This window comes from Clostridioides sp. ES-S-0123-01 (assembly GCF_020658415.1).
GTDB lineage: Bacteria > Bacillota > Clostridia > Peptostreptococcales > Peptostreptococcaceae > Clostridioides.
Window position 1 is genome coordinate 230,686 of sequence record NZ_JACVWD010000004.1, and the last position, 57,671, is coordinate 288,356.

Consider the following 57,671-nt stretch of genomic DNA (forward strand, 5'->3'; position numbering starts at 1 on the left):
TATATAAATAGCTATAAAATTATTGGTAAGAATAAAATATATGACTTAATAGGTAAAGTAAAGTTTTACATAAATAAAACGTATAGATATTTATATAAGAAAAATTCGGATTTTATAAATTCTATATTGTTAGCAGAAGTTGAAAATCTGACAGATGAGCAAAAAGAAATGTTCACCAGAACAGGAACTAGCCATGTAATATCTATATCTGGTCTTCATACAGGCATACTATGTGTTGTAATTGCTTTTTTATTAAGAGGTATAAATAAATTGTATAAATTATTAATATTGTCGATTTTTATATCTTTATATTGTATAATGGTAGGTGCGTCTCCATCTATAATTAGGTCTATAACATTTGTTATGGTTTTCTATTTATCAGTCTTTATTAATAGAAAAAAGGATGGAATATCAACACTGTCTCTAATAGGGATAGTTTTAATTATAAATAACCCCTATGTTATATATAATGTAAGTTTTCAATTATCTTTTTTAGCTACATTCTCTATACTAATATTTTACAATAAAATAAATAGTATTATAAAATTAAGTATGGTATCATTGACAATATCGTCAAATATATTAACCTTGCCTATAATATATTATACATTTAAAGGTATACCATTGGTTTCAATCATAGGAAATTTAATCATAGTGCCATTTATAGGTATAATAATGTATTTGAGTATTGCAAGTTTAATAATATTTAAAATAAGTGTAGTAATAGCTAAAATAATAGCTTTATTTAACAGTACATTGATAGAAATCATATTTTTTTTACTAGAGAAACTCAGCAATTTAAATTTTACATATATTGATATAGATAACCCTAAACTTTATATTGTAGTGATTTATTACATAGGAGTATTTTTTTACATATTTTACATAGAAGGAAAAGAGATAAAGGAGCAAGAAAATGGATTACAAGGATATTATAAGGAATATAAAAGATAAAAAACTTGAGAAAATGTATCTTTTTTATGGCAGAGAGTATTATTTAATAGAAAATGCAATAAAAGTCTTTAAAGAGAATTTAAACGAAGGAATGCTCGATTTTAACTTAGATATAATAGATGGAAAGGAAATAGTCTTAAATCAGCTTATAAGCTCTATAGAGACACTTCCTTTTATGGATGATAGAAAAATAGTAATAGTAAAAGACTTTGAGTTACTAAAAGGAAAGAAAAAGAATTTTACAGATAGTGACGAAAAATACTTGATAGAGCATTTAGATAATACTCCAGACACTACTACCATAGTTTTTGTTGTATACGGAGATATTGACAAAAGAAAATCTTTAGTTAAAAAGATAAGTAATAATGGAATTGTTTTTAACTGTGACAAGCTTTCTGATATGGACTTATTTAAGTGGATAAAAAAATCTTTTGCTCTAAATGAAGTTATAATAGAAAACTCTCAGATAATGTATTTTATTGAACAAGAAGGATATAGAGATAAAAGTAGTGAAAAGACTTTATCAGACTTAGAAAACGAGATAAATAAAATTAGCTCATTTGTTGGAAAGGGAAATAGTGTAACTAATGATATAATAGATAAATTATCTCCTAAAAAGGTTGAAAATGATATATTTAAGTTAATTGATTATATTGGAGAGCAAAGTGCTTCTAATGCAATGAAAATATTGAATGATATGATACAGGAGGGCGAATCTGTTTTAGGTATATTTTCTATGATAGCTAGACAGTTTAAAATAGTTATGCAAGTAAGACAATTACAATTAGAGGGATACTCAGCAAAATTTATAGCAGATAAATTAAAAATTCATCAATTTGTAATAGGAAAAGCATTAAAGCAGGCTAAGAACTTTTCTGATGATATAATCATAGAAATTTTAAACTATATATTAGAAAGTGATTATAAAATAAAAACAGGTCTTATAAGGGATACCTTAGCAGTAGAAATGTTGGTTAGTAGATACTGTAAAAGACAAGCAGTGTAAAAAAAATTATACATTAATAAAAAATAAATAGCAAGATATGTTATAGTTCAAAGTACAAGTAGGCTAGATTGAGTCTAAGAGTATATAATCTACTATAATATGTCTAACTATTTATTTTTTATTGTATAAATTTCCAAAATAAAAAACCCCTACATAGGGGTTATTATATATAAGAAATATAAACTGGTAATTAAGCGTTCATACCGTTTAACTTTTGAGCTAATTTAGCTACTTTTCTAGCTGCAGCATTCTTATGTATAGTTCCTTTAGAAGCTACTTGGTATATTCTTTTTTGAGCGTATTGGAACTTAACAACAGCATCCTCTCTGTTTCCAGCTGCAACAGCATCTTCGAATCTTCTTATTGCAGTTTTTATTTGAGATTTTCTAACTCTATTTAAAGCAGTTTTCTTTTCGATAACACTTATTCTTTTCTTAGCTGATTTTATATTTGCCACCGTGTTCACCTCCCTGTATTTTTTTCTCATATTCATCGTCAACATATTAGATTTTAACAGAAATAAATCTAAAAATCAAGGATTATTATTTATATATTTTAATAATGTTTTTTGTTTTGATTTTTTAGACTATAAATTATGTATAAATAATTTGAAATATTTTGTTTTTATGTTGATATATTTTGTTCTTTAAATATTTTAATAGATACAATTTAATATTTTATTTTTGTAACATATATCTTGAAATAATACAAATTATTAACATACATTTTGATAGTATTTCCAATAATTATAAGATAATACAAGAAATTACTCATTTTTATGGACTTAGTAATAAATTTTATAAAAATATGAATTTATATGGTTAATATGAAAGTTTTTCTATTAATTAAAGGTAATTTTTTTATTGTCGCAGATAAGCAGAACTATACTATCGCTATTTTTATTACTGTTGACTGTTTAATAGTTTTATATCATACTCTTGTATAGTCTAAAAAATTAGACTATAATAATTTTATGGATTAAAGAAAGGATTGATAAAGTGGATACAACAAAACTAATTTTAAATCCAGCTAGACTCCGAATTTTACAGTATATCAGAATTCATGGTAGTGTTCGTACATCTGATATTGTGAAGTATCTAAGTGATATTCCTCGTGCAACAGTTTACCACCATGTTAAAATTTTGGAAGATAACAATATGATTGAAGTAGTTAAAGAAAATCGTGTACGTGGTACAATTGAAAAAATTTATTCATTAAAGGAATATGCTTTGGATATGGAAGTAGATGCATCTGTTTCACTCTCTACAGCATTTCATATGGGTTTGATGCAAGAAATGAATGAATATTTTAGTTTAAAAAATCAAGACCATAAGAAAGACAATGTATTTTTCACTTCAGCATTGTTATATATAACTGATAGAGAATATGAAAATCTTCTTCAAAGTATAGTTGATTTATTGAAGCCATACATAGACCAAGAACCCAAATCAGATTTAAAACTCCGAAAACTCTCAATTATATCTTCTCCACCTGCAAAAAATGATGAGAAGAAGAAATAACAAACATTTTGTTTTTATAAGGAGGCATTATATATGAACTTTCATGAATTTGGGAATAAAAACAATCCACATATCATGCTGATTCATGGAGGTGGGAATGCATGGTGGAATTATTTACGACAAGCACGAGTATTGTCTGAATACTATCATGTAATACTTCCTACACTGGATGGTCATGGAGAAGAATACAAGACTACATATATTTCTACAGAGGATACAGCAGATAAATTGATGAAATATATAGATGAAGAATGTGGTGGTCATCTTTTTTCTCTGTGTGGAGTATCTCTTGGTGGACAGATTGTTATAGAGATTTTATCTCGAAAACCAGATATTACTGAAAAGGCAATTATTGATGGCAGTATTTGCTATCCTAGACCCAATATGGCACGAGCTTGTATGATGTCGATTCGATTTTTTAGAGGGCTTTTATTTAGTGAAAAAGCTTGTAGATTTCAAATTGCTATGATGTCAAAATTATTTCCAAAAAACATGCAATATCCAGATGAAATTAAGAACTATTATATGAAAGATATGCCACATGTCAGAAAAGAAACACTCTATGCTATGTATCGTACTTATATGATGAAGTACACACTTAAGGAGAGTTTAAGAGAAACTACAGCACAAGTGATGTATTGGTATGGTGAAAAGGAAATGAAATGTGTAAAAAACTCTGCAAAGATGTTTCAGTCTTATGTACCTTCTTGTAAAATTTATGAAGCTAAGGGATATAATCATGGTTATCTAGCTATTTATTTGCCAAATGAGTGGTTGGAGATTGCTGAACCATTTTTTCAACAGAATGAAATGATATAGAAATTATAAAGTTATTTTGATAAAAAAGAAATGTATAATGAATGAAAATTTGACAGGAATTTGATAATATGAAATTGATAAATAGATTAAAAGGTAGCGCCTATATAAATAGTTGCTACCTTTTTATATTTGTAAATAGATGATAGTTAAGGAAGTTTACTGACTATTTACTGACCAAACTCAATTTTCTTACATTGAAAGCCTTAATTTTACTTGTTTTAAATAAATTTATAGTTTTTTGTTATAAAATACTAAATTTTGTTAACAATTATAATTAGCATTTAATTTATACTGGAGGTTTATATGATTAATGTAAGAACAGATTTGGCTTTAGAAGCTAGTGAAATGTGTGAAAAATCTCAAGAAGGAAGTAGTATTCCTGGGGTGGAAATAGAAACTAAAGAATTAGAAAATTGTGTTGTAACAAAAGTTGAAGTAATAGATGAACAAGGTTCAGAGATAATGAACAAAGATATAGGAAAGTATATAACCCTAGAAAGTAATCTTATGAAGTTTGATGATGATGAGTCAAGAGAAGAGATGATAAATTATCTAAAAGATGAATTAGTAGATGTATTTGGACAAGACAAAAATAAAAAGACACTAGTAATTGGTCTTGGAAATAGAAATATTACTTCTGATGCATTGGGTCCCAAAAGTGTATCTAAAACACTAGTAACTAGACATCTCTTTAAAAATTACAACAAGGATTATGATGATGATTTTACTGAGGTATCAGCTCTAAGTCCAGGGGTTATGGGTGTTACTGGGATAGAAACTAGTGAAGTAGTGAAGTCACTAGTTGAGAAAGTTAAGCCAGATAGAGTAGTAGCAATAGATGCACTAGCATCAAGAAAAATGGAAAGAGTAAACTCTACTATACAAATATCAACAGCAGGAATATCACCTGGTGGAGGTGTTGGTAATACAAGAAAATCTCTCACTAAAGAAACCTTAGGAGTGGATGTTATTGCAATAGGAGTTCCAACTGTGGTTGACGCAGCAACTCTTACTATAGATGTTTTGGATATGGCAATAGATAATTTAATATCTCAATCAGAAGAAACAGAAAGTTTTTATAATATGTTGAAAAAACTTAAAGAGGAAGAAAAATATCATCTAATAAAAGATTCATTAGATCCATATGATAAGAACTTAATCGTAACACCAAAAGATATAGATGATACAATTGAAAATCTATCTATAATAATAAGTGAAGGTCTGAATAGGTCTTTACATCCAGGTAGATTGTAAAATAAGGAGGAGCAAATATGTTTAAAAAATGCATTAAAGTAGTAACCTTGACTTTTATATTAGCATGCATTTTACCAGGAAAATCATTGGCTTTAAATCAAGATGACTTTTTAAAGTTTTTAGTAAATTCATCTTATCCAGAAGCTAAAGTCGAAGGAAATAATACAGAAAATAAAAAGAGTGATAAAAATAAAGAAGCAAGTAAAGAAAGTAAAAATGAAAATAAAAAATCTGAGGATGTAAGTAAAGCCGACAATAAGAAAGAAAGCGAAAAAGAATATATAAAACTTTATGTTGGTAAAGAAAATGTTCCAGATATTGAGTCAAAAAACTCAGATACAACTGAAACTAGTACTGCGTCTAGTGCAGAGTATAAAGATGACTTAAGAGTGACTAAAGAAAATCCAAGAATTTTGATATATCATACTCATGGGTGTGAAACTTATTCAAACTCACCTGATGGAAATTATCATTCAAGAGATAAGAAAAATTCAGTAATGGAAGTAGGAAATGCATTAACTAGTGCTTTAGACAGTAAGGGATGGGGTGTAGTCCATACTACTAAATACCATGACTATCCATCTTATAATAACTCTTATGCAAGTAGTTTAAAAACAATAAAAAGTATACTCCCTAAATATAATACAGTGGACATAGCAATAGATTTACATAGGGATGCTAGGGATTTAACTAATCCAGCCACTAAAGAAAAAGACCATTTGAAATATACAACTATGATAAATGGAGAGAGAGTATCTAAATTCTTCTTTGTTGTAGGAGGAAAAAATGAAAATAAAGCACAACTTAGAGCTTTAGCAGATGACATAACTGCTTTTGCTGAAAAGAAATATCCAGGCTTGGTGTCTCCAATAGTAGAAAAAGACTATGCTAGATTTAATCAATTTGCAGTTAAAAATCACATGTTAATAGAAATTGGAAATAATGCAACGAGTATAGAAGAATCTAAGGCTACTACAAAGTATCTTGCTGAAATTTTAGATGAATATTTTAAACAAAAAAATTAGATTGTTTAGTGTAATTAGGAGCATGTTGAATGAGCCGATTAGAAAGAAATATAGAAGGTAAAAGTAAACAAAGAAAATATAAGTATATTATGAGAATTATATTTTTAGTTATTATGATTATAGGTACATCCATTTGTGTGTTTATAGTTGATAGTAATGCTAAAAGTATGTTGGGAATAAAGCAACATAATTATTTCTCAAGTATTAAATTTGATATTACAAAGTTTGATATACCAAAGATTGATATACCAGATTTTGATATACACAAAATCGTTGAAAAATTTAATAAGTAGGAAATAAGTGAATAAGGTTTATTGATTAAAATAAGCCTTATTTTAGTTATGTATCTTTAATTGTATAAAATAAAAACACATTAACTATATTTTATAGGATTTACTTTAAGTTTATGATATTATATAATATTTAGTGTTAGACTTGATAATCCACATATAATGTGGATAATTTTGTTTAATGCCAATTAGTTTATATTCAAAAATTTAAAATTTGATATATAAAAAGTTTTTATATAATATAAAATGATAACTATAAGAATAATCAAGAGGAGGGAATTTAAGGTGGACAATAAACAAAGTAGAACTAGAAATTTTAGTATAATTGCACATATAGACCATGGAAAGTCTACCTTAGCTGATAGATTAATACAACAAACGGGGCTTGTCAGTGAAAGAGACATGAAGAGTCAATTACTTGATAACATGGATCTTGAAAGAGAAAGAGGAATCACTATAAAGCTTCAAAATATAAGATTAATGTATAAGGCGAAGGATGGAAATGAATATTATTTAAATCTTATAGATACACCAGGACATGTAGACTTCAATTATGAGGTATCAAGAAGTTTAGTAGCATGTGAGGGAGCATTATTGGTAGTCGATGCAGCACAAGGTGTTGAGGCACAGACTTTAGCTAATGTGTATCTTGCAATAGACCAAGATTTAGAAATATTACCAATAATAAATAAAATAGATTTACCAAGTGCAAGACCAGATGAAGTAAAACATGAAATTGAAGATATAATAGGGCTTGATGCAAGTGAAGCACCTCTTATTTCAGCTAAAACAGGTTTAAATATAGAAGATGTTTTAGAAGATATTGTAAAAAATGTACCTGCACCTAAAGGAGATAATGAAGCACCATTAAAGGCGTTAATATTTGACTCTTATTACGATGCTTATAAAGGTGTTGTAGCCTATGTTAGAGTGTTTGAAGGAACTGTTAAAAAAGGTATGACAATAAAAATGATGAATACTAAGAAAAAGTTTGAAGTAACTGAAGTTGGTGTTATGGCTCCAGGGCAAACTGAACTTAGTGAATTATCAGCTGGTGATGTTGGTTATATTGCTGCTAGTATAAAAGACATAAGAAGCTGTCGTGTAGGGGATACAATAACAGATTCAAATAATCCTACAGAAGAACCTTTACCAGGATATAAAAAAGCTACTCCAATGGTATATTGTGGTATATATCCAGGAGAAGGTGAAAAATATGAAAATGTAAGAGATGCTCTTGAAAAATTACAAGTAAATGATGCTGCCCTTGAATATGAGGCTGAAACTTCAGCAGCACTAGGGTTTGGGTTTAGATGTGGATTTTTAGGTCTTTTACATATGGAAATAATGCAAGAAAGACTTGAGAGAGAATTTAATCTTGATATAATAACTACAGCACCATCTGTTATATACAGAGTTACAAAAACTGACGGAGAAGTTGTAATGATACAAAATCCTGCAAATTTGCCAGAAGTAGCTGAGATAAGAATGATAGAAGAACCTATAGTAAAAGGAGATATAATAGTTCCTAAAGATTATGTAGGTGTTGTTATGGAACTTTGCCAGGAAAGACGTGGAAATATGTTAAACATGGAATATATAGATGAGAGAAGAGTAATGCTTCATTACGACCTTCCTCTTAATGAAGTTGTTTATGATTTCTTTGATGCCTTAAAATCAAGAACTAGAGGATATGGTTCTCTTGATTATGAGATTAAGGGATATGTTGCATCTACTCTTGTAAAACTTGATGTTTTAATTAATAAAGAGCAAGTTGATGCACTTAGTTTTATTGTACATGAAACTCGTGCTTTCCCTAGAGGAAAGGCAATGTGTGAGAAATTAAAAGGAGAAATTCCAAGACATCAATTTGCTATACCTATACAAGCTGCTGTTGGTAATAAGGTTATTGCAAGAGAGACAATAAGTGCTTTAAGAAAAGATGTACTTGCTAAATGTTATGGTGGAGATATATCTCGTAAGAAGAAACTTCTTGAAAAACAAAAAGAAGGTAAGAAGCGTATGAGACAAATTGGCTCTGTTGAAGTTCCTCAAAAAGCATTTATGTCTGTACTTAAGTTGGATGAATAATTTATTAAATTTTTATAAATTTAGATAAATATACTTAAAAGCTAGAGTGATTTTAGAATTATTTCTAAATTAATCTAGTTTTTTTGTGGTATATTTTAATTAAACACATAGAGAATATAAGTAAGAGTATATTAAAGAAAAAATAAAAAAGGTGATATTTATGACTAATATAGAAATTCCTAAAAAAGTGGATTATATAATTAAAGAATTAGAAAAGAATGGTTATGAGGCATATGTAGTTGGAGGATGTGTGAGGGATTGTTTATTAGAAAAAATTCCAAATGACTGGGATATAACAACTAGTGCAAGACCTGAAAAAGTGGTAGAGATATTTGAAAGGACTATTCCAACTGGTATACAACATGGTACTGTAACAGTCATGATTGAACATGAGCCATTTGAAGTGACAACATATAGAATAGATGGAAGTTATAGTGATGGTAGACATCCAGATTCAATAGAATTTACAAATGATATAGTTAAGGATTTGTCAAGAAGAGATTTTACTGTTAATGCAATTGTATACAATTCAAAGACTGGATTAGTTGACCCATTTAATGGTTGTGAGGATATACAAAATAAGTGTATTCGTTGCGTTGGAAATCCAGTAGATAGATTTGAAGAAGATGCACTTAGAATGCTTAGAGCGATTAGATTTTCTGCACAGCTTAATTTTAAAATAGCTGAAGATACTAAACAAAGTATCTACAGAAACGCAGATTTAATAAAATGTGTGTCTATGGAAAGAATTCAAGTAGAATTCAATAAAATGCTAATATCTGATTCATCTAAGTTAAATTTATTAATTTCAACAGGATTATTAAAATTTATAATTCCTGAAATATGTGACTTAGAAGATGTTATTCAAAATAATCCATATCATATTTATAATGTTGGAAAACATACATTGATAGCTACTGAAGTAATTGAAGATGAATTATATCTAAAGCTTACAATGTTATTTCATGATTTGGGTAAAAAAATTACTAAAACGACAGATAAAAATGGAATTGACCATTTTTATAGTCACAGTAGGGAGTCTGTCAAAATAGCAAAGCAAATTTTGAAGAGACTTAAGTATGATAATTATACTATTAATAAAGTTTTAATATTAATACAATATCATGATTATAGAATAGAACCAAAAAGAAAAATTATTAAAAAGTTATTAAATAAACTTGGAGACGTTGAACTATTTGAAGATTTAATAAAGGTTAATTGGGCTGACACACTTGCTAAAAACCCAAAATATGCAAAACAGAAAATATTAAACCTTATTGAGAGTGAAAAGGAATTTAAACATATAATAAGTCAAAATGAATGCTTTCATATTAAAGACTTAGCTATTAATGGAAACGATTTAATGTCTATAGGTGTTAAACCAGGTAAAGATATAGGGTATCTATTAAATAAGATGCTTGAAATTGTTATTAATAATCCAGAACTAAATGAAAAAGAAATTTTAAAAGGAAAAGTATTAGATATATATACATTTTAAGTTAAAAGATTAAACTTTAATTTAATTAATTTAAGATAGTAAATATAATTTACATTAAAAAAATAGACAGTCTTTATAAGGTTGAAATTATGAAGGTTGGTATTCTATAATTTTAAATGTATAGCAAATTAATATAAAGTTAGTAAGTTAATATAAAAAAAAACTTTGGGAATACTAAAACCATAAATTTATAAAATTAATATTTTATGCACTTATAAAACAGTAAGGAGGGACATCATGCGTACTCAACTACAAAAGACTATTGGTCTTTCAGCAGCTCTTTCTACTGTTGTAGGTATGGTTATAGGTTCAGGAGTTTTTTTTAAGCCACAGGCAATATATACCACAACTAATGGAGCTCCAGGACTAGGTATTATAGCATGGCTTTTAGGTGGATTTATAACAATAACAGCTGGACTTACAGCTACAGAAATATCAGCTGCTATCCCAAAAACTGGTGGTATGATGATTTATATTGAAGAAATATATGGAGAAAAATTAGGATTTTTAACTGGATGGATGCAAACTGTATTATTTTTTCCAGGTACGTCAGCAGCATTAGGGGTAATATTTGCTCAACAAGCATCTGAACTTTTAAATATGAGTCCAAACAATATGTCAGTTGTGCTTCCAATAGCAATTGGAGTAATACTGTTTTTATCATTACTTAATATAATAGGTTCATCATTGGGAGGAAAAGTTCAGACAGTAGCTACTATTGGAAAAATGATACCATTAGCTCTAATAATAATATTTGGATTTATTAAAGGCCAAAGTAGTGAGATATTAAATCCATTTGTAGGTGATGGAGTTAATGTATCAAGCGCACTTGGACAAGTATTAATAGCAACGTTGTTTGCATATGATGGATGGATAAATGTCGGTGCTATCTCAGGAGAGATGAAATCTCCAGAAAAAGATTTACCAAGAGCAATAGTTGGTGGGCTATCATTAGTTATGGCAATATATATTATAATAAATGTAGCATATCTTTGGGTTGTGCCAGCAAGTGAATTAGCAACTGTTACTTCACCAGCAACATTAGTTGCAAAAAAATTATTTGGAAATTTAGGTGGAAAAGTAATAACTGTGGGTATATTAATATCAGTGTTTGGTACATTAAATGGATATTTATTAACAGGGTCAAGAATACCATATACATTAGCTGAAAAAGGAACTTTGCCTGCTTCTAAGGTTTTATTAAAAGTAAATTCTGGTGGGTCTCCTGTAAATTCAATACTGCTCATAACTGTATTAGCATGTATATATGCTTTATCTGGTCAATTTAATCTTTTGACAGATTTAACTATATTTTCAATATGGGTATTTTACGTATTGACTTTTGTTGGAGTTATAAGGCTTAGAAGAGAACAACCAAATTTACACAGACCGTATAAAGTTCCTTTATATCCAATAATACCAATTATAGCTATATTAGGTGGATTATTTGTAATAATAAATCAAATACTGACTTCAACAGCAGTATCTTTAGGTGGTATATTTATAACCCTACTTGGATTACCAGTTTATTATTATATGAAGAAAAAATAGTCATTTATTTTAAGTTGAAAAATTTGGATAAAAGTAAAAATCTACTTTTATCCAAATTTTTTATGATATTACATAGTGAAGATGCTTTATATGTTATTTGATGAGTTATTTTGTTTGATTTATAATTTAATAACTGATGCTTTAAGATAATTTTAAGAAATGAGGAATATAAAATGTTAGGACTTTATATACATATCCCATTTTGTGTGAAAAAATGTAAGTATTGTGATTTTAATTCTTATAAAATGGACCTAGATTCAAAAAAAAGATATATAGAAGATTTGAAAATAGAAATGGAGTTATACAGTAATAAATTAAATAGAGATGATAAATACAAAAATAAAGAAGATTTCAATTTAGACAAAAACGATATAATAACAAGTATATTTATAGGTGGAGGAACACCTAGTATTTTAACATCTGAAGAAATAAGAGAAGTAGTTGTAAGTGTAAAAGAAAAATTCAATATAGACAAAAACGCAGAAATAACCATAGAATGCAATCCTGGCACACTGACACTAGAAAAATTAGAAACTATGAAAGAAGTTGGTATCAATAGACTTAGCATAGGGTTACAAGCTGTCCAAGAAAAGCATTTGAACTTTATAGGAAGAATACATAGTTATAAAGAATTTGAGAAAAACTATATGGACGCACTGAGTGTAGGATTTAAAAATATTAATATAGACTTAATGTATAGTCTTCCCAATCAAACACTATGTGATTGGAAGGAAACTCTTGAAAAAGTTACAGGTTTAAATCCAACACATATATCAGCATATTCTCTTATATTAGAAGAAGGTACTGAACTGTATAATATGTATGAAAATAATCAATTTGACCTTATAGATGAAAATATAGATATAGAAATGTATGAGTATACAATAAACTATTTAAAATCAAAAGGATACAATCAATATGAAATATCAAATTACTCACAAGAAGGCTATAATTGTAAACATAATATTTTATATTGGGAATGTGAACACTATATAGGTCTTGGAGCAGGAGCTTCTGGTTATATTGATAATAATAGATATAATAATTTAGAATCTTTAGAGGATTATCATTTAAGTCTGATTAAAGGAGAGAAGCCAATACAAGATAGTGAAAATCTTTCTATAAAAGATATGATAGAAGAAAAGATATTTATGGGTCTTAGAATGAATAAGGGAATAAAATTTAAAGATTTTGAAAAAAATTTTGGAATAGATTTTAGAAAAAAATACAGTAAGCAGATAGAAATGTTACTAGCTAGAGACCTTATAAACCAAAGCTTTGAGGGAATACAATTAACTCAAAAGGGAAGAGAAATATCTAATAGTATATTTATAGAATTTATGGAATGATTTTTAGGGTGTTGACAAAATAAATTTATAATGGTATATAATATATATAATCTTTTTAGCACTCGAACTTAGTGAGTGCTAACAGCTAGGAGGTATAATAATATGGAATTAAATGAAAGAAAATTAAATATCCTCAAAGCTATAGTTAAAGATTATATAGAAACAGCTGAAGCTATAGGTTCTAGAACAATATCTAAAAGGCATGATTTAGGTGTTAGTGCTGCCACCATAAGAAATGAAATGGCTGACCTTGAAGAATTAGGATATTTAATTCAGCCACATACTTCTGCGGGTAGAGTTCCATCTGAAAAAGGCTATAAGTTATATGTAAACTCTCTTATGAGTAAAAGTGAATTAGATGATAATGATAAGATTCTTATTGAACAATGTATGAATCATAACATAAATCATATAAAAGAATTAATTCATGAAACGTCTAAGCTATTATCTCAATTAACTAACTACACAACTGTAGCAGTTACTAAGAGTTTAATAAATCAAAGCGTCATAAAGCATATACAGTTAGTTGCTATGCATGACAATAATATTTTACTTATAGTTGTAACAGATAAAGGGGACTTAAAAAAAGCTAACCTTACAACTAATGTATATTTAGATCAATCTAAGTTAAATTTGATTTCTGATAATCTTACAAAGAAGCTCTTAGGAAAAAGTATAACAGATTTAGATGATAATCTGATTGCTTTTATTAAATATGAAATAAGTGAGTACTCAGGGTTTATAGATGAACTTTTAAATGCCCTAAACTCAAATATGGAAGAAGAAGATTTTTCTCTATCATTAAATGGAGCCACTAATATATTTAGTTATCCAGAATTCAATGATGTGTTAAAAGCAAAGTCATTTTTAAATATGTTAGAAAGAAAGGAAACAATAGCTGACATAATTAAATCAAAGGGAATACAAAAAGAAAATCTAAATATAATAATTGGTAGTGATAATGATTGTAAATTGGCACAGGATTGTAGTATAGTTACAGCAACTTATAATGTAGACAGAGACTTAGTTGGGCGAATAAGCTTCATAGGGCCTACAAGAATGGATTACGCTAGAATTTACTCTATAATAAATTATATGAGTTTATTAATTAATAGAAAGTAAAGAAATTTTAAATTGAGGGGTGTAAAGTCTTGGATAAAAAAAATGAGCAACAAGAAGTAAAAGAAGAAAATGATACTTCTATTAACCAAGAATCTGAAACTCAAGTAGAGTTAGAAGATGAAGTTGTTAATGAAGAATGTGAAGAGTCAAGCGAAAAAACTGATGAAGAAAAAGCTGATGATGAAAATGTAACAGATATAAATTCTAAATTAGCAGAAAAAAAATTAAAAGATGAAGTAGATGAATTAAATGACAAATATCAAAGACTTCAAGCCGAATATGCAAACTATAGAAGAAGAACTCAACAAGAAAAAGAAACAATTGGTGTGTTTGCAAATGAGAAAATAATAACTGAGTTAATACCAGTTATAGATAGTATGGAAAGAGCCTTAGATGCATGTGAAGATAAGGAAGATACTATGTATAAGGGTATAAGCCTTGTACATAAACAATTAATAGATACTCTAGTAAAATTTGGAGTAGAAGAAATAGAAGCAGAATCTAAGGAATTTGACCCAAACTTACATCTAGCAGTTATGCAAGAGAGTGTAGATGGAGTAGAAGCAAATCAAATAGTGATGGTACTTCAAAAAGGATATAAGCTAGGAACTAAAGTTATAAGACCTTCAATGGTTAAGGTTTCTTGCTAAGTATATAAATTAAGGCTAAGATATTTAGCCTAATATAAAATACACAAATAAGTAAAATTTAATTATACAATTACTCAAGGAGGATTTTTAGTCATGGGAAAAATAATAGGAATAGATTTAGGAACAACAAATTCATGTGTTGCAGTATTAGAAGGTGGAGAAGCACAAATAATAGCAAATAATGAAGGTATGAGAACTACTCCATCAGTAGTGGCATTTACAAAAGATGGTGAAAGAATAGTTGGAGAACCTGCAAAAAGACAAGCAGTTACAAATGCAGATAAAACAATAACTTCAATAAAAACTCACATGGGAACTGATTACAAAGTGAATATAGATGGAAAATCATATACTCCACAAGAAATATCAGCAATAATATTACAAAAATTAAAATCAGATGCAGAAAGTTACTTAGGACAAACAGTAACAGAAGCAGTTATAACAGTTCCAGCGTACTTTACAGATGCTCAAAGACAAGCTACTAAAGATGCTGGTAGAATAGCAGGGCTAGATGTTAAGAGAATAATAAACGAGCCAACAGCAGCAGCTCTTGCTTATGGTATGGATAAATTAGACCAAGAAAAGAAAATATTAGTATTTGACTTAGGTGGAGGAACTTTTGATGTATCTATACTTGAAATAGGTGATGGTACTTTTGAAGTTTTAGCTACAGCTGGTAACAATAGATTAGGTGGAGATGACTTCGACCAAATAGTAATAGACTATTTAGCAGATGAATTCAAAAAAGCTGAAGGTGTAGATTTAAGAAATGATAAAATGGCTCTTCAAAGATTGAAAGAAGCAGCAGAAAAGGCTAAGAAAGAATTATCATCAACAATGAATTCAAACATAAACTTACCTTTCATAACTGCTACAGCAGAAGGTCCAAAGCATTTAAATATAGATTTATCAAGAGCTAAATTTGAAGAATTAACTAGAGGTTTAGTTGAAAAAACTATGGAACCAACTAAGAGAGCTTTACAAGATGCAGGACTTTCTACAAGTGAAATAGATGATGTATTACTAGTTGGTGGTTCTACAAGAATACCAGCAGTTCAAGATGCTGTTAAGAAATTTATAGGAAAAGATCCTCATAAAGGTATAAACCCAGATGAATGTGTTGCAGCAGGAGCTTCTATACAAGCAGGAGTTTTAGCAGGAGATGTTAAAGACTTATTATTACTAGACGTTACTCCATTATCTCTTGGTATAGAAACTATGGGTAATGTAATGACTAAGATAATAGAAAGAAACACTACAATACCAACTAAGAAATCTCAAGTATTCTCAACTGCTGCTGATAACCAAACAGCTGTTGATATACATGTACTTCAAGGTGAAAGAAGTATGGCTTATGACAATACAACTTTAGGAAGATTCCAATTAACTGATATACCACCAGCACAAAGGGGAATACCTCAAATAGAAGTTACATTTGATATAGATGCAAATGGTATAGTTAATGTTTCAGCTAAAGATTTAGGTACAGGAAAAGAACAAAAAATAACTATAACATCAAATACTAATTTATCAGAAGCAGATATAGAACAAAAAATAAAAGAAGCTGAGATGAATGCTGAAGCTGACAAACAGAAAAAAGAGAAAATAGAAGCATTTAACCAAGCTGAATCTACTATATATCAAACTGAAAAAACTTTAAATGAACTTGGAGATAAAATAAGTGCAAGTGATAAAGAAGATATAGAAAAAGCAATAGCAGACTTAAAAGTTGTAAAAGATAATCAAGATGCTACAGCAGAAGAACTTAAGAAAGCTACAGAAGAAGTAATGACTAAGTTCCAAAAAGTATCTCAAGAAATGTACCAAAAGGCAGCTCAAGAACAACAAGCAGCACAAGGTGCAGAGCAAGCTCAAGATAATGGACCTAAAGATGACAATGTAGTAGATGCTGACTTTAAAGAAGTAGATGAAGATAAATAAGCTATATAATATAACATCAAATGATAATTGAAGAATAGATTATTTATGAAAATCATATAGATATTAAAGATATATGGACAATATACATCATAAAGAATATAATATATCATAGATTATATAACTTAAAGTAGAATATAAGAATTAATGATAGCTTGTAGTTTATTATTCTACAAGCTATCGTTTTGTAAAATGAAGGTGGTGTCAATTTTTGAGTACAAAAAGGGATTATTATGAAGTCTTAGGTATCAGTAAAGGTGCAGAAGCTCAAGAGATAAAAAAAGCTTACAGAAAGTTAGCAATGAAGTACCATCCAGATAGAAACCCTGGTGATGAAGAGGCTGAAGAAAAGTTTAAAGAAATAAATGAAGCTTATGAAGTACTTTCAGATGATACAAAGAGAAAGACTTATGACCAATTTGGACATGATGGGCTAAATGGTCAAGGAGGCTTTGGAGGCCAAGGTGGATTTAATGGCCAAGGCTTTGGTGGATTTGAAGATATGTTTGGAGATATATTTGGTGACATGTTTGGAGGGGGCTTCGGAGGTGGAAGACAAAGAAGAAGAGGTCCACAACGTGGTGCAGATATAAGACAAAATGTTACTATATCTTTTGAAGAAGCTGCATTTGGTAAAAAAATGTCTATAAAGCTAAATAGAAGTGAAGAATGTGATGAGTGTGATGGAACTGGAGCAAAACCAGGAACATCAAAGAAAACTTGTTCAACTTGTAATGGAACTGGTCAAGTTAGAACTGTTCAAAGAACTCCATTTGGAAATATAGCAAGCTCAAGACCTTGTAGTACTTGTAATGGAACTGGAGAAGTAATTGAATCTCCTTGTAGCAAATGTCATGGAACTGGAAACACAAGAAAAGTTAAGACTATAGAAGTAGATATACCTGCAGGTATAGATGATGGTCAAATGATAAAACTTGCTGGTCAAGGTGAAGTGGGAGAAAAAGGTGCTCCAAGAGGAGACTTATACATTGTAGTTAATGTAAAATCTCATCCATTGTTTACTAGAGATGGAAATGATATTTACTTTGAGATGCCAATTACATTTGTTCAAGCAACTTTAGGTGATGAAATAGAAGTACCTACTTTGGATGGAAAAGTTAAGTATAGTGTGCCAGAAGGAACACAAACTGGAACTGTATTTAGACTTAAAGAAAAAGGAATTCCTAGAATTAGAGGTAATTCAAGAGGAGACCAATATGTCAAAGTTGTAGTCGAGATTCCTAAAAAATTAAATGATAAGCAAAAAGATCTGTTAAGAGAATTTGCGAAGGAGTGCGGGTCGAACGTCCACGAAAAGAAAAAAACATTCGGACAGAAAATAGAAGATATGTTTAAGAAAAAGTAGTTAAAATAGCCAATATAATGTAATCATATTCTTTAGAATCTAAATTATTTAGTTATAAGATTTTGAATTAATATAATATGATTTTTATATTGGCTATTTTTAATATATAAAAATAGTTTTTATTTAAAAAATAAAACTGAATATAAATAATTTTCTGAAAAAATGCTTGTCCCTACATATCTAATATGCTATAATATAATCAAATAAGAGAAAGGGGTGATTCCAGTGGGAACGGATGTGGCACAGCCAAATGATGAAGAAAACTCAATTATAATCTATGAAATAAAGTTAGATGTTTTTAGTGCTATATTAAGTACTGGAAAAACTCAAAAGCTGGGATAATTATTGGAATTGCCTAGACTTAAAATTTTGGTAGTAAAATAGTCATATTGTATAGCCAAAGCATCTAAGTTTTAAAGTTATTTGTAAGAATTAAAACTTTTACAAATTGCATATTTGCTTATAATTTAGTTAGAAAAATTTACGTAAAAAATTGCTTTTGATATGTGCATATGTAAAGAAATATGTATATATGATTAGGTAATAGGCTAGATATGTATGTAAAGAAATATGTATTTAGTAAAATATATGTATATGTAAAGAAATATATATATTATGTGTATAAAATTTTTAGTATAGATTGGTGAATAATAAAAGCAACTTATTATGTTATGGAAAACTAATTTATGTTTGTAAAAAATATATTTAAGATTTGGTTGATATATAGTTGCAAAAATATTGTTTAGTACGAAAAAATAAGTCGAGATAAAAGTTTAAAATAATTGATTTAAATATAGTTTGTTTTGACATCTAATAAATTGAAATAATTTATAAAAATAGACATCTTCTCATAGTGAAAATATACTATGGGAAGGTGTTTTTATTTTGTATTAAAGATATTATTAAAGATTTGCATGGTTTTACATTTTAATATAATATAGACATGATAATATATATATATTAATAAAATTTAAAAGAGAAAGGTGAGAAAGATGTATTATATAGGTGTAGACATTGGAGGAACAGGCATACAAGCAGGTGTGGTTGATAATCAAGGAAAGATACTTTTTAGAACAGAATGTAAAACTGTGGTTGAAAAGGGATTTGAAGGAATACTAGATGATATAAAAATAATGATTGATAAATTGTTAGAAGAAAACAATCTAAAGATGAAAGAGATAAAGTCTATTGGATTTGGAGTACCTGGGTTTATAAATAAAAAAGGTTTAGTAACTTGTGTAAACTTAAAATGGGATGGAGAAAGTTTTGAGAATGAACTAAAAAGAAGGTTTCCAAATGTTGAAATTCATGGAGAAAATGATGCAACAGTAGCAGCACTTGGAGAATCAAAGTTTGGAAGTATGAAAGGTGCAGATGTTGGAGTTTTATATACTTTAGGAACTGGAGTAGGTGGAGGAATAGTAATTAATCAAAAAGTTTTTTCTGGAGCCCATGGATTAGGCTCAGAAATAGGGCATCAAGTAATAGGAGAAAACTATTTTGATTGCAATTGTGGAAATAATGGTTGTGTGGAAACTTTTTGTTCAGCAACTGCCATTATAAAATATTCTCAAAAACTTATACAAGAAGGTAGAAAAAGTATGATTTTAGATTTAGCAGAAGGAGATTTAAAAAAAATAAATGCAAAGATGGTGTTTGATGCATATAGAGAAAATGACACAGTTGCAATTGAAGTAATAACTAGATTTAAAACTTATTTAGCAAAAACATTTGCAAATACAATAAATACATTAGACCCAGAAGTGATATCAATTGGTGGAGGAGTTTCTAAAGCAAGTGATATAATACTTGATGGGATTGAAGAATTGGTAAGAAAGTTTGTTTTATACAAAAAAGAAGATATAGCAAAAATTGTATGTGCAACCCTAGGTTCAGATGCAGGAATTATAGGAGCAGCTTTTTTATAAGATAAATGAATCAAAAATATTGGGGGCATGATATATGAGTAAGATAAATGCTAAAAGAACTCTTTTTTTAGTGGCTATAGGCTCAGGAACTATGCTGAATCCTCTTAATTCATCTATGATTTCACTTGCATTACATAGTATACAAAACGATTTTAATATTAGTTTTACAACTGTGTCTTGGATGGTTTCAGCCTTTTATTTAGCTAGTGCTATTGCACAGCCAGTTTCAGGAAAGATTGGAGATTTAATAGGTAGAAAAGTTTTATTTTTAAGTGGTTTAATACTCGTAAGTTTTTCAGCATTTATGGTACCATTTACTCAATCATTCTTTATATTGATTTTTATAAGAGTAATTCAAGCTATTGGAACAAGTACATTGTATCCATCTGGAGTTGCTCTTATACAAAATAATATAAAGGAAAGACAATCTTCTGCATTAGCAGTTTTAACTATTTTTGCTTCAACTACAGCAGGATTAGGTCCAACTTTAGGCGGAGTATTGCTTGATTTAGGTGGATGGCATGCTATATTTCTTGTAAATATACCAATTGTTATGGTTGCCATTTGTCTAGGATATTTTTTATTTCCAAAAGAAATAAAAAAGAAAAAAAGTATAAAAGAGACTTTTAAGAATGTTTTATCAAGATTAGATGTTGTTGGTATAGTTTTATTTTCAATTGCAATGATTTTTATATTACTATTCTTATTATCAGTTAAGGAGTCTTTTAATTTAGAGCAATTTGTATTAGGATTAATTTTGATGTGCATTTTTATTTGGCATGAACTGAGAACGAGATTACCCTTTATAGATATTAAACTTTTTATGAGTAATCCTAAGTTATCAAAGGTATATTTACAGTTTATTATATTAAACTTCTTCAATTATATCTTATTTTTTGGTCTTCCAAGTTATTTTCAAGATGCACTACATTACAGTGCTAGGTCAACTGGTCTATTTATGTTGTTCATGTCTGGTATAGGAATTTTCATATCTCCATTGACTGGAAAATGGATAGACAAATCTGGAACTAGAGTACCTCTTATAGTGTCATCAATTTTTATGTTGATTAGTGCAATACTTCTTTCATTAATCTTTATTCAAATACCAGTAATAGGTAAGGGGATAATTTTATCATTAGCAGGTGTTAGTTATGGAGTTGGTAATGTAGCATTACAATCTTCAATGTTTAAAGAAAGTCCTCCTGAGAGCATAGGTACAGCCTCTGGCCTGTTTCAAACTAGTCGTTATTTAGGTTCAATTTTTGCTACTGTACTACTTGGAATGGTATTTGAAGCAACTATAACATCAAGTCAATTTAAAATTTTAGGATATGTTATGGTGATTTTAGGTACAATAAGTTTTTTGCTAAACTTTGTTTTTACAAAACAATTAAAGCAGGCGAAATAATGTATTAAAGAAACAATAGATTCAATAAGATTAAAGATATTATTTATAAAAAAGGATATCTTATCAAATATTTACAAGTTTAAAGGAGAGAATATTTGATAAATAACATTTGATAAAGTATATAGTATTTTAACTTAAAATCAAGCAGAAATGTGAGTTAGCATTTCTACTTGATTTAGCAGTTAATTTTTTTTATATAGAAAATAAGATTTTACACTTAGATAAAAAATCATTGCATTTTCAAAGTTTTTTAAATCAAGGTTGAGTATTTCATTAATTTTTTCCAACCTATATACCAGTGTATTTCTATGTAAAAACATATCACTAGATGTTTTAGAGATGTTTAAGTCATTATTTATAAATTTTATTCCTGTAGATAGAAGTTCTTCATCAATGGATTTTATCTTGTTAAAGTCTATCAGTCTATTAAGTACATCGTCTTTGTTAATTAAGTCTAAAGTTTTATACCTAATAAGGTCAAATAAATTTAAAAATTTATCCTTAGCATTATCTTTTACAATATAAGATAGTAAATCAGAGCATAACTGCAATCTAAAATTAAAATCAGATTTGTTATCTAACTCACCAAGATAGAAAATATAAGTACTTTGATAAGTTTCAGTTTCAATTATATTTTGTGTAGTTACATTAATGTCTAAGTTATACTTAGAGTTTACTACAAAAAAACTACTATGTTGAATTGTATTTATATCATCATATAAGTTATAAAAAATACCTTTTAGATATTCAAAATCTATATGTGGCTGATAAATTAAATAAAAGTGACCATTTAGATTATCTAAGTTATTTTCATCTAAAAAATCAATAACATAAACAGTATCATTAAAAGTAACTAAATGACTATTGGCATCTAAACTTTGATTTTTATAAGGGTAAATATTTATTTTTTTATTGAGTTGTTTTTCAAAAAAACTTTTCAAGTCTTCCATAAAGTCTCCTTAGAAATAAGATTATACTATTATCTTATAGCTAAGTCAGTTTCTTTGTCAAATAAGTGTACTCTATTATTATCAACTGAAAGAGTTAAATTATCACCAACATCAACTCTATTTTTGCTGTCAAATCGAATTGTTATTGTATTTACATCTAATTTTAAATGAGCATAGGTCTCTGCTCCCATAAGTTCTTTTATTTCAACTGTTGATTTAAAGCAAGTATCTTGATTAGATTTAACAAAAGTATCTTCTATATGTATATCTTCTGGTCTAATACCCATAATAACTTCTTTTTTAATATAGTTGTCTTTTATTAAATCATAGTGTTTTTCTCTATTTAATTTTATCTTAATGTATTCGTTTTTAGCATATATTTCTTCATTCTCTTCTATTAATGTAACATTAATAAAGTTCATCTGTGGAGCTCCAATAAATCCTGCAACAAACACATTAGCTGGATAGTCGTATACATCTTGTGGAGTTGCAATCTGTTGTACCACTCCGTCTTTCATTACTACTATTCTGTCAGCCATAGTCATAGCTTCAACTTGGTCATGTGTTACATAGATGAATGTAGTTCCAAGCTGTTGATGTAACTTAGTTATTTCTGTTCTCATGGCAGTTCTAAGTTTTGCGTCCAAGTTAGATAAAGGTTCATCCATTAAGAATACCTTAGGATTTCTAACTATTGCACGTCCTAGAGCAACTCTTTGTCTTTGTCCACCAGACAATGTTTTAGGTTTTTTATCTAAAAGAGGGACTAAATCCAATATTTTAGCGGCTTCTTTAACTTTTTTATCTATTTCATCTTTTGGCATTTTTCTAAGTTTAAGTGCAAATGCCATGTTTTCATAAACAGATAAGTGAGGATATAAAGCATAATTTTGAAAAACCATTGCTATGTCTCTATCTTTTGGTTCTATATCATTGACAAGTTTATCTCCTATATATAATTCTCCAGAAGATATTTCTTCAAGACCAGCAATCATTCTAAGCGTTGTCGATTTACCACAACCAGATGGTCCCACTAAAACTATAAATTCCTTATCTTTAATATCTATATTTATATTTTTTACTGCATTAAATCCATTAGAATAAAGTTTTGATATATCTTTTAATATTACTTCTGACATTGTAATTCTCCTTAATAATTTAAAATTTAATTATATAATATCAGATGATTTTATTGTAGGAAACATATAAAATAACCAAAAATTTTTGTTTAAAATGTATATCTTGCTAATTTGTATATAATAAATATAATGTGAACTATTTAAAATGTATTAAGGGAAAAGCATAATCAAATAAAGTGCTAAAAATAAGTTAGACAATTTATTATAAATTAAGTAAATTAACTATAATGTAGATATAAACTAATAAAAAATTTATAAAACAAAAAAGTATGATATTTGTGATATAATAAAAGTTATGGAAAAATAGGAAAATTAATATAGAAAAGAGAGGTAAACTTATGAATAATTGGATAGAAGTAACTATAAAAACAACAACAGAGGCAGTTGAGCCAATAACAAATATACTATATGAACAAGGTGCTGGAGGGGCTGTAATAGAAGACCCAAAAGATTTCTTATTTCAAAAGAAAAATGAATTAGATTGGGATTATGTAGAAGAAGAAGTATTTAAAAAGAATGAAGAAGATGGTGTACTGATAAAGACTTATGTGTCAGAAGAAAAAAATGTGATGGAATTTGTCGAAATAATAAAGCAAAAAGTTTTAGGACTAAGAGATTTTGGTATAGATATAGGTGAAGGAAGTGTGTCATTAGACCAAGTAAATGAAGCTGATTGGGCAAATGCATGGAAAGCATACTATAAACCAACAAAAGTAGGTCAAAAGGTAGTAGTAAAACCTACATGGGAAGATTACGATATGCAAGAAGGGGATTTGATAATAGAGCTTGACCCTGGTATGGCTTTTGGTACAGGAACACATGAGACTACTAGTATGTGTATTAGAGAATTAGAGAAATATGTAAATAAAGATTCTAAAGTATTTGATATTGGTTGTGGTAGCGGAATTCTTGCAATAGCAGCAGCTAAATTAGGGGCAAAAGAGGTTGTAGCTGTAGATTTAGACGAAGTTGCAGTGAAAGTTGCAAAAGAAAATGTGCTTGAAAATAAAGTTGAAGAGAATGTATCTGTAATGCATGGGAATTTAACAGATGTAATAAAAGATAAAGCTGATGTTGTAGTTGCAAATATAATCGCTGATATAATAAAAATACTTGCAAAAGATGTACAAAATTTTATGAAAGAAGATGCTATATTTATATCTTCAGGTATAATTTTGGACAAAGTAGAGGAAGTTAAAGAAAGCTTAATCGAAAATGGATTTGAAATAGTTGAGGTTCAAAAACTAGGTGAATGGTCAGCGATAGTTTCTAAACTTAAAAAGTAAAAGGCTGGGTGGAATATAATGGATAGATTCTTTGTTGAAAAAAATAATATAAATTTACAAGACAAAGCCTGCATTATAGAAGGTGAAGATGTAAAACATATTTCAAAAGTTTTAAGGTGTAAACTAGGAGAAAAACTTGAGATATGTGATAAAGATAATAATGAGTATATTTGCGAGATAACAAATATAGAAAAAAATATGGTTAATTTAAAAATTTTAGAAGAAGTTGATATAAATAGAGAATCTAAACTTAAGGTAAAATTATATCAAGGTCTTCCAAAAGCTCCAAAGATGGAGATGATACTTCAAAAACTAACTGAAGTTGGTGTAGATGAAATAATATTAGTTCAAACTAAGAGAAGTGTTGCTAAAGTTGATGATAAAAAAGAAGATAAAAAATTTGAACGTTGGGAAAGAATAATTTATGAAGCCGCAAAGCAAAGTAAAAGAGGTAAAATTCCAAATTTAAGAGGTGTTTTAAGTTTTAAAGAAGCTTTAGAAGATATGAAAAAAAATGATGTAAATATTTGTCCTTATGAGAACGAAAGAACTGTCTCAATAAAACAGGCACTTAAAAATTGTGATTCTAATATAGATAGAGTTGGAATTTTTGTAGGTCCAGAGGGTGGTTTTGCTGAGGAAGAAATAGAGCAAGTTCAAAAAGATAATTGCAGTACTGTATCATTAGGACCTAGAATATTGAGAACTGAGACAGCTTCTGTTGTAGCATCAACAATAGCTTTGTATGAGCTGAGTGATTTAGGAGGAGAATAATAAATTGAAAAAAGTAGCTTTTTATACACTTGGGTGTAAAGTCAATCAATACGAAACTGAAGCTATGCTAGAACTATTTGAAAAAGATGGATATGAACAAGTTAATAGTGAAGAATATGCAGACGTTTATGTTATAAATACATGTACCGTAACTCATATGAGTGATAGAAAATCTCGTCAATATATAAGACGAGTTAAAAAGAAAAATCCAGATGCAATAATAGCCGTTGTGGGATGTTATTCACAAGTATCGCCAGAAGAAATTTTGGATATAGAAGAAGTAAACCTAGTCATGGGTACAAATGATAGAAGGAAGATTGTTGAAGAGATTAGAAGGATAGATGCAAGTAAAAAAGTTAGCACAGTTGATGATATAATGAAGGTAAAAGCATTTGAAGAAATAGAAATTAGTCAAACTAATGGAAAGACTAGAGCATTTATGAAAATTCAAGATGGATGCGACAGATTTTGTACCTACTGTATCATTCCTTATGCCCGAGGACGTGTTAGAAGTAGGGATATTGATAGTATAGTTGATGAAGTGAAAAAATTGGCTAAAAATGGCTATAAAGAGGTGGTATTAACAGGAATACATGTAGCCTCTTATGGAAAAGATTTAAAAGATAAGGATATTAAACTTCTTGATGTAATAAAACAAATAAATGAAATAGATGCAATAGAAAGAATTAGACTTAGCTCTGTTGAACCGATTTTGTTTACTGATGAATTTGTGAATGAAGTTTTAAAGATGGAGAAGGTTTGTCCTCATTATCATCTATCTCTTCAAAGTGGATGTGATGAAACTCTAAAAAGAATGAATAGAAGATATACAACTGAAGAGTATAAGACTATTGTGGATAGATTAAGAGATAAAATACCAAATGTAGCAATAACTACAGATGTAATAGTAGGTTTTCCAGGAGAAACTAATGAGGAATTTAAACAAACATACAATTTCTTAAAAGATATAGAGCTTTCACAAATGCATATTTTTAAATATTCGCCAAGAAAAGGAACTCCAGCTGCAACTATGGAAAATCAAATTGACCCTCAAATGAAACACTTTAGAAGTGAACAACTTTTAAATTTAAGTAAAGAAAACTTTAGTAAATTTGCAACTAAATTTATTGGTAGTGAATTAGAAGTCTTATTTGAACAAAATATAGAGGGCAATAAGTTTGAAGGACTGACTTCAAATTATATAAGAGTTGTTGTTGAAAGTGACAAAAACATACAAGGTCAGATATTAAAAGTAAAAATAAATGATGTAAAAAATGAATATGTAGAAGGAATTTTGCTATAACATGTAGAAATTATAATATTTATAAGATAGGAGGTGGAAGGAAATGGATTGTATATTTTGTAAAATAGCGAACGGAGAAATACCTTCAACTAAAGTTTATGAAGATGAAAGAGTATTGGCATTTAATGATTTGAACCCAGTTGCTCCATATCATATATTAGTTGTACCTAAAAAACATTATGATAGTGTAATTGATATTCCTGATATAGAAATGGATATTGTGTCACATATTCATGTTGTTATTAATAAAATAGCTAAAGAGAAAGGTTTTGACCAAACTGGATTCAGAATCATAAATAATTGTGGAAGCGATGGAGGGCAAGAAGTTAAGCATTTGCACTATCATATTTTAGCAGGTAAAAAGCTTCCTAATTACGAAGCAGAACAAAACTAAACTAAATTATTGAAAAATTGAGTTCCTTCTTGATAAAAATACTTGATAAAAGTAAAAATTTAGTTTATAATAAACAAAGTGTTAGGTTGTAATGCATATTATGCAAAAAGAACATAGTTACAGTCCCAGCATAATTGCGCTATTGGAGGGAGGGAAAAAGAAATGTCAGAAGTAAGAGTTAGAGAAAATGAAACATTAGACAGCGCTTTAAGAAGATTTAAGCGTCAATGTGCAATGTCTGGCATCATGTCAGAAGTAAGAAAAAGAGAGCACTATGATAAGCCAAGCGTTAAGCGTAAGAAAAAAGCTGAAGCAGCAAGAAGAAAAAACGCTAAAAAATAGTAGTAAATAAGAATAAAGAGGTGAAGGGGATGTCCCTTAAGCAAAAGTTACAAGAGGATTTGAAATCTTCGATGAAAAACAAAGATACAGTGAGAAAATCTGTAGTAACTTTAATAAGAGCTTCCATAAAGCAGTATGAAGTTGATAATAGAACTGAACTTGATGAAGATGGAATTATCGATGTAATAGCAAAACAATTAAAGCAACGTAGAGATGCATTAGTTGAATTTGAAAAAGCTGGAAGAGAAGACTTAGTAAAAGAAACAGAAGCTGAAATTGAAGTTTTAAAAGAGTACCTACCTCAACAATTAAGCGAAGAAGAGTTAGAAGAAATTGTAAAATGTACTATATCTGAAGTAGGGGCAACATCTATGAAGGATATGGGAAAAATAATGTCAGTTATTCAACCAAAAGTTAAGGGTAGAGCTGACGGAAAACTTATAAATAAGTTGGTAAAACAAAACTTACAATAGATTGATATAGCCTAGAGAGAAATCTCTAGGCTTTTTATAATTTTTGAGAATAACAAGTCATATCTGAGCATATCTATAATCAAAGAAAATTTTGAAAGAAGGGGAAAAATTTGATTATATCGGTAAAGGAAATTAGAAATTTTTTGATAAACATATCAATACCATTAATAATAGGTTATTTAAGTAGTATTTTGACCATGTTGATTAGTGGAACAGATATTTCAACGTACTATCTACAACTTACAAAACCAAGCTTTGCACCACCAGCTTTTATCTTCCCTATTGTTTGGACTATATTGTACATATTGATGGGTATATCTTCATACCTAATATTAAAAAAAGGTTACAACTTGCCTAAAGTAAGAGATGCAGTGTTTTATTATGGATTACAACTTGCATTAAATTTTGTCTGGAGTATACTATTTTTTGGATTTGGACTTAGATTTACAGCTTTAATAGACATAATAATAATGATTATGGTTTCTATAATAGTTATTTTAAAATTTTCTAAAATAGATAAGAGAGCTGGATATATAAATTTGGTTTATTTGATATGGCTGGTTTATGCTGGATTTTTGAATTATTTTATATGGTTTATTAATAAATAGAATGTAAAGGTTTTGTAAATTACCCCGTACTTTTAATAATATCATATCAAATAAAAAATGAATAGACTATTAAAAATAATCATTTTCATATACAATTATATTAATTTAAATATAATAAATGTATCAAAAATATATTTAAAGATTAACATATTAAAGTATTAGAATTGGAAAGGCTCGAAGGGAGAGGTTTTTATGCAAATAATAGTATCTGGAAGACAAATGAAATTAACTGACGGAATAAAAGGATACGTAGATGGAAAATTAAGTAGGTTAGAAAAATACCTTGATCCTGAATCAGAAGTGAAAGTAACAGTAAGTGCGAAAAAGGATAGACAGAAAGTGGAGGTTACAATAATTCCTATTAATGGTCAAATAATAAGGGCAGAAGACGTAGAAGAAGATTTATATGCAGCAATTGACATTGTTTGTGACAAATTAAGTAGACAAGTTGTAAAGTATAAGACTAAGGTTAAAGACAAAGTTCAAAATAATAAAAGCATAAGATTTGAAAATATTGACTTTATAGATAATAGTAGCGAATTTAATGATTATGACTATGATGATGAGGAAGATGAAAATATAGTTATAGAGAGAAGAAAGAAATTTAATGTAAAACCTATGAGTTCAGAAGAGGCAATTCTTCAAATGGAGTTGGTAGGACACAACTTCTATATGTTTAGAAATCAAGATAACTTTGAAATAAATATAGTATATAAGCGTAAAGCAGGTGGATATGGTTTAATAGAGCAAGACTAATAAAAAAATTGTATACTTTTTATATTTTATATACAAAAAAGTAAAAAGGTAATCATGTTGATTTTTATCAATATGATTACCTTTTTCTTGTTTAAATAATATATTAAATATTAGGTATTTACTGTCTAAAAAAATTTAAAACTACTCCATGATAGTATCAATAAAGTGCATAAATACCTATTTTAAGCATAAAATTAATTAAGGGGGTAATGCTTATGTTAGAAATATCCACTGATTTACAAGTAAATCAACCAGTTGTTACTGTTACAAGTAATACTTTTATGAGTATAGAAAATTATCTATCAATACTAGAATATGAAGTTGATTTAATAAAAATAAAGACTAAGGTAAAAACAATTAAAATATCTGGGGATAAACTTTCGCTTAAGTATATTACTGACAGTGAGATAGGTATAAAGGGAATTATATACAATGTGGAGTATGTTGATTAGGAGGAGATACACTTGATAAGTTTTATAAGGGGATACTATGTTATAGTTGTGGAAGGAGTAGGGCTTGAACAATTTTTAAATCATCTTATAAGAAATGGAATAAATGTTTACAATGTAACTAGAATAAAAAATACTAAAATCGAGTTTAATATAAATAGACAAGATATAAAAGAATTTAAGAATATTTATAGAGGAAGTAAGTTTGATATTAAGGTAAAACAAAAAACAGGAGTTCCTTTTATTATTAAAAGAATTTATAAGCACAAAGGTATGTGGATTTGTGCTATTGTTTCTTTACTTTTATTGATGTCAACATCACAATTTGTAACGGATGTATATATACAATCTCCAGAAGGTATAAAAAAAGAAACTCTTAGAAGTGAACTTTATAAAGTTGGAGTAAGACCAGGAGTATACAAAAAGAGTATTGACAGAAAAGAAGTTAGGGACCATATGATGTCAAAATTTAATGATGTCGCATATTTATCTATTAATGTAAAAGGAACCAATATATTTGTTACTGTTACAAAAAAGGCTGAATCCTTAAAATCTACAGACCAATCAAATTATTGTAATGTAATTGCTTTAAAAAATGGTATAATAGAAAAGGTAATCCCTAGAAGTGGTAAGTCTGTTGTTAAATCTGGAGATATAGTCCAAAAGGGCGCTGTTTTACTAAATGGTGCTAATACAAAATCAATACCCGAAGTATGGGCAAGTACTTTTTATGAATCTACTAAAAAGGCAAGCTATGTAGATACTGTAAATAAAAAAACTGGAGAAAAGAAAAAGGTACACACAATAAGTTTTTATGATAAAGAATTTACAATTAGAAAAAATATAAAATATAAAAATTATGTTGTTGAAAATAAAGAAAAAAGACTTTCAATGGGAGATTATACTTTCCCTATAAAAATAAAGACGAGTACTTTTTATGAAACCAAAAAAGTTGAAGTGAAAAAGAACAAAGAAGAGTTGAAAAAAGAATTATCTGAAAAAGCTTTAAAAGAATTAGAATACATAATACCAGCTTCGGCTAGAATAATAGATGTAAAACATAGCTATAAGGTTAATAAAAATATGTTAGAATATTTAATAACAGTTCAAACTAGTGAAAATATAGCTAAAATTTATCCTCTTAGTAAAGCAGAGGCAGAAAGATTTATAAAGGAAGATAGTAAACCAAAAGAGGGAGAAGAGGAAGTTCCTTCTAATCCACAAAAAAGACCAATAAATGATATAAGAAATGAGTTTAATGAGGATAATAAAGATAATAACGACCAAAATAATTCTGATGGAAATAATAGTAATCAAAATAGTAACAATAGTCAAAATAATAATAGTAACAACAATTAATAAAATTTAACCTAAAACTTGAGGAGGATTAATTCAATTGATAATACAAAAAAAATTTACAATAGCAGATGGCAATTTTGAAAGAGAGTTATTTGGCAACTTTGATGAAAATGTAAAATTGATAGAGAAAACTTTAAATATAGATGTAATACTTAGAGAAGGCAATATAATTTTAATAGGAGAAGAAAAAAATGTAGATTCTGCATTAAAACTTATGAATGAATTGCATCAAACTGTATCAAATGGTAAGCATTTAGATAAACAAAGCATTTCTTATTCATTATCTCTTTTACTTGAAGGTAGTGAGCAAAAGATAAAAGAACTTGAAGGTACAATTGTTATAACTCAAAGAGGTAAAGCTGTTCAACCTAAAACTTTAGGGCAAAAAGAGTATATAAAGCTTATAGAAAATAATGATATAACTTTTGGTGTTGGCCCTGCTGGAACAGGAAAGACTTATCTTGCTGTGGCTATGGCAGTGAAAGCTTTTAAAAGAGATGAAGTTAGTAGAATTATACTTACAAGACCAGCAGTGGAAGCTGGAGAAAGTTTAGGATTTTTACCAGGAGATTTAAAAGATAAAGTAGACCCATATTTAAGACCATTATATGATGCATTATTTGAAATGTTGGGTGCTGATAAGTTTAATAAGTATTTAGAAAGAGGTACTATAGAAGTTGCACCACTTGCATTTATGAGAGGTAGAACTCTTGATAATTCTTTTATAATATTAGATGAAGCTCAAAATACAACTTCTGAGCAAATGAAAATGTTTTTAACTAGATTAGGATTTGGTTCTAAGGCTGTAGTTACAGGTGATATAACACAAACAGATTTGCCTCAAAATAAAAAAAGTGGTCTTATACAAGCTACAGAGATTCTTAAGGGCGTTCAAGGGATAGGCTCTATAATGTTAACAGACAGAGACGTTGTAAGACATGAGCTAGTACAGAGAATAATAAGAGCTTATGAGAAGCATGATAAAAAAGAAGAATTTAAAAAAGAAGAGCGCAAAAAAATGAAAATACAGGAAAAGACTTTCAAAAGAAAGTAAAAGTGTAGTAATATAGATGTATAGCATTATTAATGAATAAAAAGTAGGTGTAATTAATGGATTTGATATTAGATGATAGACAAGATAAATTAGAAGTAAATGAAGAACTAATAGAAAAAATAAAAGATATAATTTTAGAGTGTTTGGATTATGAAGGATATGATGATAATTATGAAGTGAGTCTTTCTTTTGTAGATAATAAAGAGATTCATGAATTAAATAGAGAATATAGAGGAGTTGATAGACCAACTGATGTTTTATCATTTCCTCTTTTAAGTGATGATTTTGAAGATGTTGAATTGGAAGAAGAATCTTTAGGAGATATAGTAGTATCTCTTGAAAGAGCTTTAGAGCAAAGCATAGAATATAATCATAGCTTTGAAAGAGAAGTATGTTTTTTAATATGTCATAGTATGTTTCATCTTTTAGGGTATGACCATGATACAGATGAAAATACAAAAGAAATGAGAGAAAAAGAAGAATACATATTAAATAAGTTAAACATAACAAGGGAGTAATTCTTATGAAAACAGGAAAAACTCGTCAAGGTATAATTAAAGCTTTTAATGCAGCTATAGAAGGAATATTATATACATTTAAATTTGAAAGGAATATGAAAATACATTACTTAGGCTCAGTTGCTGTGCTTATAATAAGTTTATTTTTTAACTTTTCAAAATTGGAAATGATAATGTTACTGATGTCTATATGTTTAGTTGTAGTTGCTGAGATGTTTAATACAGCTATAGAAAAAGCAGTAGACCTGGTAACTGATGAATATCATGTACTTGCAAAAATAGCAAAAGATGTTGCAGCAGGTGGTGTACTAGTAGCAGCATTAAACTCAGTAGTAGTTGGATATATTTTATTTTATGATAAATTGACAGATATATCTGGAATGTTAATTTACAAGATAAGAGAATCAGAATTACATATAACCTTGATATGCATATTATTGGTTCTTATAGCTGTAGTAGTAGTAAAAGCATTGACTTCAACAGGGACACCTTTAAAAGGAGGTATGCCAAGTGGTCATGCTGCTTTAGCATTTGCTATAGCAACTGCAATTACACTTATGACAGAAAGAGTAGTTGCATCTACTCTTGCATATATAATGGCTGTATTGGTTGCTCAAAGTAGGATTGAGGGAAAAATACATACATTCTGGGAAACCATAGCAGGAGCTTTGTTAGGCGTGTTAATAGCAGTATTAGTATTTCAGCTTGGAATGTTTTATAATTAAAATGAATGTACATAAAATATTTAACAATGAAACAAATCTGTTACAATTAAATTTTTATGATATAATGTAGAGTATTAAATAAAAATAAATTCTAATAAGTGTATACAGGAGGAGATGTTGTGGACAACATAGAATTGTTAAAGTTGGCAGAAGATGCTAGACAACATTCTTATGCTCCTTACTCAAGTTTTAGAGTGGGTGCAGCTCTTTTGACTAAGAGTGGAAAAGTTTATACTGGATGTAATATAGAATGTGCATCATTAGGTGGAACAAATTGCGCAGAAAGAACAGCTATTTTTAAAGCTATATCAGAAGGTGATAAGGATATATATAAAATAGCAATAGCAAGTGATAACTCAGAAAATAATGAACAAACATATCCTTGTGGAATATGTAGACAAGTAATTATAGAGTTTGGTTCTGATATAAAAATAATAACAGGATATACTAAAGGAGAGGTGTTTGAGCATGATATAAAAGATTTGCTACCAAACTATTTCTCTGGAAATGATTTAAAATAAATTAAAAAACTAAAATAAATTTAAAGCAATTAAATACAAGAAGATAAAAGTTAGGAGACAGTTAATGTTCAAATCAGGATTTGTCAGTATAGTAGGTAGACCAAATGTAGGGAAATCTACTTTAATGAATAATGTAGTAGGGGAAAAGATAGCTATAATGAGTGATAAACCTCAGACTACAAGAAATACAATACAAGCAGTCTATACAGATGAAGAAACTCAAATAGTATTTTTAGATACACCAGGTATTCACAAACCTAAAAATAAATTAGGTGAATTCATGGTAAAGGCAGCAACAGAAGCTTTTAAAAATGTAGATTTAATATTATTTGTAGTTGATGATTCTAAAAAAATAGGTCCTGGAGACAGAAAAATAATAGAGGATTTAAAATCTGTTAAGACACCAATAATTCTAGTTGTAAATAAAATAGACCAACTAGGTCAAAAAGATGAATTATTTGATATAATAAAAATGTATGATAGAGAAGGTATTTTCAAAGAGATAGTACCAATATCAGCGTTAAAAGGAAAAAATACAGATACTCTAATAAAAGTTATACAAAATTACTTAGAAGAAGGACCAAAGTATTTTCCAGATTATATGATTACAGATCAACCAGAGAGAGTATTAATAGCAGAACTTATAAGAGAAAAAGTTCTTCATTATCTTAATGATGAAATACCTCATGGTGTAGCTGTTGAAATTGAAAAAATGAAAGCAAGAAATGATAAAGAAATAGTAGATGTATCTGCTGTAATATATTGTGAAAGAGATTCACATAAGGGAATAATAATAGGAAAGAATGGTAGGAAACTAAAAGGAATAGGTAAATCAGCAAGACAAGATATAGAATTACTTTTAGGTTCACAAATAAATCTCCAGTTATGGGTTAAGGTTAAAGAAAATTGGAGAAATTTACAAAATTATATAAATAATTTTGGATATAATGATAAATAAAGGTGGGTTATATGGATAGGAAACTGGATGCTTCCCAAGATTTATTATATGAAGTAAAATCATTAATTGATAATAATAAAGTATTGGAGTTAAGAGAATTAATAGAGGAATATCATATAATTGATATATTCGATATAATGGAAAATTTAGAGGAAGACATGAAAATTCAACTGTTTGAAGTACTTCCTCTAGATATGGCATCTTCTATATTAGAAGAAGGTAGTGTAGAGTTTTTTATTAGTATTTTATCTAAGTTAGATGTAGAACATGCAAAAAACATACTTGAACTTATGTCTCTTGGAGACATGGCAGATAAACTTAGTGAACTTGAAGAAGAAGAAAGAGAACATATAATAAATCTTTTAAATCAAGAAAACGCTGACTATGTAAAAGAATTATTATTCTATGATGAAGACTCTGCAGGTGGAACAATGACCACTGGATATATTTCTATAAATAAAGATATGACAGCTCTTGAGGCAATAGAACATATGAGAGAAGAAGCTGATGAAGCTGAGACTATTTATTATATATATGTAGTTGATGATGAAGAAAAGCTAGTTGGAGTATTATCTTTAAGAGAGCTAATAATAGCGAGAGATGCAAATATAGTAGAAGATTTAATGAGTGAAAATATAATTTCTGTTTATGTAGATGAAGATAGAGAAGAAGCGGTTAGGTTAGTATCGAAATACAATTTAATAGCAATTCCAGTAGTAGATAGACAAGAAAAGTTAAAAGGGATAATAACAGTAGATGATATAATAGATGTTATGGAAGAAGAAGCAACTGAAGATATGTATAAATTTGCAGGAAGTTCAGAGCATGAAAGAGAAGTTGCTGAAAAGGAAAATCCTACATTGAAAGAGCAGACAATATCAGCTCTTAGAGGTAGACTGCCATGGTTAATTATTACATTAATTGGAGGTCTATTGGCTTCTCTAATACTTTCTAATTTAGATTATATAATGAACCCTATATATGCTCCACTGGTATTTTTTATACCTGTAGTAATAGGTATGGGTGGTAATATTGGAACACAATCATCTTCTGTTACAGTAATAACACTGTCTAATAAAGATTTGAATTTTAGCAATGTGGTAAGAGAAGGTATTGTAGGAATTATTACAGGTCTTTTGTGTAGTATAATAACAGGTATTGTAATTTACTTTGTTATGAAAAAATTAGACATTGTATTAATTGTTTCAATATCATTATTTATAAATATGGTTTTGGGTGCAACAATAGGTGCATTTATGCCTGTTTTATTAAAAAAGATGGATGCAGATCCATCTACAGTTTCATCACCAATTATATCTACAGCTCTTGATATAACTGGTATAGCAGTTTATTTTATAATAACGACAGCGTTATTGTCAAAAATTGTTTAATAACTTTATGTATGATTTATCCTCTTCTTACTAAAAATATAAGTATAAATGTAAGAAGGGGGTTTTTTAAAAATGAACAATATCAGTTGGGAAGTTTTTAAAAAAACAGGCAGTATAGATGCATATCTATACTTCTGTGATTGCAAAAACCTAAGTGAAGAAGTCGAAGAAGTAAGGGAGAAAAAAGAAGACGATGATAATCCTGAACACCCAGGGGATAGTACTTAAAGCTATAAGGTACAAGGAAAGTGATATAATACTTACTCTGTTTACGAGAAAGCTTGGAAAAGTATCTGCAATAGCAAAAGGAGCTAAAAAAAATAAGAGCTCTTTACTTTCATCATCACAGTTATTTTCTTATAGCAATTTTACTTTAAAAAAACAAGGAAATATGTACAAGGTTACTCAAAGTGAAATCATAAAGAGTTTTTATAATATATCCTACGATATAGAGGCATTTTCTTATGCTACATATATTACAAAATTAGTTGAAAATTCTATACTTGAAAATCAGACTAATAATAGGTTATTTATATTACTTGCACAGACGCTGTATTTATATACACAAGAAAATACAGATAATAGATTTGTAACAGCTGCATTTGAGTTAAAGTTCTTGGACTATATAGGATTTAAACCAATAGTAAATAAATGTATTAATTGCGGAAGTAAAATTTTGCAAAATTCTATGTTTAATGTTTATGAAGGTGGTATACTATGTAGTAAGTGTAATACACTTTTTGATAATAATATAAAACTGGATTTAACAACTGTTAGTCTCATGGAATATGTATTAAGGAATGATATTTTAACATGTAGCAAAGCTAAAGTATCAAAATATATAATACATGAACTCGAAAATATACTAGAAAAATATTTGAAAGTTTATGTTGATAATATTAATCTAAAATCATTACACGTATTGCAAAGTGTAAAAAACAATAAGGGAGTGGATAATAATGAGTAGTAATATAACTATTGAAATGGTTGATTCAGTCTTTGAAAGAGTTCCAGGAGCAACTTATGCAGAAGCAAAAGAAGCATTAGTGGAATGTAATGGAGATGTAATTGAGGCAGTAATATATTTAGAAAATAAAAAGAATACTTGTAATTGTAAAGCTAAATCTGCTAAAGAAACTATGGAAGAAGTATTTGGTAAAGATGGAGAAAATATAAAATATCAATTAAAAGAACTTCTTAAAAAAAGTAGTGTTGTAAGAGTAATAGTTGAAAAAGATGGAAAAACTATGATGAATATTCCTTTAACAGTAGGAGTTGTTGGATTAGCTTTTGTACCATTAGCTACTCTAGTTGGTTTATCAGCTGCTGTTATAAGTAAATATCGTATAAAAGTTCAAAATGAAGAAGATGGTGAAGTTGTAGACTTAGGTGAATTAAATGAAGAAAAACTTCATGTTTTGAAGAATATGATAACTAATGCAGCCAAAGATGTAAAAGATGTAGTAGTTGATAAAAAAGAAGATGATAAAGATGTAACTGCTGATCTAATGAAAGAAGAATCTGAAAAGAATAATGAAAACGAAGACGAAAATAAATAGATATAAAGTGACTTTTAAAAAATGAAAAGAAGATAATTATAAGAATTATCACTAACATTGACAAATTTTATAGAATTTGATATTCTAAAAGTTGTAGAAGAACTATTAAAATAGCCTTTCGTGTAGACGAGAGGCTTTATTGTTATAGGAGGGATTTTTATGAATTTTCAAGAAATGATACTGGCATTGCAAAAATACTGGTCAAAGCAAGGTTGTATCATGATGCAACCTTACGATGTTGAAAAAGGTGCTGGAACTATGAATCCTAATACTTTTTTAAGATCATTAGGACCTGAGCCTTGGCAAGTATGCTATGTAGAGCCTTCAAGAAGACCAGCAGATGGAAGATATGGTGAAAACCCAAACAGATTATATCAACATCATCAATTCCAAGTTATACTAAAGCCATCTCCAGATAATATACAAGAATTGTATTTAGAGAGCTTAAAAGAAATTGGAATTGACCCAAGTGAACATGACATAAGATTTGTTGAAGACAACTGGGAAGCTGCCACAGTTGGTGCTTGGGGACTTGGATGGGAAGTTTGGTTAGATGGTATGGAAATAACTCAATTTACATACTTCCAACAAGTAGGTAATATTGAATGTGAGCTTGAGACAGGAGAAATTACATATGGGTTAGAAAGATTAGCTATGTACATTCAAGAAGTTGATAGTGTTTATGATTTAAAATGGAATGATAAAATAACTTATGGCGAAGTGTTTAATAAAGCTGAGTATGAAAATTCAGTGTATGCGTTTGAATTATGTGATGCAGATATGTTGTTTAATCTGTTTGATATATATGAAAAAGAAGCATTAAGACTTATGGAAAGTGGTCTTGTAATACCTTCATATGATTATGTATTAAAATGTTCTCATGCATTTAATACATTGGATGCAAGAGGAGCAATAGGTGTTAGTCAAAGAGCTTCATTTATAGGTAGAGTTAGAAATATGGCAAAAACTGTTGCAGAAACTTTTGTAAAACAAAGAGAAGAAATGGGATTCCCTCTTTTAAAGGACGGTGACAAATAATGAAAAATTATCTTTTATTTGAAATCGGTGTTGAAGAAATGCCATCAAGATTTATGGGTAGTACACTAGAACAATTAAAAAACAATCTTAATAAATTATTTGAGGAAAATAGAATATCTTTTAATAAAATAGATGCCTATGGAACACCAAGAAGATTGACTTTAGTAGTTGAAGGTTTAAGTGATAAGCAAAGTGATTTAGAAGAAGAAATAAAAGGTCCAGCTAAGAAGATTGCTGTTGATGAAGACAATAATTTCACAAAACCAGCTTTAGGATTTATAAAAAGTAAAGGATTAAGCGAATCTGATATATATTTTAAACAAGTTGGAAAAGATGAATATATTTTTGCTACTATAAAGCAAGCTGGGAAAGACACTTCAGAAGTGTTAAAAGAGATATTACCAGAAACTATAAAATCTGTAGTATTTCCAAAAGCTATGCGTTGGGGAGGAAAAAACCTAAAATTTGCAAGACCTATAAGATGGATAGTTACATTGTTAAATGATAAGGTATTAGAATTTGATTTAGAAGGAATAATATCTTCTAATGTAACAAAAGGGCATAGATTCTTAGGAGAAAGTACAATAGAAGTTAATTCTATAGAAGAATATTTTGAAAAATTAGAGAAAAATTATATAGTTTTAGACCAAAATAAGAGAAAAGAAATTATAAGAAAACAATGTATAGAAGTAGCCAATTCTTTAGGTGGCGAAGTTGAGTTTGATGAAGATTTACTTGAAGAAGTAACTTACTTAGTTGAATATCCAACTGCTTTTTATGGCGAATTTAATACAGATTATATAAAACTACCAAAAGAAGTTGTCATAACTCCTATGAAACAACATCAAAGATATTTCCCAGTTCTTAAAGAAGGAAAACTGTTACCTAACTTTATAGCTGTTAGAAATGGAGATTCTTACAGAATAGATAATGTTAAAGCTGGAAATGAAAAAGTTTTAGAAGCAAGACTTGCTGATGCTTTATTTTTCTATAGAGAAGATACTAAGAGAAACTTAGAAAGCTACATAGAAAAATTAAAAACTGTTGTTTTCCAAGTAAAATTGGGTACTATTTATGACAAAACTTTAAGACTTGAAAAACTAAGCGCTGATATACTTGATAGTTTAGGGTTAGCAGATGAAAAGGCAGACACTATGAGAGCTGCTAAATTATCTAAAGCAGATTTAGTTACTGGAATGGTAGGAGAATTTGATGAATTACAAGGTTTTATGGGAAAAGAATATGCGAAGGTTGGAGGAGAAAATGATGTTGTAAGTGAAGCTATTTTTGAACATTATTTACCAAGATTTGCAGGAGATATTCTTCCTAAAACTAATGCAGGGGTAGCTTTATCAATAGCTGATAAATTAGATTCAATAGCAGGATTTTTTGCTATAGGAATACAACCAACAGGTTCTCAAGACCCATATGCTTTAAGAAGACAAGCTTTAGGTATACTTAGTATACTTATGGATAGAAAAGTAGCTGTAGACTTAAAAGTACTTATTGAACATGCTTTAGATAATTATTCTAACTTAGATTTTAATAAAGAAGATGTTGTTGAACAAATAATGAACTTCTTTAATGAAAGAGTAAAAAATCTATTTAAAGATTTAGGTATAAGATATGATGTTGTTGATGCTGTTTTAAGTTCTGATATAAATGATATTTCTGATATGCATATGAGAGCTTTAGAGCTTAATAATTGGCTAGAAAAAGATGAATTAGTGGAAATGCTTACTGCATTTAATAGAGTTTCTACTTTGGCTCAGAAAGCAGAATGTGATAAGGTTGATGAAAGTCTATTAAAAGAAGATGCTGAAATTAAGCTTTATAATGAATTTAAGCAAGTAAAAGTAAGAGTAAAAGAATTATTAAAAGATAAGAAATACGGTACTGCTTTAGATGAGTTTGCATCTTTAAGACCTGTAGTTGATAACCTATTTGATTCAGTTATGGTTATGGATAATGATGAAGCAATTAAAAATAACAGACTTGGTCTACTTAAACAAATATATGATACTATGTTAGAAATTTGTGATTTATCTAAAATAGTTTATAAATAGTATAAAAACATAAACGATTGTAAAAAATGAGATAGTTATAAGCTATCTCATTTTTTATAATCATTTATGTTAAGTCATATTTTATACTTATCAATTATTTTATTTAATAAATCATCATTTGAATCTATCCATTCATAAAAATTTTCTGATGAAACCTCAGCTATTTCATAAAGCATTTTAGGAATGTCACTAGCCTTAAAATCTCCTAGAGATTTTCCTAGTCTAGTCTTACCTATTTCAAAACTACCTCCAACAAATAATTCAAATGCATCAGTAGATACTCCATTGACATTTTTCTTTTTACCACATAATCCTATGCTACCAATTTGGTGAACACCACATGAATTTAGACATTCTGAAATATACAGTTTAGGAGCTTTACTTAAAACTTCTTCATTGTTTTGTAATCTAAAATAATCTATTATCTCATGTAATATTTTTTGGCTATTTTGTATACCCATCTGACAAATAGGAACACCTATGCAGGAGATACTCTGTTCTAATTGAGAGTTACAACTAATAGTCTTGCTTATTTCTAATATCCTTTTTGCCTCATTTCCATCTAAATTTAGAATGTACAAGCCTTCTGTCATACCTAATCTAATCATAGGATTTTTAATATTATCTAACTCTTGAAGTAAAAATTTTAAATCTTTAGTAGATAATAGACCTCCAATTGGATGTATATATACAGTATATAAGCCAGATTGTTTTTGATGGATTAATCTAGAGTCATGTAAATCTATCTTAATTCCAGGTTTAGAATAGTCAATTTGTTCAACATTAAGTTCAAGATTACCTTTTTCTTTTTCTAATTTATAGTATTCTTTAAATTTTTCTAAAAACATATTTTCTCCAAGCGTTTCAACCATATATCTAACCCTAGCTTTATTTTTATTTTCATAATTACCATAAGCCATAAAGAATTTAATCATTCCTTCTACACAATATAATGCATCTTTAGGTTTTATAACTTCATCAAGTTCTAAAGCAACTTTAGGTTGTTTACCTAAACCTCCACCTAAGAAAACTCTAAAATATGGTTTGCCATTTTTTAGAGTAGCTACAAATCCTAAGTCTTGTATACTACAATGGGCAGAATCTGTGTAACAACTAGAATAGGAAACTTTTAGTTTCCTAGGTAAGTGATATGTAGTAGCATTTTTGATAAAATATTTATCAGTAGCAACTGCATAAGGGGTAACATCAAAAGCTTCGTCAGGGTCAACTCCTGATAATGGAGATAAGCCTACATTTCTAGGATAGTTACCACCACCGCCTCTAGTGAAGATATCATTTTTTATTCCCTCTTCCATAATATCAACTATAGAGTCTATAGACAAGTCATGTAATTGTATAGCTTGTCTAGTTGTTAAGTGTATCTTATCTAGCTTATGTTTGGTAGCCATTTGGTAAATTTTTTTAAGTTGAGATTTCGACAATACCCCAGCAGATACTCGAAGTCTTATCATAAATGATTTTTTGTCTCTTTGAGCATAAACTCCATATCCACCAGAAAATCCTTTGTATTGCATTTTATTTATTTCTCCATTTAATAATTTTAAAGAATATTCTTTAAAATTATCTAGTTCATTTAACAATGTCTCTTTTAAATTATCCATTATTTCACCTCATTATTAGACTTGTATAAAAATAAATATGCTGTATAATTATATATATATTATTATCTAGAGTTGGTAAAAATATAACAGTAGAGTACTATTAAAAGTCAAAATAAGGAACATATACTTAGTAGGACTCTTTATTTTGTTAAATAAGTATAATATTTTTGTTTTATAAAATATAATTAAGATAAATAGATAATTTTGTAATTTTAATATATAATATTTAGTATAGTGTTGAATAAACGCTTAATATTCGCAGGAGGAGTACTTGTATATGGGAGAAATAATAAATGCATTAGATAGAGCCCTAGACATAATTTTGCTATTATATCATGAAAAGAGAGAAATGGGAATAACTGAAATAAGTAAGATTATGGGAGTATATAAGAGTACTATACATAGAACTTTAGTAACTCTTGAAAACAAAGGTTTTGTTATACAAAACACTGAGAATGGTAAGTATTGGTTGGGAATAAATTTATACGCAATAGGTATGGTTGTGGGAGAACAGATGTCATTGACTGAAATAGTAAAACCATATACGAAAAAATTAAATCAAGAATTTAACGAAGTAGTGAATGTGTCTATACTAGAAGAAAGAGCTCAAGATTCTCCAAGAAGCATCATAATACATAAAGAATATGGTTCAAATCAATTACTCTCAGTAAATCCATCAGTTGGTTCTAGTAGCGAATGTTATTGTTCAGCGGTTGGAAAATGTCTTATGGCATTTAATGATTCTATAGATTTTGAAAAATACAGAAAAACTCCAATACACAAATATACAGAACATACAATTGATAATTGGGATGATATGATGATTTTTTTGGCAAAAATAAAAGAGCAAGGATATGCTCTAGATGACCAAGAACTAGAACATGGTTTAACTTGTATTGGAGCACCTATTTTGGATAAAAACAATAAAGCTATAGCAGCAATAAGTCTATCAGGTCCTACTATAAGGATGCGAGAAGGAGACTTTGAATATAAAATTAAAAGGGTTATAGAAACTGCAAAGAGCATATCTGAACTTTTTAGATAATTTTAAGAAATAAATTTGAATAATAAAAAGAGACTAAATTTAAATTGTTATTTGTAAATACCAGTTTAGATAGGGTCTCTTTTTTATTGAATATAAAAATTAAATATTTTTAAAATTGAAAAAATTATTGAAATATATAAGCGAATGTGATATCTTTTAATTAAGCAATACAAAACAGAACAGTGTTCTAAAGAATAGAACAATAATAAAATATATATAATAAACCCACATGAGTATTATATATTTAAAATTAGGTAAAAAAATTACTACATAAGAGGGGAGATTTGAAAAATGGAAAAAGTCAAGTTGAGTGTTGAAAGATGTAAGGGGTGTTATCTTTGTATTGAAGCTTGCAAAAAAGAAGCAATAAGTCTTTCTGATTACACAAATAAAAAAGGCTTTGTAACAGTCAAAGTCGATGAAGAAAAGTGTGTTCAATGTGGCGCTTGTTATACAATGTGTCCTGATTTAGTATTTGAGATATTATAAATAACTTTTTATTGGAAGGGAGAAAACGTATGCAAAGTTTATTAATTAAGGGAAATGAAGCCTTAGCAGAAGGAGCTATACGTGGTGGATGTAGATTTTATGCAGGTTATCCAATAACACCACAATCAGAAATATTAGAAATGATGGCTTGGAGACAAAAAGAGGTTGGAGGAGTATTTATTCAAGGTGAATCTGAAATAGCCAGCGTAAATATGGTTATGGGGGCAAGTGCACTTGGAGCAAGAGCTATGACATCTTCATCTGGACCTGGATTTTCATTAAAACAAGAAGGAATTGCATATTGGGTATCAGCTGGTTTACCAGCAGTTGTAGCATGTGTACAGAGATATGGTATAGGAGATGGATTTATAGGAGCTGGTCAAGATAATTACTGGCAAGCTGTAAAAGGTGGAGGAAATGGAGATTATCATTTAATTGTATTAGCACCTAATAGTGTTCAAGAAAATATGGATATGGCATATGAGTCTTTTGAATTAGCTGAAAAATATATGCATCCAGTACTTATACTTTCTGATGCTACAATAGGTCAAATGGTAGAACCTTGTATAGCACCACCAATGAAAGAATATGATAAGGATAAAGCTCCATGGGCAGCAAAAGGAACTCCTGTTGGAGAAAAAAATAAAGTAATAACTGATATAACATATTTTGAGGACCAAGATACATGGCAAAAAGGTTATATAGAAAAAATGAGAAAAGTTCAAGAAAATGAACAAAGATGGGAAGAAATAGAGATAGAAGATGCAGATGTGGTATTTGTTGCATATGGAATTTCTTCAAGAATAGCAGAAGGCGCAGTTAGAGATGCAAGAGCAAGAGGCATAAAACTTGGATTAATAAGACCAAAAACATTGTGGCCTTACCCAAGAAAAGCTTTTAAAAAATTAAAAGATTCATTAAAAGGGCTTGTAACAGTTGAAATGAATATGATGGCACAAATGAAGGAAGATGTAATTATAGCATGTAATAATAGATTCCCAGTATATTCAGTAGCAACAGCTCAATATATGGCAGAAGTAAATCAATTAATAGATTTTGCTCAAGAGATTATAGATGGAAAAGCTAAGCAAGAGGAGGTATTTTAATTATGGCTAAAAAAGCACCAGCAATAATGATGTGTGAAAATATGTTCTGTGGAGGCTGTGGACACTCTATAGTCGATAGAACTATTGGAGAAGTATTAACAGAAATGAATATATGTCAAGATACGATTATATGCTCAGATATAGGATGTAATCATATGTTTCAATTTAGTATGAATGTAGATGTTGTTGTTCCTCCTCATGGTAAAATGGGTGCAGCTATGGCAGCTATGAAAAGAGTTAGACCAGATAAATATATATTTACAATAGCTGGAGATGGTGGAGCTTATGCAATAGGGCTTGGAGAAACTATGTCAGCTGCTACTAGAAATGATAATGTAATATTTTTAGTTATGAATAATAATATGTTTGCAATGACAGGTGGGCAAATGGCTCCAACTACTGTACAAGGTCAACATACAGCTTCTACTCCAGCAGGTAGAACATATGAAGACCATGGCTCAACATTTGATGTTGTAAAAGTTATGGGAAATTTAGATATAGCATATTTGGCAAGAGGAACAATAACTAACCCTAAAGAAATAAATACAACAAAAAGATATATCAAAAAAGCACTTGAAAAACAAAAAGATAAAAAGGGCTTTTGCTTAATAGAAATACTTGTACCATGTCCAACAAACTGGGGATTAAAGCCAGTAGATGCTATGAAGAGAATAGAAAACGAACTTGTTCCAAAGTATCCACTTGGAGAATTTATTGATTAGGGAGGAAATAATATGTTAAATGAAATTATATGTGCTGGTTTTGGAGGACAGGGAGTTCTTACAGCAGGAAAAATTATAATGTATGTTGCATATAAGGCAGAAAAGAAGATTACATGGTTCCCATCTTATGGAAATGAGATGAGAGGAGGAAGTGCAAATTGTAATGTTGTTGTAAGTGATGAAAAAATTGCAAATCCTTGTGTAAAAAATCCAGATATCTTATTGGGAATGAATAGTGTATCAGTAGATAAGTATGAGAGTTTAATGAAAGCAAATGGTTATATGTTTGTCAATGAATCACTAGTAAATAAGGATAGAAAATATAGAGAAGATATTAATGTTATAAAAGTACCTGTTACTGAAATAGCTCAAAATTTAGGTAATGAAAAATCTGCTAATATTTGTATGTTAGGTGCTATGGTGAAGAAATTAGATTTATTCACAAAAGAAGAATTTGAAAGTGGTATGTGTGAATACTTTGAAAATCAAGGTAAAGGAAAGTTTAATGCCAAAAATGTAGAAGCATTTGAAGCTGGATATGACTATGAGTGAATATTTTAAATATTTAAAATTATTATTGAAATACTCATTTTTATGTGTTAGTATTTAATTAATAAAATATAGAACGTCGTTCTGAGTGATAGGACGACAAAAATTTTAAAAAATTAACAGAACGACGTTCTACAGTATGAAACCGAGGAGGCGTTGAAGTGAAAATTTTAGTAATTAATCCTGGTGGTACATCTACAAAGATTTCTGTATTTCAAGATAAAGATGAAGTTTTGAAAAAAAATATAACTCATACAAGAGAAGATTTAAAAAAATTTTCCAAGGTATTTGATGAATATGATTATAGAAAGCAATTAATAGTGGATGTTTTAAGTAGTGAAAATCATGATATAAATTCTTTTGATGCAGTAGTGGGTCGTGGTGGACTTATGAAGGCTATAAAAGGTGGTACCTATATTGTAAGTAAAGAAATGATTGAGGACATGAGAAATGAAATAAATGGAGAACATGCATCAAACTTAGGTGCCTTGTTAGCTAAGACTATAGCAGATGAAATAGGAGTTCAATCATTTGTAGTAGACCCAGTTTCTGTAGATGAATTTGATGATGTATCAAGGATTACAGGTATATCAGATATAGAAAAAGCTAGCTGGCTACATGCACTAAATCATAAGGCTGTATCAAGAAAAATAGCACAAAAACTAGGTGGAAAATATGAAGATTATAACTTTATTGTAGCTCATCTAGGTTCTGGAATATCAATTGTAGCACATAAAAAAGGAAAAATGATAGATGGAAGTGGTGGAAGGTCTGATGGTCCATTTTCGCCAGAAAGAAGTGGAGGATTACTTGCATATCCTCTTATAGAATTATGCTACTCAGGAAAATATACTCACGATGAAATGGTTGCAAAAGTAAGCTCAATTGGGGGTATGTACGATTATTTAGGAACAAAAGATATGATAGAAATTGAAAATAGAATTAAAGATGGTGATGAAAAAGCTAAACTTATAATGGATGCATTCATCTATCAAACAGCTAAAGAAATTTCTATGTATGGAGCATCACTTTCTGGAGATATAGATAGAATTATTTTAACAGGGGGAATATCGCATTCGGAAATGGTGATTAAAGGAATAATGGAAAAAGTTTCATATTTAGCACCAGTAGAGATAGTGGCAGGTGAGATGGAAATGGAAGCACTTGCTCTTGGAGCTCTTAGAGTACTTAATGGAGAAGAAATGGCAAAAACTTATTAATATTTAGGAGAAAAAATATGTTAAAAGATTTTAATAATTTATTAGAAGAAGCTAAAAAGCTTAAACCTGTTATTGTAAGTGTTGCTGTTGCAGAAGATGAAGAAGTGTTAAAAGCTGTAAAATCAGCAACAGATTTAAATCTTATAAAACCAATTCTCGTAGGCAATAAAGATAAAATAGAAAATATATCAAAAGAGATTGGACTAAAGGGATATGAAATAATAGGGTGTCAAAATCCTGATGAATCAGTTAAAAAAGCTGTAGAAGTAGTTAAAAATAAGGATGCTAAAGTTCTTATGAAGGGGTTAGTAAATACAAGTGTTTATATGAGAGCTATATTAAATAAAGAGTTTGGTCTTAGAACAGGAAGACTTTTAAGTTTACTTGCAGTATATGAATTGCCTCAATACCACAAACTTCTTTATTGTACAGATAGTGGTATAAATGTATCTCCAAATTTAAATCAAAAAAAAGATATATTGATAAATTCACTTCTTACTATGAAGAGTATAGGTATGGAAAATCCTAAAACTGCGATACTTACTGCAAATGAAATGGTAGACCCCAAAATACAATCTACAGTAGATGCTAATTCACTTGTAGATATGGTAAAATTAGGAGAAATACCAAATTGTATAGTAGAAGGTCCAATAGCCTTTGATGTTGCATTTGATGCATATGCAGCAAAGCATAAAGGTATCGAAAGTAATATTGCTGGCGATGTTGACTTACTTGTATTTCCAAATATAGAGGCAGGAAACATATTAGGAAAGTCATGGCTTAGATTCAATAAAGCTAAGTGGGCAGGGATTGTTTTGGGGGCAACAAATCCAATAATTTTAGGTTCACGCTCTGATACAGCCGAAATTAAAATAAATTCAATAGCACTAGCCTGCTTAGCATCACAATAAGAAATTATTTAAAAGGGGATGAATTATTATGAAATATGCAAAAAGAATGGATATGGTAAAGGCTTCAGCTATAAGAGACTCTCAAAAGAAGATAGCTCAAAAAGTGGCAAGTGGTGGAACTGTTATATCTTTTGCAGCAGGACTTCCTGACCCAAACTTATTTCCAATAAAAGAAATAAGTGAAGTAACTAAGCAAGTACTTGATGAAAGAGGAAAATTTGCTTTAGCTTATGGACCTACTAAAGGTGAAGATGAGTTGTTAGAAATAATAGCTAAGAGAATGAAAGAAGAAGAAAATATTGAAACAAAACCAGAAAATATTATAATAACTACTGGTTCACAACAAGGTATAGCTCTTAGTGCTATGATTTTATTAGAAAAAGGAGATATAGTAGTTACAGAAAATCCAAGTTACTTAGGTGCAATAAATGCATTTAGACCTTATGAATGTGATTTTTTAGGAGTAGATACAGATGAAGAAGGAATGGTAACAGAAGATTTAGATAAATTATTATCTGAAAATTCAAACATAAAGGTGATATATGTAATACCAACATTCCAAAATCCTACAGGAAAAACATGGTCTTTACAAAGAAGAAAAGATTTTATGGAAGTTGTAAACAAGTATGATGTCATAGTAATAGAAGATAATCCTTATGGAGAAATAAGATTTACACAAGAACCACTACCTACACTTAAATCACTTGATACTAAAGATAAAGTACTATATCTAGGGTCATTTTCAAAAGTGTTATGTCCAGGATTTAGAGTTGCTTGGATGTGTGGGAATATAGATATTATAGATAAAGCAGAACTTTTAAAGCAAGGTATCGATTTACAATCAAATCAATTTTCTCAAGTACAGGTAATAGAATACTTAAAGAAGTATAATTTAAATGAACATGTAGAAAAAATAAGAGCTGAGTATAAAAAAAGATGTTTCTTGATGTTAGAAACTATGAAAAAATATTTTCCAGAAGAAGCAAAATATACAGAACCAGATGGAGGTATGTTTATATGGGTTGAACTTCCTGAAAGTATAAATGTAGATAATTTACTAGATAAAGCTATTGATGCTGGAGTTGCCTATGTTTCTGGAGAATCATTCTTTGCAAATAATGGTCCAAAAAATACTATGAGACTTAATTATACAACAATGTCAGAAGAGCAAATAGTTGAAGGGATTAAAATACTTGCAGAAGTTATAAAAAAAGAACTCAATTATGCTTGTGAATAAATATTAAAAGTGAGGGCTTAATTATGGGAGAAAAAGGGAACGGGATAAAGTTTGGAAAGTTAATGATTCAACTTGTTATCATAGCTATATGTTGGGAATTAGTTTATATTATACCATTTATCCAATACACATTGTATGATCCAATTTTAAAAGCATTACAGTGTTCAAATACTCAACTAGGTTTTCTACTTACAATTTATGGATTAGGTAATATATTTGGAGCTCCTATAGGAGGATGGTTAGCAGATAGATTTGATTATAGAAAGATAATTTTAGGCTCTGTATTTCTTAATGGAATAGTATCATTTTTATTTGCATTTAACATGAACTATACATTTGCTGTCATAACTTGGGTAGGTTGTGCAATTACATCATTAGTTATGAACTACCCTTCTATGGTAAAGATACTTAGAGTTATAGGAAAAGAAAATCAAGGTAAAGTTTATGGATTTAATGAAGCTATGGTTGGAGTTTCTGGAGTAGTAATGGGAGCTATATTCTTATATATTTATACATTATTTTCAACTCCTGTTTTAGGTATGAGATGGGTAATGATATCTTTAGGAATATTATCTATAGTAATGTGTCCAGTATTATGGTTTGTAATTAAAGATGTAGATATTAGTGAAGAAAAAGAAGAAGGTAAAAGTGAAAAAATGGCTGCTAGTGACTTTATGGTAGTTTTAAAATCACCAAATACTTGGTTAGTAGGTATAAGTATATTCTGTGTATATTCATTTACAGTTACAATGTCTTACTTTACACCTTATATAACATCAGTACTTGGAGGTTCAGTTGCACTATCTGGAGCATTGGCTATAATAAGACAACATGGATTAAAATTATTTGGTGCTCCATTTGGAGGGTACTGTGCAGACAAAGTAAAATCACCTACTAAAGTGCTTTTACCAATATATGTACTTGGTATAGTAGTAATAGTTTTATTCTTAGTATTGCCTTCATCAACGCCAATGACTTTATTTATAGCATTAACATTTGTAGTAGGTATATTAGGTTATATGGGAAAAGGTATATACTATGCAGTTCAAGAGGAAGTAAATGTGCCAGTTAAATATTCAGCTACTACTATAGGTATAGCAGCAGCTTTAGGCTTTTCACCAGATGTATTCCAATTTGCATTAATAGGGCATTGGATAGATACTTATGGTAATAAAGGGTACACATATACATTTATATTCCAAATAGCTATTTTAGTAATAGGAATATTATCTTGTTTATATATATTAAAAGTTAAAAAGAAAAGATTAGAGAAGTTAAAAGCTTAAAAGTTTCATTTAATAAGAGAGTATTTTTTTCAGTATAATCTACTGACATAAATACTGTATAAAAAGTAATACTAAATTAAAACTTATAGTTATATTTGATGAATAAAGTGTGAAAAAATTAAAATGTTATCAAGTGTTTTTAGTATAGTTTTAGCATAAAGTTACCCCTAAAAGTATAAGATTGAGTAGCAATTATCACCTATTTGTATATTTACATAAGTTTGTTTAATATAAATTTTACATGGATTTTAGTAATAGATGATATTTGCACTCAATTTTATATCTAATGATAAATAAGAAAATTATGAAATCTAACTATATATTATCTAGCTACATATTAATAGTGTACTATTTATGTAGTAGTATTGGGCTTTTCCTTATATGTATTTCAATTTATATTGTTTGATTGTCTGTCAAGCACATATCGTTAAAAAATTTATACACTTATGTTCATGTATCAATTGATATTCTTAATTTTGGTAATAATTGTTGGAGTTTACATATTAAAAGATAGAAATAAGGTAAATAAAATAAAAAATGAGTCTATAAGATATGTTGAGTTAAATAAAGTTTATACAAAATATTAGTACATAGCTGTTTAAATTATTGTCTATAAATTAAAATGAATGGTGGTGAGTTGAGTGACCGATTTAGTTAACACCATTAATGGAATTGTTTGGTCACCTGTATTAGTTGCAATGTGCTTATGCATAGGATTGTATTTTTCATTGAAATTAAAATTTTTCCAAATAAAAGACATAAAAGAAATGTTTACCCTTTTACTTGAAGGAGATAGTTCTCAGGTTGGTATATCATCATTTCAAGGATTTGCTACATCAATGGCTGGAAGAATTGGAACTGGTAATATAGCTGGTGTGGCTGTAGCAATAGCAATGGGAGGGCCAGGAGCATTAGTATGGATGTGTATAATGGCTACCTTAGGCTCGGCGACTGCATTTGTAGAATCTACTCTAGCTCAAATATACAAAGATGAACATGATGGTCAGTACAGAGGTGGTCCTCCGTATTACTTTGAAAAAGGTCTTGGATGGAAAAGATGTTCAATTTTATTTTCAGTAGTTGCAATCATAAGTTATACATTTTTCATGCCTGGGACGCAATCAAATACTCTATACTTAGCAATGAATCAAGCATTTGGATTTTCAAGAATGACAATTGCAGTTACATCTTCTATTGCATTAGGAATAATAATTTTTGGAGGAATTAAAAGAATTGGTTTATTTGCTGAAAAGGTAGTACCTATAATGGGTGGAGCATATCTTATCATGACAATAGTGATAATCATAGTAAATATAAATTTAGTTCCAGGAGCTATTATAACTATGTTTAAATCTGCATTCGGATTTGGTTCAATGTTTGGAGGAATGTTAGGTGCAGCAATATCTTGGGGAGTTAAAAGAGGTATATATTCAAATGAAGCAGGTGAAGGTTCTGGAACTTATGGTGCAGCAGCAGCAGAAGTAAGTCATCCAGCTAAACAAGGATTAGTTCAAGCTTTCTCTGTTTATGTGGATACATTATTAATATGTATGGCTACAGGTATTATGATTATAATAACAGGAAAATACAATGTTACAGGAGTTTTAACTGTATTACCAGGTGTAGAGCCAGGTCCACAATATGTGCAGAGTGCAATAAATACATTACATCCTCAACTAGGTGATATTTTTATAGCAATAGTTTTATTATTATTTACCTTCACAACATTATTAGCATTCTCATATATGATGGAGACCAATGTATCTTATTTGGTAACTAGAATTAAAGCACAAAAACATGAAAAGCATATAATAAATGTCTGTAGATTTATGCTTATAATATGTGCAGCAATGTGTTGTTTTATAGAACCACTTACAAGTTGGGCATTAGGTGATATATGTATAGGCGTTTTAACATATATAAACTTAATTGCTATCTTTACACTTCAAAGGCCAGCTATAAAAGCATATTATGATTACCTAAGACAGAAAAAATTAGGAATAAAAAGAGCTGATAGAAATTTTAATCCTGTTGAATTGGATATAAAAAATGCTGAATTTTGGGAAAATAGATGCTTAAAAGAGAACGAGCAGAAGTTAAATTGAATTAATGATTTTTATAGTATTTTATATAGACGTTTTAATTGGACTTTCAAAATAGATATTAAAGTTATGTAAACTCAATATAATAAATTATAAATTTTTAATGCATATGTTTATATTTTTACTTATTAGTTATTTGGTTTATACATGTAGAAATACATATTTATATTCAAAACTGTTATTTTAAAGGTTAGTATATATAGTAAGATTATTTATTTTAATAGATAAAATAATGGATAGAAAAATTTGTACTGTTGAATAAGTCACTAGGTTTTACTATAAGTGTAGAAATAGTTTTAATGTAATAAATATAAGTTTGTTTTATCTTATATGAATAAATATATAAATTAATTTTAATGGGAGGTAAGATTGATATGAAAGAAAAAATAATACAAGTTGCGGATTTAAAGAAAGAAAAAATTTTGGAGCTATGTCAATCTTTGTATGATGAACCAGAAATTGCCCTACAAGAGTATAAATCTGCTAAAAAAATATCAAAATTTCTAAGAGAAGAAGGTTTTGAGGTTGAGGAAAATTTGGCAGGTATGGCAACAGCTTTTAAAGCAACAAAGAAAAATGGCGATGGTCCAAGAATAGCATTTATAGCAGAATACGATGCTCTTCCAGGTAATGGTCATGCATGTGGCCATCATTTGATAGCTTCCATGGGAGTTGGAGCTGGAATAACTCTTGCAAGTATACTAGATACTTACAAAGGAGAGGTAAGTATAATTGGGACACCAGCTGAAGAAACTGGGGATGGAAAACCTTACTTGATAGAACATGGCGTATTTGATGGTTATGATGCTGCAATGATGATACACCCAAACTCAAAAACTTGTGTAACTCCAGAAATTATAGCAATAGGAGGATTAGATTTTATATTTACTGGGAAAGCATCCCACGCAGGAGCTAAACCATATAATGGAATAAATGCTTTGGATGCAGTAGTGTTATTATATAATAATGTAAATGCATTGAGACAACAATTGGTAGATGGAACTAGAATACATGGTATCATACTAGAAGCAGGAACTGCTGCAAATGTAATACCTGACATGGGGAAAGTAAGACTAGAAATACGAGCAAAAGAGCAAGACTACTTTGACGAGGTGGTTGAAAAAGTAAAAAATTGTGCTAGAGGAGCTGCAATAGCTACTGGCTGTGAACTTGAATTTTACCATTTTGAGCCAACTTGCCAAGGCTTAAATGCAAACAAGGTTTTAACAGGTATCTTTACAAACATTATGGAGGAATTTGGTATATATGATGACGATGAGCAGGTATTATTAGGTTCGACAGATATGGGAAATCTTAGTCAAATTATGCCATGTATACATCCTTTGATAAAATTCTCTGAAAATGGTGAAGAACTACATACAAAAGAATTTTTAGAAGCAGCTATAAAGCCATATGCAAAAGATAGAGTAATTGATGGAATAAAAGTATTAGCTTTGACAGGATTACGTTTATTTGAAGAACCAGAATTACTAAAAAAAATGAAAGAAGAGTAAATTCTAACAAAGGGGATTAGGCTATGACTAATAAGAGTAAAATCAAAAAGAAAAAATTAGCATTCCCGGATGCATATGTTTTGATGATAGGTTTAATTATATTTGCAGCCATAATGACCTACATTGTTCCTTCTGGAACATATAATAGAGTTGAAGATTTAAATACTGGAAATATGATTGTGCAAGCTGGAAGTTTTACATATGGAGAACAACATCCTGTCAGTATAATGGATGTATTCAGAGCTATACCAAGCGGGCTTGGAAAAAATTCTGTAACAGTTTTTTTTGTACTTATTATTGGAGGTGCATTTGGTATAGTAAATTCTACTGGCTCACTAGATGCCCTAATTGGTAGAGTTATCTCCAAAAGTAAAGGAAGTAAAAAAGGTGAGATTATAATTACATGTCTAGTATTGACTTTTGGACTAGCTGGTGGAGTTGTAGGAATGTATGAAGAATGTATTGCATTCTTACCTATATTGATGACCTTATGTATTGCTTTGGGATATGATGCATTAGTTGCTTCAGGAATTTTATTGTTAGGGCTTGCATCAGGTTATGGTTCAGCTACTATTAATCCTTTTACAGTAGGATTAGCACAAGGTATTTCAGGTTTACCACTTTTTTCAGGTATGTGGTTTAGATGGATATTTTGGATTTGTACAATGATTTTACTTTCTACATATATAATTTTTTATTGTAAAAAGATAAAAAAAGACCCAAGTAAAAGTTTAGTGTCAGACATTGATTATAGTCACTGGCAAATTGATGAGTCTTCTGTCGGGGATAAGTTATCTTCTGGAAATATTAGAGTATTAGTTACATTCTTTGGAGGAATACTGGTTCTGATGATATTGATTGTAAAATTTTCTTTAGGAATGTCGGATTTATCAGCTTATTTCTTTGCTCTAGGAATTTTATGTGGAATAGTCTATGGTATGAATCCAAATAAAATTGCCTCTGGATTTGTAAAAGGGATGCAAGAGATGGTCTATCCAGCTATTTTGATAGGATTTGCATCTAGTATAGTAGTTATATTAGAACAAGGAGTAATTTTAGATTCAATAGTTCATGGATTGTCATTAGTGTTAAATTATGTTCCTAGGATTTTTAGTGGAGGAGCAATGATGATTATGCAATCTGTAATCAATTTCTTTATACCTTCAGGTACAGGTCAAGCTATGGTAACTATGCCACTTATGGCTCCACTTGCAGATGTTATTGAGATACCTAGACAAGTTGCAGTTTTAGCTTACCAAATGGGTGATGGATTTGCAAATGGAATAGTACCAACGCTAGGCGTTCTTATGGCTGGAATATCTATTGCTCATATCCCTTATACAAGATGGTTTAAATTTGCATCAAAGATAATACTTATGGAATTAGCTTTAGGATTTATATTTTTGATGATTGCAGTACAGATTAATTTAGGTCCTTTTTAAAGTGTTAAAAAATACATTTATATAATTTTAAAATAAAATATATTGGGATTGAACATATTAAATTATAAAATTTATAATATAATAAATTACATTTAAGTATAGTCTCTAAAATAAAAGGTGAACTTTATATAGTTCACCTTTTTGATTTACTTTTTTAATTTATAAAAAAAGTTTTTAAAAAGACTTGACCTGAAGTTAACTTAAGGTTGTATATTAAAAAAAGATAATTATAAGGAGTGTGATGCTTATGACAATTAAAGAAGCCTCAAAACGTACTGGAATATCAGTCGATAATTTGCGTTATTATGAAAGGATTGGTTTGATTCCACCTATTCCTAAAAATAAATCTGGAATTCGTGATTATGATGAACGCGCTATTCATTGGATTGAGTTTGTGATGAAGTTTAAAAAAGCAGGTGCTTCTTTAGAAGCTATTATTGAATATGTACGACTTGCATGCTCTGATGATGATACAAAGGAAGTACGTAGAGAAATATTGGTGGAAGTAAAGGAAGATTTGACTACACAGATTAGTAAACTTCAAGAATGTTTAGATGTTGTTGAGTATAAAATTGAAAATTACTATAACCTGTGTGACCCTGTAACACAAAAAATGGTTAAGGAGTGGAAAGAAAAGCATGAATATAAAAAATAATGCTTGACCTTAAGTTGAGTTAAGGGAATACAATATAAAAAATAAAATAAAAGAGGTAATTATATATGAAAAAAGATTTAGGTTCTGTAATAGGATTATATCCTACACCATTAGTAGTAGTTGGAGTAGTAATTAATGAAAGACCTAACTGGATGTTAGTAGGACATTTAGGTATTATTGGACATGACCATATTATGGTAAGTTTAGCAAAATCACATTATACGAATAAAGGAATTAAAGAAAGCAAAGTGCTTTCTGTAAATATTGTAGATGAGTATATGTTGTCAAAAGCAGATTATGTTGGTTGTGTAAGTGGAAGTAAAATTGATAAATCAAAAG

The 57,671-nt window shown here is 29.0% G+C and carries 56 protein-coding genes (2 of these 56 only partly in view); 52 read left to right on the plus strand and 4 right to left on the minus strand.

Annotated features, from left to right (window positions below; all coding sequences use genetic code 11):
• Together IC175_RS10950 and holA are read left to right on the plus strand one after the other, a co-directional pair.
• A protein-coding gene (locus IC175_RS10950; RefSeq protein ID WP_227432560.1) for a ComEC/Rec2 family competence protein crosses the window boundary here: on the plus strand, positions 1-954 show its 3' portion. 327 nt of this gene lie to the left of the window's left edge; the window shows 954 of its 1,281 coding nt (coding positions 328-1,281); the start codon falls outside the window, past its left edge; its stop codon occupies positions 952-954.
• A complete protein-coding gene (gene holA / locus IC175_RS10955; protein WP_227482853.1) occupies positions 917-1,960 on the plus strand; it encodes a DNA polymerase III subunit delta in 1,044 nt (347 codons plus the stop codon). Before IC175_RS10950 ends, holA begins: the two co-directional genes overlap by 38 nt.
• Positions 1,961-2,150: 190 nt before the next feature.
• Here holA and rpsT read toward each other — a convergent pair whose 3' ends face one another.
• The gene (gene rpsT / locus IC175_RS10960; protein ID WP_227432754.1) at positions 2,151-2,417 is read right to left on the minus strand and encodes a 30S ribosomal protein S20; all 267 of its coding nucleotides are present in this window, start codon (positions 2,415-2,417) and stop codon (positions 2,151-2,153) included.
• A gap of 541 nt (positions 2,418-2,958) precedes the next feature.
• Between rpsT and IC175_RS10965 the strand changes: the two genes are divergently transcribed.
• The 15 genes from IC175_RS10965 (at position 2,959) to IC175_RS11035 (ending at position 21,769) form a co-directional block, all read left to right on the plus strand.
• Entirely contained in the window at positions 2,959-3,480 is a 522-nt protein-coding gene (locus tag IC175_RS10965) for a helix-turn-helix domain-containing protein (protein ID WP_227482852.1), read from the plus strand.
• Between the two features lie 33 nt (positions 3,481-3,513).
• Positions 3,514-4,299 (plus strand): alpha/beta fold hydrolase, encoded by a 786-nt coding sequence (locus tag IC175_RS10970; RefSeq protein ID WP_227482851.1) that lies wholly within the window; start codon positions 3,514-3,516, stop codon positions 4,297-4,299.
• A gap of 303 nt (positions 4,300-4,602) precedes the next feature.
• A complete protein-coding gene (gene gpr / locus IC175_RS10975) occupies positions 4,603-5,553 on the plus strand; it encodes a GPR endopeptidase (protein ID WP_227432564.1) in 951 nt (316 codons plus the stop codon).
• Positions 5,554-5,570: 17 nt separating this feature from the next.
• On the plus strand, positions 5,571-6,578 hold the full coding sequence (spoIIP, locus tag IC175_RS10980) for a stage II sporulation protein P (protein ID WP_227830756.1): 1,008 nt from the start codon (positions 5,571-5,573) through the stop codon (positions 6,576-6,578).
• Between the two features lie 29 nt (positions 6,579-6,607).
• Positions 6,608-6,871, plus strand: a complete 264-nt coding sequence (locus IC175_RS10985) for a hypothetical protein (protein WP_227830755.1) — start codon at positions 6,608-6,610, stop codon at positions 6,869-6,871.
• A gap of 282 nt (positions 6,872-7,153) precedes the next feature.
• Positions 7,154-8,959 (plus strand): translation elongation factor 4, encoded by a 1,806-nt coding sequence (gene lepA, locus IC175_RS10990; RefSeq protein WP_227482848.1) that lies wholly within the window; start codon positions 7,154-7,156, stop codon positions 8,957-8,959.
• 160 nt (positions 8,960-9,119) lie between these two features.
• A complete protein-coding gene (locus IC175_RS10995; protein WP_227851509.1) occupies positions 9,120-10,457 on the plus strand; it encodes a CCA tRNA nucleotidyltransferase in 1,338 nt (445 codons plus the stop codon).
• Between the two features lie 237 nt (positions 10,458-10,694).
• Positions 10,695-12,008 carry an APC family permease gene (locus tag IC175_RS11000; RefSeq protein WP_227482847.1) on the plus strand — a complete coding sequence of 438 codons (1,314 nt, stop codon included), beginning with the start codon at positions 10,695-10,697 and terminating at the stop codon, positions 12,006-12,008.
• 173 nt (positions 12,009-12,181) lie between these two features.
• The gene (gene hemW, locus IC175_RS11005) at positions 12,182-13,357 is read left to right on the plus strand and encodes a radical SAM family heme chaperone HemW (protein WP_227851510.1); all 1,176 of its coding nucleotides are present in this window, start codon (positions 12,182-12,184) and stop codon (positions 13,355-13,357) included.
• A 102-nt stretch (positions 13,358-13,459) separates the two neighbouring features.
• Positions 13,460-14,479 carry a heat-inducible transcriptional repressor HrcA gene (hrcA, locus tag IC175_RS11010; protein ID WP_227432571.1) on the plus strand — a complete coding sequence of 340 codons (1,020 nt, stop codon included), beginning with the start codon at positions 13,460-13,462 and terminating at the stop codon, positions 14,477-14,479.
• Between the two features lie 29 nt (positions 14,480-14,508).
• Complete coding sequence (gene grpE / locus IC175_RS11015; protein ID WP_227432572.1) at positions 14,509-15,129, plus strand: nucleotide exchange factor GrpE; 621 nt, start codon at positions 14,509-14,511, stop codon at positions 15,127-15,129.
• A 93-nt stretch (positions 15,130-15,222) separates the two neighbouring features.
• On the plus strand, positions 15,223-17,070 hold the full coding sequence (dnaK, locus tag IC175_RS11020; protein WP_227432573.1) for a molecular chaperone DnaK: 1,848 nt from the start codon (positions 15,223-15,225) through the stop codon (positions 17,068-17,070).
• 208 nt (positions 17,071-17,278) lie between these two features.
• Entirely contained in the window at positions 17,279-18,433 is a 1,155-nt protein-coding gene (gene dnaJ / locus IC175_RS11025; protein ID WP_227432574.1) for a molecular chaperone DnaJ, read from the plus strand.
• 992 nt (positions 18,434-19,425) lie between these two features.
• Entirely contained in the window at positions 19,426-20,361 is a 936-nt protein-coding gene (locus IC175_RS11030) for an ROK family protein (protein WP_227432579.1), read from the plus strand.
• A gap of 34 nt (positions 20,362-20,395) precedes the next feature.
• Entirely contained in the window at positions 20,396-21,769 is a 1,374-nt protein-coding gene (locus IC175_RS11035; RefSeq protein WP_227482842.1) for an MFS transporter, read from the plus strand.
• 182 nt (positions 21,770-21,951) lie between these two features.
• On the opposite strand, the gene IC175_RS11040 is transcribed toward IC175_RS11035, so the two are convergent.
• Both IC175_RS11040 and IC175_RS11045 read right to left on the minus strand, forming a co-directional pair.
• Entirely contained in the window at positions 21,952-22,719 is a 768-nt protein-coding gene (locus IC175_RS11040; RefSeq protein WP_227851511.1) for a helix-turn-helix domain-containing protein, read from the minus strand.
• Positions 22,720-22,748: 29 nt separating this feature from the next.
• Positions 22,749-23,858 (minus strand): ABC transporter ATP-binding protein, encoded by a 1,110-nt coding sequence (locus IC175_RS11045; protein WP_227824176.1) that lies wholly within the window; start codon positions 23,856-23,858, stop codon positions 22,749-22,751.
• Between the two features lie 338 nt (positions 23,859-24,196).
• Between IC175_RS11045 and prmA the strand changes: the two genes are divergently transcribed.
• From prmA to glyS, 21 genes are all read left to right on the plus strand, one after another.
• Positions 24,197-25,144 (plus strand): 50S ribosomal protein L11 methyltransferase, encoded by a 948-nt coding sequence (gene prmA, locus IC175_RS11050; protein WP_227432583.1) that lies wholly within the window; start codon positions 24,197-24,199, stop codon positions 25,142-25,144.
• 18 nt (positions 25,145-25,162) lie between these two features.
• Positions 25,163-25,918, plus strand: a complete 756-nt coding sequence (locus IC175_RS11055) for an RsmE family RNA methyltransferase (RefSeq protein WP_227432584.1) — start codon at positions 25,163-25,165, stop codon at positions 25,916-25,918.
• A gap of 4 nt (positions 25,919-25,922) precedes the next feature.
• Positions 25,923-27,221, plus strand: a complete 1,299-nt coding sequence (mtaB, locus tag IC175_RS11060; RefSeq protein ID WP_227824174.1) for a tRNA (N(6)-L-threonylcarbamoyladenosine(37)-C(2))-methylthiotransferase MtaB — start codon at positions 25,923-25,925, stop codon at positions 27,219-27,221.
• Positions 27,222-27,264: 43 nt separating this feature from the next.
• Complete coding sequence (locus tag IC175_RS11065; protein WP_227432586.1) at positions 27,265-27,615, plus strand: histidine triad nucleotide-binding protein; 351 nt, start codon at positions 27,265-27,267, stop codon at positions 27,613-27,615.
• Positions 27,616-27,777: 162 nt separating this feature from the next.
• Complete coding sequence (gene rpsU / locus IC175_RS11070) at positions 27,778-27,957, plus strand: 30S ribosomal protein S21 (RefSeq protein WP_003416618.1); 180 nt, start codon at positions 27,778-27,780, stop codon at positions 27,955-27,957.
• Between the two features lie 29 nt (positions 27,958-27,986).
• Entirely contained in the window at positions 27,987-28,430 is a 444-nt protein-coding gene (locus IC175_RS11075; RefSeq protein WP_227432587.1) for a GatB/YqeY domain-containing protein, read from the plus strand.
• A gap of 110 nt (positions 28,431-28,540) precedes the next feature.
• A complete protein-coding gene (locus tag IC175_RS11080) occupies positions 28,541-29,038 on the plus strand; it encodes a TspO/MBR family protein (RefSeq protein ID WP_227432588.1) in 498 nt (165 codons plus the stop codon).
• A 192-nt stretch (positions 29,039-29,230) separates the two neighbouring features.
• Positions 29,231-29,794, plus strand: coding sequence for a ribosome hibernation-promoting factor, HPF/YfiA family (gene hpf / locus IC175_RS11085; RefSeq protein ID WP_227432589.1), 564 nt, complete (start codon positions 29,231-29,233; stop codon positions 29,792-29,794).
• A 215-nt stretch (positions 29,795-30,009) separates the two neighbouring features.
• The gene (locus IC175_RS11090) at positions 30,010-30,246 is read left to right on the plus strand and encodes a YabP/YqfC family sporulation protein (protein ID WP_227432590.1); all 237 of its coding nucleotides are present in this window, start codon (positions 30,010-30,012) and stop codon (positions 30,244-30,246) included.
• Positions 30,247-30,258: 12 nt separating this feature from the next.
• Positions 30,259-31,602: a sporulation protein YqfD gene (gene yqfD, locus IC175_RS11095; protein ID WP_227432591.1), complete on the plus strand. Its 1,344-nt coding sequence runs from the start codon at positions 30,259-30,261 to the stop codon at positions 31,600-31,602.
• 37 nt (positions 31,603-31,639) lie between these two features.
• Entirely contained in the window at positions 31,640-32,656 is a 1,017-nt protein-coding gene (locus IC175_RS11100) for a PhoH family protein (RefSeq protein WP_227482837.1), read from the plus strand.
• A 56-nt stretch (positions 32,657-32,712) separates the two neighbouring features.
• Positions 32,713-33,174: an rRNA maturation RNase YbeY gene (gene ybeY, locus IC175_RS11105; RefSeq protein WP_227432593.1), complete on the plus strand. Its 462-nt coding sequence runs from the start codon at positions 32,713-32,715 to the stop codon at positions 33,172-33,174.
• A gap of 5 nt (positions 33,175-33,179) precedes the next feature.
• Positions 33,180-33,899 (plus strand): diacylglycerol kinase, encoded by a 720-nt coding sequence (locus IC175_RS11110; protein ID WP_227432594.1) that lies wholly within the window; start codon positions 33,180-33,182, stop codon positions 33,897-33,899.
• A 119-nt stretch (positions 33,900-34,018) separates the two neighbouring features.
• The gene (locus IC175_RS11115) at positions 34,019-34,420 is read left to right on the plus strand and encodes a cytidine deaminase (RefSeq protein WP_227432595.1); all 402 of its coding nucleotides are present in this window, start codon (positions 34,019-34,021) and stop codon (positions 34,418-34,420) included.
• 64 nt (positions 34,421-34,484) lie between these two features.
• Positions 34,485-35,378 (plus strand): GTPase Era, encoded by an 894-nt coding sequence (gene era / locus IC175_RS11120; RefSeq protein WP_227432596.1) that lies wholly within the window; start codon positions 34,485-34,487, stop codon positions 35,376-35,378.
• An 11-nt stretch (positions 35,379-35,389) separates the two neighbouring features.
• Positions 35,390-36,769 (plus strand): magnesium transporter, encoded by a 1,380-nt coding sequence (mgtE, locus tag IC175_RS11125; RefSeq protein ID WP_227432597.1) that lies wholly within the window; start codon positions 35,390-35,392, stop codon positions 36,767-36,769.
• A gap of 72 nt (positions 36,770-36,841) precedes the next feature.
• The gene (locus IC175_RS11130; RefSeq protein ID WP_227432598.1) at positions 36,842-36,997 is read left to right on the plus strand and encodes a YqzL family protein; all 156 of its coding nucleotides are present in this window, start codon (positions 36,842-36,844) and stop codon (positions 36,995-36,997) included.
• Positions 36,963-37,736: a DNA repair protein RecO gene (gene recO, locus IC175_RS11135; protein WP_227851512.1), complete on the plus strand. Its 774-nt coding sequence runs from the start codon at positions 36,963-36,965 to the stop codon at positions 37,734-37,736. The genes IC175_RS11130 and recO overlap by 35 nt, the downstream gene beginning before the upstream one ends.
• Positions 37,729-38,328, plus strand: a complete 600-nt coding sequence (locus IC175_RS11140) for a DUF4342 domain-containing protein (RefSeq protein ID WP_227432600.1) — start codon at positions 37,729-37,731, stop codon at positions 38,326-38,328. Before recO ends, IC175_RS11140 begins: the two co-directional genes overlap by 8 nt.
• Before the next feature lie 159 nt (positions 38,329-38,487).
• On the plus strand, positions 38,488-39,366 hold the full coding sequence (gene glyQ / locus IC175_RS11145; RefSeq protein ID WP_227432601.1) for a glycine--tRNA ligase subunit alpha: 879 nt from the start codon (positions 38,488-38,490) through the stop codon (positions 39,364-39,366).
• Positions 39,366-41,432 carry a glycine--tRNA ligase subunit beta gene (gene glyS / locus IC175_RS11150; RefSeq protein WP_227835337.1) on the plus strand — a complete coding sequence of 689 codons (2,067 nt, stop codon included), beginning with the start codon at positions 39,366-39,368 and terminating at the stop codon, positions 41,430-41,432. The genes glyQ and glyS overlap by 1 nt, the downstream gene beginning before the upstream one ends.
• 74 nt (positions 41,433-41,506) lie before the next feature.
• Here the strand turns inward: glyS and IC175_RS11155 are convergent, their stop codons facing one another.
• Positions 41,507-43,054 carry a nitrite/sulfite reductase gene (locus tag IC175_RS11155; protein WP_227851513.1) on the minus strand — a complete coding sequence of 516 codons (1,548 nt, stop codon included), beginning with the start codon at positions 43,052-43,054 and terminating at the stop codon, positions 41,507-41,509.
• 277 nt (positions 43,055-43,331) lie between these two features.
• Between IC175_RS11155 and IC175_RS11160 the strand changes: the two genes are divergently transcribed.
• The 14 genes from IC175_RS11160 to IC175_RS11225 form a co-directional block, all read left to right on the plus strand.
• Positions 43,332-44,099, plus strand: coding sequence for an IclR family transcriptional regulator (locus IC175_RS11160; RefSeq protein ID WP_227432604.1), 768 nt, complete (start codon positions 43,332-43,334; stop codon positions 44,097-44,099).
• Between the two features lie 291 nt (positions 44,100-44,390).
• Positions 44,391-44,588 (plus strand): 4Fe-4S dicluster domain-containing protein, encoded by a 198-nt coding sequence (locus IC175_RS11165; RefSeq protein ID WP_227432605.1) that lies wholly within the window; start codon positions 44,391-44,393, stop codon positions 44,586-44,588.
• Positions 44,589-44,617: 29 nt separating this feature from the next.
• Positions 44,618-45,694 carry a 3-methyl-2-oxobutanoate dehydrogenase subunit VorB gene (vorB, locus tag IC175_RS11170; protein ID WP_227432606.1) on the plus strand — a complete coding sequence of 359 codons (1,077 nt, stop codon included), beginning with the start codon at positions 44,618-44,620 and terminating at the stop codon, positions 45,692-45,694.
• Between the two features lie 2 nt (positions 45,695-45,696).
• Entirely contained in the window at positions 45,697-46,416 is a 720-nt protein-coding gene (locus IC175_RS11175) for a thiamine pyrophosphate-dependent enzyme (protein ID WP_227851514.1), read from the plus strand.
• A 12-nt stretch (positions 46,417-46,428) separates the two neighbouring features.
• Positions 46,429-46,968: a 2-oxoacid:acceptor oxidoreductase family protein gene (locus IC175_RS11180; RefSeq protein WP_227830748.1), complete on the plus strand. Its 540-nt coding sequence runs from the start codon at positions 46,429-46,431 to the stop codon at positions 46,966-46,968.
• A 158-nt stretch (positions 46,969-47,126) separates the two neighbouring features.
• On the plus strand, positions 47,127-48,185 hold the full coding sequence (gene buk / locus IC175_RS11185) for a butyrate kinase (protein ID WP_227482834.1): 1,059 nt from the start codon (positions 47,127-47,129) through the stop codon (positions 48,183-48,185).
• A 17-nt stretch (positions 48,186-48,202) separates the two neighbouring features.
• Positions 48,203-49,096, plus strand: a complete 894-nt coding sequence (locus IC175_RS11190; protein ID WP_227851515.1) for a bifunctional enoyl-CoA hydratase/phosphate acetyltransferase — start codon at positions 48,203-48,205, stop codon at positions 49,094-49,096.
• 28 nt (positions 49,097-49,124) lie between these two features.
• A complete protein-coding gene (locus IC175_RS11195) occupies positions 49,125-50,333 on the plus strand; it encodes a PLP-dependent aminotransferase family protein (RefSeq protein WP_227432611.1) in 1,209 nt (402 codons plus the stop codon).
• 23 nt (positions 50,334-50,356) lie between these two features.
• The gene (locus IC175_RS11200; RefSeq protein ID WP_227432612.1) at positions 50,357-51,619 is read left to right on the plus strand and encodes an MFS transporter; all 1,263 of its coding nucleotides are present in this window, start codon (positions 50,357-50,359) and stop codon (positions 51,617-51,619) included.
• A gap of 641 nt (positions 51,620-52,260) precedes the next feature.
• Complete coding sequence (locus IC175_RS11205) at positions 52,261-53,724, plus strand: alanine/glycine:cation symporter family protein (RefSeq protein WP_227432613.1); 1,464 nt, start codon at positions 52,261-52,263, stop codon at positions 53,722-53,724.
• Positions 53,725-54,095: 371 nt separating this feature from the next.
• Entirely contained in the window at positions 54,096-55,235 is a 1,140-nt protein-coding gene (locus tag IC175_RS11210) for a M20 family metallopeptidase (RefSeq protein WP_227824172.1), read from the plus strand.
• A 23-nt stretch (positions 55,236-55,258) separates the two neighbouring features.
• Entirely contained in the window at positions 55,259-56,677 is a 1,419-nt protein-coding gene (locus tag IC175_RS11215) for a YfcC family protein (protein ID WP_227851516.1), read from the plus strand.
• Between the two features lie 247 nt (positions 56,678-56,924).
• Positions 56,925-57,332 (plus strand): MerR family transcriptional regulator, encoded by a 408-nt coding sequence (locus IC175_RS11220; protein WP_227432616.1) that lies wholly within the window; start codon positions 56,925-56,927, stop codon positions 57,330-57,332.
• 65 nt (positions 57,333-57,397) lie between these two features.
• Positions 57,398-57,671: the 5' portion of a flavin reductase family protein gene (locus IC175_RS11225; protein WP_227835340.1), read on the plus strand. Its footprint extends 281 nt past the window's final position; only the first 274 of its 555 coding nucleotides appear in the window; the start codon lies at positions 57,398-57,400; the stop codon falls past the right edge of the window.

Coding starts and splice junctions, on each gene's coding strand:
- IC175_RS11190 (WP_227851515.1), top strand. CDS start 48,203: ATGTTAAAAGATTTTAATAATTTATTAGAAGAAGCTAAAAAGCTTAAA.
- IC175_RS11045 (WP_227824176.1), bottom strand. CDS start 23,858: ATGTCAGAAGTAATATTAAAAGATATATCAAAACTTTATTCTAATGGA.
- rpsU (WP_003416618.1), top strand. CDS start 27,778: ATGTCAGAAGTAAGAGTTAGAGAAAATGAAACATTAGACAGCGCTTTA.
- IC175_RS11155 (WP_227851513.1), bottom strand. CDS start 43,054: ATGGATAATTTAAAAGAGACATTGTTAAATGAACTAGATAATTTTAAA.
- IC175_RS11180 (WP_227830748.1), top strand. CDS start 46,429: ATGTTAAATGAAATTATATGTGCTGGTTTTGGAGGACAGGGAGTTCTT.
- IC175_RS11035 (WP_227482842.1), top strand. CDS start 20,396: ATGAGTAAGATAAATGCTAAAAGAACTCTTTTTTTAGTGGCTATAGGC.
- IC175_RS11160 (WP_227432604.1), top strand. CDS start 43,332: ATGGGAGAAATAATAAATGCATTAGATAGAGCCCTAGACATAATTTTG.
- IC175_RS11215 (WP_227851516.1), top strand. CDS start 55,259: ATGACTAATAAGAGTAAAATCAAAAAGAAAAAATTAGCATTCCCGGAT.
- prmA (WP_227432583.1), top strand. CDS start 24,197: ATGAATAATTGGATAGAAGTAACTATAAAAACAACAACAGAGGCAGTT.
- IC175_RS11165 (WP_227432605.1), top strand. CDS start 44,391: ATGGAAAAAGTCAAGTTGAGTGTTGAAAGATGTAAGGGGTGTTATCTT.
- IC175_RS11130 (WP_227432598.1), top strand. CDS start 36,842: ATGAACAATATCAGTTGGGAAGTTTTTAAAAAAACAGGCAGTATAGAT.
- spoIIP (WP_227830756.1), top strand. CDS start 5,571: ATGTTTAAAAAATGCATTAAAGTAGTAACCTTGACTTTTATATTAGCA.
- IC175_RS11000 (WP_227482847.1), top strand. CDS start 10,695: ATGCGTACTCAACTACAAAAGACTATTGGTCTTTCAGCAGCTCTTTCT.
- era (WP_227432596.1), top strand. CDS start 34,485: ATGTTCAAATCAGGATTTGTCAGTATAGTAGGTAGACCAAATGTAGGG.
- IC175_RS11030 (WP_227432579.1), top strand. CDS start 19,426: ATGTATTATATAGGTGTAGACATTGGAGGAACAGGCATACAAGCAGGT.
- IC175_RS11090 (WP_227432590.1), top strand. CDS start 30,010: ATGTTAGAAATATCCACTGATTTACAAGTAAATCAACCAGTTGTTACT.
- IC175_RS10970 (WP_227482851.1), top strand. CDS start 3,514: ATGAACTTTCATGAATTTGGGAATAAAAACAATCCACATATCATGCTG.
- IC175_RS11210 (WP_227824172.1), top strand. CDS start 54,096: ATGAAAGAAAAAATAATACAAGTTGCGGATTTAAAGAAAGAAAAAATT.
- IC175_RS10995 (WP_227851509.1), top strand. CDS start 9,120: ATGACTAATATAGAAATTCCTAAAAAAGTGGATTATATAATTAAAGAA.
- dnaK (WP_227432573.1), top strand. CDS start 15,223: ATGGGAAAAATAATAGGAATAGATTTAGGAACAACAAATTCATGTGTT.
- holA (WP_227482853.1), top strand. CDS start 917: ATGGATTACAAGGATATTATAAGGAATATAAAAGATAAAAAACTTGAG.
- ybeY (WP_227432593.1), top strand. CDS start 32,713: ATGGATTTGATATTAGATGATAGACAAGATAAATTAGAAGTAAATGAA.
- IC175_RS11140 (WP_227432600.1), top strand. CDS start 37,729: ATGAGTAGTAATATAACTATTGAAATGGTTGATTCAGTCTTTGAAAGA.
- vorB (WP_227432606.1), top strand. CDS start 44,618: ATGCAAAGTTTATTAATTAAGGGAAATGAAGCCTTAGCAGAAGGAGCT.
- IC175_RS11110 (WP_227432594.1), top strand. CDS start 33,180: ATGAAAACAGGAAAAACTCGTCAAGGTATAATTAAAGCTTTTAATGCA.
- hrcA (WP_227432571.1), top strand. CDS start 13,460: ATGGAATTAAATGAAAGAAAATTAAATATCCTCAAAGCTATAGTTAAA.
- gpr (WP_227432564.1), top strand. CDS start 4,603: ATGATTAATGTAAGAACAGATTTGGCTTTAGAAGCTAGTGAAATGTGT.
- glyS (WP_227835337.1), top strand. CDS start 39,366: ATGAAAAATTATCTTTTATTTGAAATCGGTGTTGAAGAAATGCCATCA.
- recO (WP_227851512.1), top strand. CDS start 36,963: ATGATAATCCTGAACACCCAGGGGATAGTACTTAAAGCTATAAGGTAC.
- IC175_RS11195 (WP_227432611.1), top strand. CDS start 49,125: ATGAAATATGCAAAAAGAATGGATATGGTAAAGGCTTCAGCTATAAGA.
- IC175_RS11175 (WP_227851514.1), top strand. CDS start 45,697: ATGGCTAAAAAAGCACCAGCAATAATGATGTGTGAAAATATGTTCTGT.
- glyQ (WP_227432601.1), top strand. CDS start 38,488: ATGAATTTTCAAGAAATGATACTGGCATTGCAAAAATACTGGTCAAAG.
- mgtE (WP_227432597.1), top strand. CDS start 35,390: ATGGATAGGAAACTGGATGCTTCCCAAGATTTATTATATGAAGTAAAA.
- IC175_RS10985 (WP_227830755.1), top strand. CDS start 6,608: ATGAGCCGATTAGAAAGAAATATAGAAGGTAAAAGTAAACAAAGAAAA.
- IC175_RS11075 (WP_227432587.1), top strand. CDS start 27,987: ATGTCCCTTAAGCAAAAGTTACAAGAGGATTTGAAATCTTCGATGAAA.
- IC175_RS11065 (WP_227432586.1), top strand. CDS start 27,265: ATGGATTGTATATTTTGTAAAATAGCGAACGGAGAAATACCTTCAACT.
- hemW (WP_227851510.1), top strand. CDS start 12,182: ATGTTAGGACTTTATATACATATCCCATTTTGTGTGAAAAAATGTAAG.
- IC175_RS11055 (WP_227432584.1), top strand. CDS start 25,163: ATGGATAGATTCTTTGTTGAAAAAAATAATATAAATTTACAAGACAAA.
- IC175_RS11200 (WP_227432612.1), top strand. CDS start 50,357: ATGGGAGAAAAAGGGAACGGGATAAAGTTTGGAAAGTTAATGATTCAA.
- IC175_RS11040 (WP_227851511.1), bottom strand. CDS start 22,719: ATGGAAGACTTGAAAAGTTTTTTTGAAAAACAACTCAATAAAAAAATA.
- IC175_RS11220 (WP_227432616.1), top strand. CDS start 56,925: ATGACAATTAAAGAAGCCTCAAAACGTACTGGAATATCAGTCGATAAT.
- hpf (WP_227432589.1), top strand. CDS start 29,231: ATGCAAATAATAGTATCTGGAAGACAAATGAAATTAACTGACGGAATA.